Here is a 55,123-nt window from a genome sequence, read left to right as displayed (position 1 = left end):
CTGTGAATGGTGGGATTGTCGTTTGTGGCGGAAGGGCTATTTCCGCGAAAAGGCATCGACATGTGGATACGTGGAACAGTGCGTCTCACAGCAGTCGCACTCCTCGGCGTTGAGATCTCCATAATCGCGCTGGCCTCGGCCGCTTCAGCCGCTACCCACCCCGGAGGGTCGCCGGTGCCGAGCAGCCACGACAGGGCCGGACCCACCGACTGGGACTACGAGCTCGGGCCTCGTCCTGAGAGCTCATGGGCCCGCGAATGGCTCATGATGGGCCGCAACGACGTTGTGGACCTCCTGGACCAGCCGATGAGCGAATCGGCCGGCACGCAGGACTGGATCGTGGAGCCCGAGGCCGCGCAGCGGCCGCCACGTCCTCCGGCCGCCGAGCCCGCCGCAGGGCGCGTACGCGTCCGATCGGCTCGAATATCCAAGGCGCGTCCGCGCCTGCCCCGCAAGAACGCCCGCGTCGACCTGACGCGCGTCCTGCCCCGGCAAGGGGCCATGCAGATGACCCACGCCATCGCCAGCGGCTGGCTGAGGAGTGAGGGCGTGCGGACGAAGTCGACCGGCAACTGCACGAGCAAGCACATACACCGCTGCACCTCGCTCGACTCGGTGCGGACCGGGACGATCGCCGGAATCATGGAGCTGAGGCGCGAGAGCAAGTGCCCGATCATGGTGACGGGCGGCACGGAAACAGGCCATGCTCCCGGGGTCTACAGCCATGGGAACGGCTACAAGCTCGACATCTCCCACAACAGCTGCATAGATCCGTACATCACGAAAAATTATGACAAGGCCGGAGTGCGCAGCGACGGCGCGCCGCTGTACCGCTCGGACTCAGGCACGCTTTTCGCCGACGAGAGCAGCCATTGGGACATCCTCTTCCGGTGAGGGCTGCTCGTTCACAGTACCGGTTCGGGCTCCCGCCGTCGGGACGCCACGCCTGCGGGACGGGCAGCCGGTTGCCGCGGCCGTGAGACGGCGGACGCCGCGCAGGAAGCACGGCGTCACACCATCTGACGGACTGGACTACAGCTCGGCCGCGATCAGCTCGGCGATCTCCGCCGCGTTGAGCGCCGCGCCCTTGCGCAGGTTGTCCCCGCACACGAACAGGTCGAGCGTGTTGGGGAAGTCGATCGCCTGCCGGATGCGGCCCACGTAGGTCGGGTCGTTGCCCACGACGTCGAGCGGCGTCGGGAACACGCCGTTGGCCGGGGCGTCCATGAGGACCACCGTCGGCGCCGCCTCAAGGACGCGGTGCGCGTCGGCGACCGTGATCTCGCGCTCGAACCGCGCGTGCACGGCCAGGGAGTGGGTCGTGACCACCGGCACGCGCACGCAGGTCGCGGAGACCTTCAGGTCGGGGATGCCGAGGATCTTGCGGGACTCGTTGCGGAGCTTGAGCTCCTCCGAGGCCCAGCCGCCGTCCTTGTAGGAGCCCGCCCACGGCACCACGTTGAACGCGATGGGCGCGGGGAACGGCGAGTCCTCGGGCAGCTTGTTGGCCAGCACCTTGCGTACGTCGCCGGCCGCCTGCCCGACCGTGCGGTCGCCGGCCAGCGCCTCGACCTCGTCGTAGAGCCGCGCGGAGCCCGCCACACCGGCGCCCGACACCGCCTGGTAGGAGGCGACGACCAGCTCGGTGAGCGTGTACTCGGCGTGCAGCGCCCCCATGGCCGCCATCATCGACAGCGTCGTGCAGTTGGGGGTCGAGATGATGTTGCGCGGCCGGTTGCGGGCGTCGAGCGGGTTGACCTCGGGCACGACCAGCGGCACGTCCGGCTCCATGCGGAACGTGCCCGACTTGTCGATCGCGATCGCGCCGCGCTCGGCCGCGATCGGCACCCACACCGCCGACACCTCGTCGGGCACGTCGAAGATGGCCACGTCGATGCCGTCGAAGACCTCGGGCGCGAGGGCCTGGACCACGACGTCCTCACCGCGTACCTGGAGCACCTTGCCCGCCGAGCGCGGCGAGGCGACGAGACGGATCTCGCCCCAGATGTCCTCACGGGACGACACGATGTCGCGCATGACGGTGCCGACAGCACCGGTCGCGCCGATCAGAGCGAGATTGGGCCTGCTGCTCATCGTCCACTACCTCCGTACACCACGGCTTCGACCTGGTCGGCGTCGAGCGAGAACGCGCGGTGGGCGGCCGTCACGGCCGCGTCGACGCCGTCCTGCCCGACGATCACTGAGATGCGGATCTCCGAGGTGGAGATCATCTCGATGTTGACCCCCACGTCGGCGAGGGCCGCGAAGAACGTCGCCGTGACGCCGGGGTGCGAGCGCATGCCCGCCCCGATCAGCGACACCTTCCCGATCTGGTCGTCGAAGAGCAGCGACTCGTAGCCGATCTGGGCCTGGATCTTCTTCAGCGACGTCAGCGCCGTCTGGGCGTCGGCCGTGGGCAGCGTGAAGGAGATGTCCGTGCGGCCCGTGGCCGCGGCCGAGACGTTCTGCACGATCATGTCAATGTTGATCTCGGCGTCTGCCAGCGTTTTGAAGATCGAGGCAGCCTCTCCGACCTTGTCGGGGACCCCGACAACAGTGATCTTGGCCTCGCTCCGGTCGTGCGCGACGCCGGAGATGATCGGCTGCTCCATCTCGGTTCCTTCGGTGTAAGGGTCGGAGACGACCCACGTGCCTTCCTTGGTGCTGAAAGAGCTGCGTACGTGAATCGGCAGGTCGAACCGGCGCGCGTATTCGACGCAGCGCAGGTGCAGGATCTTCGAGCCGCAGGCGGCCATCTCCATCATCTCGTCGTAGGAGATCCTGGGGATCTGCCGCGCCGCCGACACGATGCGCGGGTCGGCGGTGAACACGCCGTCGACGTCGGTGTAGATCTCGCACACGTCGGCCTGCAGAGCCGCCGCCAGCGCCACCGCCGTGGTGTCGGACCCACCGCGACCCAGCGTGGTGATGTCCTTGGTGTCCTGCGAGACGCCCTGGAACCCGGCCACGATCGCGATGCGGCCCTGGTCGATCGCCTCACGGATGCGGCTGGGCGTCACGTCGATGATGCGCGCCTTGCCGTGGGTGGAGTCGGTGATCACACCTGCCTGCGAGCCGGTGAACGAACGGGCCTCGTGGCCGAGGTTGGCGATCGCCATCGCCAGCAGGGCCATCGAGATGCGCTCGCCCGAGGTCAGCAGCATGTCGAGCTCGCGGCCCGGAGGCAGCGGCGACACCTGCTCGGCCAGGTCGAGCAGCTCGTCCGTCGTGTCGCCCATGGCGGAGACGATCACGACCACGTCGTTGCCGGCTTTTTTCGTCGCGACGATCCGCTGCGCGACCCGCTTGATGCAGGACGCGTCGGCGACGGACGAACCACCGTACTTTTGCACAACGAGCGCCACGAGAGTCTCCCGGTTTGGACTGTGAGCTGCCAGTCTACTGGGGCCATCTCATGCGGCCGATGGGCCGTTCCACAATATGGATGATCAGACCGCGGTGGTCTCCTCGGCCACGTCGAGGCGCGAGTGCGCGGCCAGGGCCTGCAGCGCGCGCATCGCGGCGCCCGCGTGGTTGCCCCAGGTGTTGAAGTAGGAGTACTGCCACCACCAGAGCGCCTCGTGGGGACGCCCCGCGTGGTAGTGGCGCAGCCCGTGGATGAGATCGGCGGCGACCGCGGTCAGGTCGTCGGAGAGCCGGTACGGGGTGACGCCGGTGTCCTTGTACGGGTCGAACACCTCGGCGTAGTCGTCGACGGCCTCCAGCCGCTCGGCCAGCGCGGTGCGCACCCCGTCGATGTCGGGGTCCTCGCTCATCGGCGGCTCGTTGTTGCCCGAGAGGATCACGTCGCGGTTGGCCCCGAGCTTGGCGCCCGCCAGACTCACCTGCGCGACCTCCACCAGCAGCAGCGACCAGATGGCGTCTCCGCCCTCACCGTTCGCCACCCTGGTCAGACCGTCGACGTAGTCCTGCGCGTGCACGGAGATCTCTTCCGCAAGGGCGCTCCACTGGTCAGACATCCAGCAGCCTCCGTCCTTCGAACGCGCGGCCCAAGGTCACCTCGTCGGCGTACTCGAGGTCACCGCCCACAGGCAGACCGCTGGCCAGTCGTGTCACTTTGATGCCCATCGGCTTGACCAGACGGGCCAGATAGGTAGCAGTCGCCTCACCCTCGAGATTGGGGTCGGTGGCGAGAATGAGCTCGGTCACCCGGCCGTCGGCCAGGCGCGTCATGAGCTCGCGTATGCGCAGGTCGTCGGGGCCGATGCCGTCGATCGGGCTGATCGCGCCGCCGAGCACGTGGTAGGTGCCGCGGAACTCGCGCGTCTTCTCGATCGCCACGACGTCCTTCGACTCCTCGACCACGCAGATCACGTGCGTGTCGCGGCGCGGGTCGCGGCAGATACGGCACTCTTCCTCCGAGGCCACGTTGCCGCAGACCCGGCAGAAGCGGACCTTCTCCTTGACCTCCAGCAACGCGTGCGCCAGCCGCTTGACGTCGGCAGGATCGGCCGCCAGCAGGTGGAACGCGATCCGCTGCGCGCTCTTGGGACCGACGCCGGGCAGCAGGCCGAGCTCGTCGATCAGGTTCTGGACGACCCCTTCGTACATGCCTAGAACCCTGGCAACTGTCCGAGGCCGCCGCCGCCCAGCCCCTGGGCCAGCGGGCCGAGCTTCTCCTGCTGCAGGTCGGCGGCTGCGCGGACGGCATCGCGGACGGCCGCGATCACCAGGTCGGCGATCGTGTCGGCGGTGTCCTGCGGGTCGGCGGCGTCGATGACGCTCGGGTCGATCTTGAGCTCGAGCAGCTCGCCCGAACCGTTGACGACGGCCGTGACCATGCCGCCGCCCGACGAGCCCTCGATCTGCGCGTCGTTGAGCTCCTGCTGGGCGCTCACAAGCTGCTGCTGCATGAGCTGGGCCTGCTCCAGCAGCTGCTGCAGGTTGACATCCCCTGGGTTCACCGTGGTGCGCTCCTCGTGGCTCCGCATTCGTGACTCCACGAGCCTACGGGGTTTGGGCGGCGTCATGTACTGGGGTGCCCCCGCCTATGGGATGTTTTTGGCCGGATCTCGGCCCCCCTCCAGCGTCCGAGACCCGGCCACCACGTCGGCGGAGCGGCCGCACCACGCCGACGCGTTGATCCAGGACCCTAACGAGCCCAACGTTGCACACAGGTTGCGTACGTTCAACCACTCTCCGCAATCCCCCCGAATGGCTTGCGCGGATCGTCCGCAAGACGGATGCTTCAATTGACTACTTGGAGTGACCGATGAGTTACGCCCATCTCAACGCGTACTCCCGTCTTCTGCGCGGAGCACACGAAGCGGCGGGGACCGGCCGCGCCCTGCCGGAGCTGCCGCGCCGCCTGATCACCGCATCTTGGGAACGTTCCCTGCAAGCCGGGATCGATCCGGAGAGCACGAGCGCGCCACTGGTTTACGACCGTCCCCGCATAAAGGACGCTCGTCAGGCCCATCCCCTGCGCCCGTTGCTGCCCATGATCGCCGAGACGCTCACCGGCCTGGCCGACGAGGTGTTGATCGTCACCGATGGTGACGGCCGTGTGCTCTGGCGTGACGGCAGTCACTCGATCATGAGCCGCGCCGATCGGATCGGCCTGGCCGACGGGCACCAATGGACCGAGGACAGCGTCGGCACCAACGGCATCGGCACCGCCCTCGCGGCCGGCCGGCCCGTGCACGTCTACTCCGAGGAGCACATCATGCGGGTGCTGCACATCTGGTCGTGCAGCGCCGCGCCCATCACCGATCCCGACTCCGGCATGGTCATCGGCTGCGTCGACGTCAGCGGCACCGCGCGCAGCCTGCATCCGGCCACCGTCGCCCTGGTCGCCGCCACGGCCAAGCTCGCCGAGACCCAGCTCGCGCTGCGCATGCACGAGCGCGACGAACGCCTGCGCCGCCGCTACGAGTCCCTGCGCGGGCGGCCCGGCGTGCTGCTGTCGTCCACCGGCCGGGTCCTGCTGGGCGACCCGGCGGGCGACCTGGGCGAGCGCCTGCGCCTCACCGGCCGCCAGGTGATGTTCGGCGACGGGTCCGTCGGGCTGCTGGAGCCGTTCTCCGAGGGGTACCTCCTGCGTCCCGCGCCGTCCGACACGCCTCCTGCCCTCGCCCTCACGTTCCTCGGCGAGAGGCCGCCCAGTGCCACGTTCGGCGAGCTCGACCGGCCGCTGTCGCTGCGGCACGCGGAGATCCTGGCCCTGCTGGCGCTGCATCCGCACGGGCTGACGGCCGAGCAGCTCTCGTTCCACCTCTACGGGGACGACGGCAATCCGGTGACGATCAGGGCGGAGATCCACCGGCTGCGGACCCAGCTGGGTGAGGCCATCGCGGCCAAGCCGTACCGGCTGACGTGCCCGCTGGAGGCCGACTTCCTGGAGGTGCGACGCCACCTGTCGGTGAACGACACCCGTGCGCTGGCCTGCACGTACACGGGTCCGCTGCTGCTGCGCTCGGAGTCGCCGGAGATCCGCCGCGAACGCGACGAGCTGGAGGCGCAGGTGCGTGCGTGCCTGCTCCGGCACGGGTCGCCTGACGAGCTGTGGGCGTACGCGCAGACCTCCAACGGCCATGACGACTACGAGGTCCTGGAGCGCCTCGCCTCCCTTCCCCACACCGACCCCCGCTCCGCCGCCGCGCGCTCCCGCCTTTGCGTGTGAGCCTTTTGGAGCGCTCCCATTCGACGCTCCACGGCCGCACCCCGCCCACCATCTGGGTGGGACGTCCATCGAGCAGCCACGAGCAAGAGGGTCCACCCGTGCCGAGTGGGGCGTCGTAGAGCGGGCGGTGCGGTGTGGCGCGTCGCGTCGCGTCGCTGAGAGGCGCTTGCGGATCAGGTGTGGTCGATTTCGCCGATCACCTGGGCGCCCAGCTCACGTTCCAGCAGAGCCATGCCCGAGACCGCGTCCACGTCGGCGTCCGCGTCGTTCAAGGGGTCCACGTCGTCCGAGAGCGGGACCTTGTTGCGGCTCGGGACCGTCTCCGGCCAGGCCGCGGCGCCGCCACGGGCGGTCGGGGCGCGGGGGCCCGCCTGGGCGGCGGCCCTCGCCGCCGACTTCGCGGCGGCCATGCCAGTACCGCCCGCACCCGGTGAGACGCCCCCGGACGGAGCCGCCACCGCAACGGCGGCCTGTGCGACGGGCATCGTGCGGGTCGGGTCCGGGGTGGGCGGAGAGCCGGGGCCGAAGTCGTCGGGAGCGTCGGGCCAGGACTCGTCCGTGGTCTGGCGTCCAGGAGAGGCGGCCGGAGGTTGGTCGGAGCCGGGCTCCTGGGCGTCGTGGGCGCCGCCGTGCGACGCCGTACGGCCCTGGGGCTGGGACGCGACATGCGCGCCTGCCGCCCCTTGAGACCCGGCCGACCCGGCCGACCCTGTCGGGCCCGCCACCGCGCCGTTACCCGCGGCCGGCCCACCATGACCCGCGGCCGGGCCGGCGTGACCTCCGGCCGGGCCACCGTGCGACGGAGGCCGAGAGGAGCCTCGGGGAGGAGGCGGGGAGCCGCCGACGACCGCTTCGACGCGCCACGTGCCGCCGAGCACGTCGCCGAGCGCGCCGGCCACCACGGCGTCCTTGCCGCCGCCCGTGAAGTTCTTCATCGCGCCGACCTGGGTGAAGCCCAGCGTGACGATATTGCCTTCCACGCCCACCACCTGGGCGTTGGTGCTCACGTTCGCCCAGACCACGATGCTGCGCTGCTTGAGCGAGGCGAGCACGGCGGCCCACTGCGCCTGTACGGCGCCGACCCCGCTCCCCGTGGGAGCGCCGCCGGCCGGTCCCCCGCTTTCCGCCTGAGACGTCTGCGGCGCGCCGCCCACCGCCGCCGCCTGCGTACCGCCTGATGCCCCCGCGGACGGGGAGCCAGGACGTACCGGCTCGGGCCGGTCGTCAGCCCCCGCAACCGCTGCCGGCTCAGCACCGGCGGCATGCGGCTGCGCAGCTGGAACGGCAGGCGCCTGAGCATTCTCGCCGGCCGGACCATCCCCCGCCACCGCGGAGACCCGGGCGCCGGCGTGGCCCGACGCGGTGCCGGGCCGCGGAATGGGGACGGCGGCCGGGGTGGGCGCCCCGACCGCGGAGGCGGGCGCGGCGGGAGCGGCCCGTACGGCCATCTGGGCGACGGCGCCGCCGCGTTCGAGGCGTTCGAGGCGGGCGAGCAGAGCCTCCTCGCCCTGCGAGGCGCCGGGGAGCAGCACGCGGGCGCACATCAGCTCGAGCAGCAGCCGCGGCGACGTGGCGCCGCGCATCTCGGTGAGACCCGCGTTGAAGACCTCCGCCGCGCGGGTCAGCTCGGCCGGGCCCATCGAGGCGGCCTGCTGGACGAGACGTTCGAGTTCGTCGGCGGGGCGGTCGAGCAGGCCGCTGGAGGCAGCTTCGGGAACGTTCGCCAGGATCACCAGGTCGCGGAAGCGTTCGAGCAGGTCGGAGGCGAAGCGGCGGGGGTCGTGGCCGCCCTCGATCACCCGGTTGACCGCGTGGAACACCTGTCCGCCGTCACGTGCCGCGAACGCGTTGACGACCTCGTCGAGCAGGTCGCCGTCGGTGTAGCCGAGCAGGGAGACGGCCTTGGCGTACGTGATGCCGTCCTCCTCGGCCCCGGCGAGGAGCTGGTCGAGGATGGAGAGCGAGTCACGCGCGGAGCCCGCGCCCGCGCGTACGACGAGGGGCAGCGCGGCGGGCTCGAAGGGCACGTTCTCGGAGGTGAGGATCTCCTCCAGCAGACCGCGGAGCGTCGCGGGCGGCATCAGCCGGAACGGGTAATGGTGCGTACGCGACTTGATCGTCCCGATGACCTTTTCCGGCTCGGTCGTCGCGAAGATGAACTTCAGGTGCGGCGGGGGCTCCTCGACGAGCTTGAGCAGCGCGTTGAAACCCTCGCGGGTCACCATGTGCGCCTCGTCGATGATGTAGATCTTGTAACGCGCGGAGACGGGGGCGAAGAAGGCCCGTTCGCGCAGGTCGCGCGCGTCGTCCACGCCACCGTGCGAGGCGGCGTCGATCTCGATGACGTCGAGGTGACCCGGCCCGGTCGGGGCGAGCGCGACGCACGACTCGCAGACGCCGCACGGGTCGGGCGTCGGACCCTGCTCGCAGTTGAGAGAGCGCGCCAGGATGCGGGCGCTGGAGGTCTTGCCACATCCGCGGGGACCGCTGAACAGGTAGGCGTGATTGATCCGCCTCGTGCGCAACGCCTGCCGCAACGGATCGGTGACGTGCTCCTGACCCTTGACCTCGGCGAACGTCCCGGGCCGGTACTTGCGATAAAGCGCAAGGCTCATGCGACCATCCCGCCTGCGAGGGGCTCTCAACGAAGAGACCCCTCGCACACCCGCCAGAGCCCGCTTATCCTTGCTGCCTTCCGGCCCTGGGGAGGTTCACAGGATGACGCCGCGCGAGGGGTCCCTGAACAGTCTAGCCGGATGCCGCAGTGCTTGCTCCACCCCGGAAAAGGTGGTCTGCGCACGCCCAGAAGTCCGGTAAGCTCGTCGGCGGAGGATTCGCCTAGTGGCCGAGGGCGCACGCTTGGAAAGCGTGTATAGGGCAACCTATCAGGGGTTCAAATCCCCTATCCTCCGCGCCTGGTTGAGGCAGTAAACGCGAAGGGGCCGACCCCATCCAAGTCGGCCCCTTTCGCTATTCGGGTCTCAGTTTGGGTCTCAGTTGGCCTTTCCAGAGCCCCTGTCTGCCTCCCAGATGAGACCCCCGACTTGCTTGGCCACGGTCTGCCGGATGCCGTCTGTCACGTGCTGATACCGCGCCGCCATGCCCGAGCCGGACCACCCCATGATCGCCATGACCGTGCGCTCAGGCACGCCGAGAATGGCGGTGTGGCGGGCGTCGTGAAGACGGCCATCCCGTAGGCCAGTGGCCTTGAGCAGGGCCTTCCACTCGTGGTAGTCGGTGTACGGACTCACGGGCTGGCCGGTCGCCGTGGTGAAGACCCAGTCCCCCTCTTGCCAGAGCTGGCGAGCCTCTTCGCGGTCCCTGTCCTGCTCTGCCTTGTGCTTCCTGAGCAGGGTCACCAGCTCATCCGGCAGGCCGATCACGCGCCGTCCAGCCTTCGACTTGGTGTCTGACGTGGCCTCGTTGACCTGCTTGCGTTTCGGGCAGTAGCCGGGTTTCCGGCCACAGGGCTGGTCGCCACCGCCATGGGCGTACTTGGGACGCTGACGACTGCGCCGCACCCGCAGAATGCCCTTGTCGAGGTCCACGTGCGCCCAGCGCAGGCCCAGGGCCTCACCTTGACGCAGGCCGAGCGCGATCCCCACCGCGCGCTGGAGGGGCAGTAGGTCTCGCAGGGCGCTTCGAGACCCGTTGCGAACCTGAACGCCCCGAGCGCCCGAATCGGTCGCGCGCTCGGTCTGCGGTCTGGTTCGCATCACGACGGTGTTGAGCAGGTGGGATCGGGCGCCGATGAGAAATGGCGCCGACAGCCGTCTAAGTAGACGTCCGGTGAAAACGCGCTGCGCGCATCAAGGGAGAGCAACGAGATGAGACCACTTCGATACTCGATCAACGTCACGCTCGACGGCTGCTGCCATCACGAGGCAGGGCTCCCCCCGGACGAGGAGTCGATGCGTTACTGGACCGCTGAGATGGAGCGAGCCGATGCCCTGCTATTCGGCCGGGTGACCTACGAGATGATGGAGTCGGCGTGGCGGAAGCCGGCCACGGACACGTGGCCTGACTGGATGGATGAGTGGCAGATCCCGTTCGCCGAGACCATCGACCGGGCGAAGAAGTACGTCGTGTCGAGCACGCTGAGCGCGGTCGATTGGAATGCCGAGCTGGTGCGAGGCGACTTCGGGCAAGCGGTTCAGCGGCTCAAGCAGGAGTCAGGCGAGGGCCTGTGGGTGGGTGGCGTGACGCTCCCCCTGGCGTTGGCAGATCTGGGACTGATCGACGAGTACGAGTTCCTTGTGCAGCCGGTCCTTGCCGGACACGGGCCGACGTTGCTCGCCGGTCTGCGCGAGCGCATCCAGCTCGAGCCCGTGGACCGCCGTAAGTTCCGGTCGGGGGCGGTCGCCCTGCGATACCGGCCCACGCGAGTTACGGCTTGACGTGATTTATCCTGGCACGTTGGCCTCTCCCTCGCGACGGAACGACGGCTCGGAGTCGCGTTGGCCGCGCTGGCCGTGCCCCCGAACGCGCGGACATATCGACGAGGGACATCGCCCCGAGGTGCCGGTAGCGGACAGGGCAAACGTTGCGAATCGCCGTATACTGCTCGACCTTGGTCGCCGATATGCGCATGGGGCCTCTCTCATGCCTTCCATTCATCCCGGGGACGGTGGTGTCCGGGATCAAGAGTTCAGCAACACCCTCTCAACGAACGATCCACGTCAACTAGGGCTGGGCTTGAGGGCCTGGACTATGGCGGAGTGGAGCCCGCCACCAGCGTCGGTGGTGGGCGTGATGCGGATGCTGGCGAAGCCCACGTCTCGTAGTACGTGCTCATACTCGCGAGCGGTGAGGGTGCCGTTGGCGCAGCCGACGTGTTGTTCGGCGGCGGCCCGCTGGTCGGGGTCCAGGCCGTCGTCGGCGATGACGTCGCTGATACCCAGGCGTCCTCTGGGTGTCAGGACGCGGAAGGCTTCGGCCAGCACGGCGGGTTTATCCGTGGACAGATTGATGACGCAGTTGGAGATGACGACGTCCACAGCGGCCTCGGGCAGCGGGATGTCCTCGATGTGGCCATGCAGGAACTCGACGTTCTTCGCTCCGGCCTGTTCGGCGTTGGCGCGGGCCAGGGCGAGCATGTCGAGGCTGGCGTCCAGGCCGTAGACGCGGCCGGTGGGGCCGACGCGGCGGGCGGACAGCAGTACGTCCAGGCCGCCGCCGGAGCCAAGGTCCAGCACCGTTTCGCCGGGGTGAAGGTCGGCGACGGCGAGCGGGTTGCCACAGCCGAGGCTGGCGCGCAGGGCCGCTTCCGGCACATCGGGTGCGTCACTGTCGGCGTAGGCGGCGGCGCCGAAGCAGCCGTCGGTGAAAGCGCCGGCCTCGCAGTCCAGCGGCGTGCCGCCGGACGCCGCCAGTTGGGCCAGCCCGGAGTAGCGCTGAACGGTGGCCTCACGCCGATCGGTGGGTTCACTCATCGGTGTCTCCTGACGCGGGGGTACAGGTGGGCGGTGCGGGAGCAGGGCGGCCCATGACGAGATCGGCGGCGCTGGGGAAGCACTCCACACACGCGGTGTTGATCCAGTAGAACGCCGAGGTGCCGACGCGCTCGACCAGCACGAACCGCACCTCTGAAAGGGTCTTGAGGTGCGCTGAGACGGTGGACTGGCCCACGTCCACGGCTTCGACGATTTCGCCCACGCTCATCGGCACGCCACGGCGGGCCAGCAGCGAGACGATCTGCACGCGGGTGGCGTCGGCCAGGGCCTTGAACCACGAGGCGTACGTGGCTGCGGTCGGCCGATCAAGCGGGCCCTTCTCTCCATCCATCGTTAATCGACGATAGACGATGAAAGGCGGTCCGGAAAGCCTCCAGGATGAGAGCGGCCGGCCTCCGGCCGAGAGTTCACGTCACCGTGGGGCTGCGGCGCTCGATCAGGACGACGTCCCGCCAGATCCCGTGGTGGCGGCCGATGCGTTCACGGGTGCCGATCACCCGAAACCCGGCGCGTGCGTGCAGGGCCAGACTGGCGATGTTCTCAGGGAAGATGCCGGACTGGATCGTCCAGATGCCTGCGGCCTCGGTGGAGGCGATCAGTGCCCGCAGCAGTGCCAGGCCGACGCCACGGCGGCGGGCACCCGGGTGCACGTAGACCGAATGCTCGACCACCCCGGCGTAGGCGCTGCGGGCCGAGACGGCCGACGCGGCGATCCAGCCGAGTACCCGGCCGGGCGTGCCGTCGAGGGTGCCCAGGGCGACATGGCGGTGGTCGGACAGCCTGGACGCGTCGAACTGCGCCCAGGTCGGGGCGGTGGTCTCGAAGGTGGCCTGGCCTTCGTCGATGCCGAGCTGGTAGACGGCCAGCACCTGATCGGCATGGGCGGCACGCATGGACTCGATGAGTGGCCCGTGGGCCGTCGCGCCCGGGTTCGTGGTGACGCTCACCTGTCTGCGGGAGTGGGGATGAGGTCAGCGATCAGCGCACGTACACGAGCCTCGATCGCGTCCCGGATCGGGCGTACGGCTTGGACGCCCTGCCCGGCCGGGTCGTCCAGCACCCAGTCCTCGTAACGTTTGCCGGGGAAAATGGGGCAGGCGTCGCCGCAACCCATGGTGATCACGACGTCGCTGGCCTGTACAGCATCGATGCTGAGCATCTTGGGGATCTCGGCGGAGATGTCGATGCCACGCTCTGCCATCGCCGCCACCACGGCCGGGTTCACCTGATCGGCGGGCGCGGAACCGGCCGAGCGCACGCGTACCCGATCGCCGGCCAGGTGGGTCAGGAAGGCGGCGGCCATTTGGGAGCGGCCCGCGTTGTGCACGCACACGAACAACACCTGCGGCGCATCGATCTGATCGGACATGGCTGTCTCCTATCGAGGCTGATCAGCGGCGGCCTGGTAGGCGGAGCCACGGGCGGGCTCCGTACCGGGCTGCGGGTTGTTCGGGTAGAACACGACCAGCAGCAGGCCGCCGAGCGCGGCACCGGCCAGTTGGGCGACGATGAACCCGGGCACCGAAGCAGGGGCGATCCCGGCGAAGGTGTCGGTGAAGGCCCGCCCCAGGGTGACAGCGGGGTTGGCGAAGCTCGTACTGCTGGTGAACCAGTAGGCGGCGCCGATGTAGCCGCCGACCGTGACCGGGGCGAGCGCGGCGCGGCCTTGCCGGGCCAACGCGAAGACGACCACGATGAGTCCCGCGGTGGCCACCACCTCACCCAGCAGCAGGTGAGGCGCCGACCGGTCACGAGCCGATATCTGAACGGCAGGGAGCGCGAACATGGCGTTCGCCAGGACGGCTCCCGCGACGGCTCCGGCGACCTGGGCAGGCAGGTAGGCCGCCACCTCCCGTCCGCGCATCGCCGGGGCAGCGTCGCGTCGGGTGAGTACCCAGGCCGCCACCGAGACGACCGGATTGAAGTGCGCGCCGGACACGGGCCCGAGGATCAAGATGAGCACCGCCAGGCCCGCCGCCGTGGCCAGACTGTTGGCCAGCAGTTGTACGCCGACGTCACGCGAAAGATCGGTTGCCATGATGCCGGAGCCGACCACCACGGCCACCAGAGCGGCGGTGCCGGCGAACTCGGCAAGCGTCCGGCGCGCCAGGTTCACCGCGCGTCCGCGACAAGCGTCTCGGGCAGGGCGAGAACACTGGTCAGACGCTTCAGTGTGGCCGGGATGATCCAGTAGTAGACCCAGGTGCCGCGCCGCTGGCTGTCGATCAGACCAGCCTCACGCAGCACTTTCAGATGATGCGAGATCGTCGGCGCCGTCACCGCGAAGGCACCAGTCAACTCGCACACGCACACCCCGTCACCAACCTGGCGGCCGCTTTCGTGCGCGCCGATCAGGGACAGCAGTCGCAACCGGATCGGGTCGCCGAGCGCCTTGAACACACGCGCCATCTCGGCGGCCTCATCTTCAGCGATCGGCTCCGCGATCAGCGGTGTGCAGCACTCGGAGGCGAGCACCGGCAGCTCCTGTTTCGACATATCTCTAATTTGACAGATTCCTAAGCAGAGGCGCAAACTCAGCACTACTTAGACATTCGTCGAAACAACGATGGGAGATCGTCATGTCTCGCGTCCAACTCGCCCTCCGTGTCGCCGACCTGGAGAGCTCGATCACCTTCTACTCCAAGCTGTTCGGCACCGAACCGGCCAAGCGCCGCCCTGGCTACGCCAACTTCGCGATCGCCGAACCCCCGCTCAAGCTGGTGCTCATCGAGGGCGAGGAAGGGGAGCCGACCCGCATGGACCATCTCGGCGTCGAGGTCGAGGACACCGCCCAGGTCAACGCCGCCACCCAGCGGCTCAAGGACGGCGGACTGGCTACCTTCGAGGAGAACGACACCTCCTGCTGCTACGCCCTTCAGGACAAGGTCTGGGTTCGTGGCCCGGGTGCCGAGCCGTGGGAGGTGTACGTGGTCAAGGCCGACGCCGACACCCTTACCAAAGAAGCCGATTCCGCCTGCTGCACCCCGGCCACGGCACCGGCCGGCGAGTTGACCGTCGAACCGGTCAACGCCTCGAAGAGCTGCTGCTAACTCACGCCCTCTACCGGCCTCCCTGCGGCCAGCTCGCACACGCAAAAAGGCTGTAACACTCGGGCGGCGCCCCCGGTGTTACAGCCCGATCCGCCTCTGGCGGGGTCTCATTTAGGGTCTCAGTTCAGCCCCGTACAAGGGTGTTCACCAGGGTTCCCGTCTGGCTCCTCGTCCCAGTTAGAGACCGGCGTGACCAGCGGTGAACGAAGGTCCACAGACTTGGAAAGCGTGTTTAGGGCAACCTTTCAGGGGTTCAAATCCCCTATCCTCCGCGCCTGGTTGAGGCAGTAAACGCGAAGGGGCCGACCCCATCCAAGTCGGCCCCTTTCGCTATTCCAGTCTCAGTTGACCTCTTCGGAGGACTCGTCTCCCTCCTTACTCGTCTCCCAGAGCAGGCCGTCAACCTGCTTGGCCACCGTGTTCCGGATGCCGTCGGTGACGTGCTGGTACCGGCGTGCCATTCCGCTACTGGACCACTCCATGATGGCCATCACCGTTCTCTCGGGGACCCCGAGGACCAGCAGGACGGTTGCGGCGGTGTGCCGGGCGTCGTGGAGCCGACCGTCCCTCAATCCAGCAGATGCCAGGAGGGCGCGTCCGAGCTGGGCGATGGCGATGGTCTTGCCGGTGCCTGCCGGGCGCGAGACGATCAGCCCGCAGCGGGCGCTGATCCCGTGCCGGTTGAGCAGCACCAGGCGCCGCCCGCAGGTCACCGTGTGGCGAACGGCGGAGGTGGCCACCACCAGCCGCGCATGATGGTCGAGCCGGGCTTCGTCGTAGGCGTCGCGCTCGATGGCGGGCAGCCGGCCGTACTCGGCGGCGCTCAGCAGCGTGGGGGGGCCAGGCCGGGGCCAGTGACCGCCGCCGGCGGCAGGCCTCGTCGCGAACGTGGAAGCTCTCCGCGCGGGACCAGGTAACCGCGCTGTCCATGTACCACGTGTTGAACAGCACTAGCGCGTTCAGCATGACGAAGCCAGCCTGGGGTGCCTGCGCAGTACATGATCCCTTACGCGGGGCCGGCCTCCTGGCCGGTGAGGCGCCCGGCCAGGTATTCCCGCTCAGCCTCGTTGCCGGTCAGCTCCAGCGCCTGCCGGTACGCGGCCGCCGCCTCGTCCGTACGCCCGAGTCGCTGCAGCAGCTCCGCCTTGATCGCCGGCAAGTACTGGTACCGGGAGAGCCGGCCCTCCTGCTCCAGCGCCTCGACCTGCGCCAGCGCGACCGCCGGTCCTTGGGCCATCGACACCGACACGGTCCGGTTCAGCGCAACCACCGGCGAGGGCCAGAGCGACAGCAGCCTGTCGTAGAGTGCCACGATCTGCGGCCAGTCCGTCTCCTCATACGTCGGCGCCTCGGCATACAGCGAGGCGATCGCCGCCTGCAGCAGGTAACGCCCCGCGCGGCCACCCCGCAACCCGGCCACGATCAACTCGTGCGCCTCGGCCAGCGCGCCGCGGTCCCACAGCGAGCGGTCCTGCTCCTCAAGCCGCACCAGCCGACCGCCGGCGCCGGTTCGGGTGACGCGCCGGGCGTCGGTGACCAGGAGCAGCGCCAGCAGCCCGCAGACCTCGGGCTCGTCGGGCATGAGGCCCCGCAGCGTGCGGGCCAGGTGCAGCGCGCGGTCGGCCAGGTCGGTGCGCATGAGCGTGGGGCCGGATGGGGCCGTGTGCCCGGCAGCGAACAGCAGGTGGAGCACGCCGAGCACGGCCGTGAGCCGATCCGGCAGTTCCGCCGGGCGCGGCACCCGGTAGGGGATGCGGGCGGCGGAGATCTTTTTCTTCGCTCGGGTGATGCGGGCGGCCATCGTCTGTTCCGACACCAGCAGCGCCCGGGCAACGTCCGGTGTCGGCAGCCCGCACACCAGCCGCAGCGTCAGCGCGAGTTGCGCCTCCTGCGCGAGCGCGGGATGGCAGCAGGTGAAGATGAGCCGCAGCCACTCATCGGGGATGACATCCTCCGGGTCCATGGCCTGCCCCTCATCCGGTTTGTCCAGCTCGTCCAAGGCGAGCTCGTCGACGGCCTCTTCGGGTTCCACCAGCAGCGGCAGCCTCGCGCGGAACGTCCGCTCGCGGCGAATGGCGTCCATCGCCCGACGCTTGGCCGCGGTGGTGAGCCACGCCGCAGGGTTGCCCGGGATCCCGTCGCGTTCCCAGGCCGACAGCGCCGCGGCGTACGCCTCCTGTACGCACTCCTCGGCCAGGTCCAGGTCCTGCGCGACGCGCACCGTCGCCGCGAGCACGAAGGCCCACTCGCGCCGGTGCGCATCAGCGACCGCCCGTCCTGCGTCCGTCGCAGCCGTCATCGGGCGATGGGCGCGACACCGCCCGCGACAGGCCGCACCTCGACACCGCCGCGGCCCCACTGGACGGCCGGGTTATGACGCGCCAGTTCCAGGGCGGCGTCCAGGTCGGGGGCCTCGATGATGCAAACGCCGGCGATGACTTCCTTGGAGTCGATGAAGGGGCCGTCGGTGACCAGGTCGCCGCGCAGCGAGGTGGCAGTGTCGGCGGACTGCAGCGCATACGCCGTGATCATGGCGCCGGACTCGATGAGGTCGTCGGCGTGCCGCTTGCTCGCCGCCTGCTGCTCCAGCGTGTAGTCGCCGGCCTCGGCGTTGTCGAAGATGAGGATCGCGTACTGGGCCATGATGGACTCCTTGGCTGCGTGTCTGGTCGGTACACCTCTACGTCGGACGGGCGACGCGAATTCGACAGACCGTACGCGAACTTTTCTTAAGATGCCCCGGTCCAGCTCCGACACCCGCGCGCCGGGAGGCACGGCGAGCACCAGCGGCCTGTGGCTCGGGTTGGCGGCCACGGCCGCCGGCCTCTGGCTCTCGTGGACCGCCCCTTGGGACGACGGCAACGACCGCTGGAAACTGGTGGCCGCCCAGTCGTCGGTCACCTACGGACAGGTCATCGCCACCGGCGGGCACGACGCGTGGGCCTTCGGCTGGGACATCGTCGGAATCGGCGCCTGGCTGCCGATGGCCGACGGCCCGCACCGCCCCACGGTCTTCCACTGGGATGGCGACCACTGGACGAGAAGCGACTTCCCGATAGAACGCGGCAACATCGGCTCGGACGTGCCCCCTCCGGCCACTGGACCAGGGTTCCGGCGGGCGGCGAACTGACCTCGCTGTCGGCCGTCCCCGGCGGCCCGCTCCTGGCCACCGGAGTGATCGGCAGAGCTTCAGGCGTCTTCCGCAAGCTTCCCTGAAGAGGACCGCGGCTCCCTTACCCGGCTGGCCCGGGACTCCAGGTAGCGCTGCTCGGCGATGCTGGCGGTTGACTTCGCGGCGCGCCGGTAGTGCTCGTACGCCCCCGCCGTGTCGCCGGTCTTCTCCAGCAGATGCGCCCGTACCGACAGCAGCCGGTGATGTCCGGCCATCCGCTCGTCACCGTCCAATGTGGACAGCAGAGCCAGCCCGGCCAGGGGCCCCTCCGTCTCGGCGAGTGCGATCGCCCGGTTGAGGGTGACCATCGGGTTGGGTGCGATCCGTTCCAGGATCAGGTAAAGGGCGTGCACCTGTGCCCAGTTGGTCTCCTCGGCCGTGGCCGCGTCGGCGTGCGTGGCGGCGATGGCGGCCTGCAGTTGGTAAGGGCCCAGCTCCGGGCCGGCCAGCGACGTCTTGACCAGCTCGATGCCCTCGTCGATCAGTACGCGGTCCCACTCCGTACGGTCCTGCTCGTCCAGCGGCACCAGGTCGCCGGCCTCCGTCGTGCGGGTCTCCCGGCGGGCGTGGGTCAGCAGCATCAGCGCGAGCAGCCCGGTCACCTCGCCGTCCTCGGGCAGCTGCGCGTGGACCATCCTGGTCAGCCGGATCGCCTCCCGTGCGAGGTCGGCGCGGTGCAACTCGCTGCCCGACGAGGCGGTATAGCCCTCGTTGAAGATCAGGTAGAGGACGTGCAGGACGACCCGTAGCCGCTCCTCGCGCTCCGCGCCGTCCGGCAGGCTGAACGAGCTGCCTGCGGCCTTGATGCGCTGCTTGGCCCGGCTGATCCTGGCCGCCATGGTGGCCTCCGGCACCAGGAACGCGCGGGCGATCTCGGCAGTGGTCAGGCCGCCGACCGCCCGCAGCGTCAGGGCGGTCTGGGAGGCCGCGGTCAGCGTCGGATGGCAGCACAGGAAGAGCAGGACGAGCGAGTCGTCGGTGTCCGGTACGTCCTCGGGCACCACGTCGGTGGCCGTCACCGACTCCCGCTCACGGCGCGCGTGGTCACTGCGCATCTGGTCGATGAGCCGCCGGGACGCCACAGTCATGAGCCAACCGCGCGGATTGTCCGGCACCCCCTCGGCCGGCCACTGGACGGTGGCGGCGAGGACGGCCTCCTGTACGGCGTCCTCACACCCTTCGAACTGGCCGTGCCGGCGTACCAACGCGCCGAGGACCTGCGGCGTGAGCTCACGCAGCAGGTCCTCGATAGCTGGGGGCGCTGTCATGCCTCCAATTGTCCGTCAGCGAACATCACCTGCCGCACCTCCACCCCCAGCCCCTCGATCGCGGTGTCCGGGATCTGCGCTGCCAGCTCGATCGCCCGCTCCTTGTTCTCGCAGTCGATCAGGTAGAAGCCGCCCAGGTACTCCTTCGCCTCCAGGAAAGGGCCGTCGGTCACCACCGGCTGGCCGTTGCGTACGGACACCACGGCGGCCTGCGACGGGTCGACCAGCGCCTGAGTGGTGATCATCTCGCCGGATCTCTTCAGCGCCTCGATGAACGCGGCGTGGCCGTCGCCGATCGCCGCCTTCTCCTCGTCGGTCAGCGCGTCCAGCACGGCCGGGTTGATGTGCAGGCTGATCAGGAACTTCATCTCGTGCTCCTCGTGGTTCGCGAGCCCCGGCGGGCCCTTCGACCGGTTGGTCGGAGCCGCCGACGTCGTCTTGACATGCCCCGCCAGAACTTTCGCGGCAATTTCTTCGCCCGGCGCGCGAGGTCGGCATCTCCCCCGCGGCGGCCGGCTCCGCGAAATTTCCGCCCGTACCGGTGTCAAGAAGCTCTCGGCCGCTCCGACCAGCAGGCGGAACGTCGAGAGAACAGGGAGTTCAGGATATGCGAACCAATCGGGCATGGCTGGGACTGGTCGTCCTCATGCTGCCGACCTTGCTGGTCGCGATGGACATGACGGCGCTGCTCCTCGCGCTCCCGCGGCTGAGCGCCGACCTGGGTGCCACCAACGTCCAGCAGCTGTGGATCAGCGACAGCTACGGGCTCATGGTGGCCGGCCTGGTCATCACGATGGGTACGCTCGGCGACCGGATCGGCCGCCGACGGCTGCTGATGATCGGCGGAGGGGCGTTCGCGGTGCTGTCGGTCGTGGCCGCCTTCGCGGTCAGCCCGCTGATGCTGATCATCGCGCGTGCGCTGCTGGGCATCGCCGGCGCGACCCTGGCCCCGTCCACACTTGCCTTGATCACCAACATGTTCCGCGACGAACGACAGCGCGGGCAGGCCATCGCGATCTGGGCGACCTGCCAGTTCACCGGCGGCGCGCTCGGGCCCGTACTCGCCGGATTCCTGCTCCAGCACTTCTGGTGGGGGTCGGTGTTCCTGGCCGCCGTGCCGGCGATGGCGTTGCTGCTGCTCGCCGGGCCGCTCCTGCTGCCGGAGTTCCGTAGCGACCAGGCCGGCCGGCTGGACCTGACCAGCGTCGGGCTGTCGCTCGTGGCGGTGCTTCTGATGGTCTACGGCATCAAGCAGCTGGTCGTGGAGAGCATGCCGGTCGTGCCGGCGGCCGCCCTCGTCGTCGGCGCGGCCATCGGATTCCTGTTCGTACGCCGGCAGCTGCGCCTGGAGGCTCCCCTGCTGGACCTGCGGCTGTTCCGCAACCGCCCGTTCACGGCCGTACTCGTCGGGCTGGTCTTCGCCGGCGTCGCCATGGCCGGTACGGGCCTGCTGGTGACCCAGTACCTGCAGAGCGTGCTGGGCTTCTCGCCGGTCGCGTCGGCGGTGCTGTTCGCTCCGATGGGGCTGGGCGTGGCGGTCGGCACCATGGCCGCACCGGCGCTGGCCCGGCGGATGAAGCAGACGACCGCGATCGCCGGCGGGCTGGCGGGGTCGGCGCTGGGCAGCCTGCTGCTGGTCGTCGTCCACGGTGCGCTCGCCCTGCCGCTGGTGATGATCGGCATCGCCGTACTGGCGCTGGGCACCGGCCCGCTGTTCGCGCTGGGCACCGGGCTGGTCGTCGGGTCCGTACCGCCGGAGCGCGCCGGCTCGGCGGCGTCGATGTCGGAGACCGGCAACTACTTCGGCGGTTCGCTCGGCTTCGCGCTGCTCGGTGTGGTGGCCGCGGTGGTCTACCGCAGCCGTACGGACGGCACGTCCGACTCGCTGGCCGGCGCGGTCGCCGCCAGCCGGCACCTTCCCGCAGACCAGAGCGCGGAACTGCTGCACACGGCGCGGGAGGCGTTCACCTTCAGCCTGCACGTCACCGGGCTCGTGGCCGCGGTCATCTTCGCCGGGCTGGCCGTGCTGATCCTGACCATGCGGCCGGCGGCCCGGACCGCCCCGACCGTACGCCTCGACTATGAGGCGACTCGCTCATAGGGGGCGTGATCGAGTCCGTGGGGTGGTCGAGGGAGCGGCGAAAACGACCACCCCCGTCATAATCGGGCCATGGGGAAGAGCTACGAGCGGATAGACGGCAGGCTGCGTGCCTTCATCGAGGCGCAGCACATTTTCTTCACCGCGACCGCGCCGCTCGGCGGCGACGGCACCATCAATCTCTCGCCCAAGGGCCTGAACGGCTCGTTCGCCGTGCTCGACGAACTGACCGTGGCCTACCTCGATTTCGCCGGCAGCAACGCCGAGACGATCGCCCATCTGCGCGAGAACGGCCGCATCACCCTGATGTGGTGCGCCTTCGAGGGTCCGCCCAACATTGTGCGCGTGCACGGCCGCGGAGAGCCGGTCTTCCGCGACGATCCGCGTTGGGACGAGCTGATGGGTTATTTCCCGGACATCGACCCGAGCCTGCACGGCCTGCGCGCGATCATCGTTGTGACCGCGGAGAAGATCCGCGACACCTGCGGGTATGCCGTCCCGTTCATGACCTATGAGGAGGACCGGCCGCTGCACGCCTCGCGTTTCGCGCGCGAGACCGACGAGTCGCTCGACGCGTACTTCCAGGAGAAGGAGCACGTCGCGACCAGCATCGACGGCCTGCCCGGGCTCCCCCTGCCGCTGCCGCCACTCCCGCGCACTACCTGAACATTCATTGATCATCGCAAACGTCAGACCGACGGTCGGCTGTCTGTCTGGCGGCGTAGGCCCGGCGCCACGTACGGTTCCTGGAGCTACTCCATGGGGACGCGTGACGGCAAGCACTGCGTCACGAGCCAGCTCAACGGAGACTGGGCTCCGCTGAGCGTCTTCAACGACGTGCTCTCCGCGGAGTTCTGCCCGGCCACGTCCCGATAGCTCGGGGCGGTTGCCGCTAGGTGGCGACGAGGGCCTTCGAGCGGTCCGTGGCCATGTGTACGGCGAAGACGCCGAGCACCGTGCCCGTGACGTAGCGCTGGACGCGGAGCCAGAGCGGGCGGCGGGCCAGGAAGGCGGCCAGGGCGCCGGCCGAGATGGCGATCAGGGCGTTGACCGTGGTCGCGACCACGATCTGGACCGAGCCGAGCGCCAGGCTCTGCAGCAGCACGTGTCCCATGGCCGGGTCGATGAACTGCGGGAGCAGCGACAGGTACAGGATGGCGATCTTGGGGTTGAGCAGGCAGGTGAGCAGGCCCATGCCGAACAGCTTGCGCGGGCGCTCGGGCTCGAGGTCGCGCGGCTGGAAGGCCGAGGTGCCACCCGGCTTGAGGGCGTTCCAGGCAAGCCAGAGCAGGTACCCGGCGCCGGCCAGCTTGAGCACCGTGTACGCGACCGGCACGTACGCGAAGATGGCCGTCAGCCCCAGGCACGTCGCGGTCAGGTAGAGGGTGAAGCCGAGGACGACGCCGGTGAGGGAGATCAGGCCCGCCCGGCGGCCCTGGGTGATCGATCGTGAGATCAGATAGACCATGTTCGGTCCTGGCGTGAGAACCATGCCCAGCGAAACCAGCGCGATCCCGATCAATCCACCCGTCATATCGGAAGATTAGCGTACATAGAGCCGATTCTGCATTACATCGGGCTATAGCCCTGCGTAATCAAGTCATTACTGGGGATGAGGGGAGGCATGCAGTTCGACGACGACGCGCAGCTTGATCCGTCGCAGGTCGAGGACGTGCGGGCCTCCCGTCCGCGGCCGGGCGGGGGCGGCTGCATGGTGCCCATCGGCGGCCGGGGCGGCGGCTGCCTCCTCTTGATCCTGACGGTGGCCGGGATGTTCCTGTTCGGGGTCTTCCCGTCGCCGTTCAGCGGCAACGAGAGCGCCAGGCAGGGCGGGGGGCAGGGTGGCGGGCAGCAGCCGAGTGCCCCGGGCGCCCCCGGCCCGGCCGGCAATCTGGCCGCTCGCTGCCGTACCGGGGCCGACGCCCAGCAGTCCGAGGACTGCCGCGTCGTCGGGACGGTCAACAGCATCCAGTCGTACTGGCGGCAGGCGTTCGACGAGCGCGGGCGCAGGACGTACACGCCCGCGAAGACCGTGCTGTTCACGCAGGCGGTCAACACCGGCTGCGGCACGGCCGACTACGCCGTGGGCCCCTTCTACTGTCCCGCCGATCGCAAGGTCTACCTCGATCTGACGTTCTTCGACACGCTCCAGCGGGACTTCGGCGCGGAGGGCGGTCCGTTCGCACAGGCGTACGTGATCGCCCACGAGTACGGCCACCACGTGCAGGGCCTGCTCGGCACCATGAGCAGAGTCGGCACCGGCAGCAGGCCGGGCGCCGGCGGCGCATCGGTGCGACTGGAGCTACAGGCCGACTGCTACGCGGGCGTCTGGGCGCAGAACGCGGTCAAGACCGGCTTCTTCCGCGAGCCGTTCTCCAAGAAGGACATCGACCAGGCGCTCAGCGCGGCCGCGGCGGTGGGGGACGACAGCATCCAGCGGCGCACACAGGGCCGCGTGACCCCCGACGCCTTCACCCACGGCACGTCGCTGCAGCGGGAGAAGTGGTTCACTGTCGGGTACGAGAGCGGGGACCCGAAGCGGTGTGACACGTTCTCCGGAGGTATTTAGACGGACCGTCGGGGAAGCTGTCAGTCGGGTGGCACCCCCAGAAGGGACGTCAGAATGGACTTCAGAGACGACGTCGAACTCGACCCCTCGCAGGTGGAGGACGCCGGCGGATATTCGGGCGGAGGCGGCGGAGGCGGCGGTTTCCCCGGCGGCATGATCATCGGCGGTGGTGGCATCGTCAGCCTGATCGTGCTCGTGCTGGTCTTCGTGCTCAACAACGTGGGCGGCGGCGGCGGCGGGAGCAGCGAGCCGGCCCGGCAACGGCCTGCATCCAACCTGGCCGAGCAGTGCCATACGGGCAAGGATGCCGACCAATCGGAGAAGTGCCGCGTGGTGGGCGTGGTCAACAGCATCCAGGACTACTGGAAGAAGGAAATTTCCGGATATCGGCCGGCCAAGACCGTCCTGTACTCAGGGCAGTTGAAGACGAGCTGCGGCACCGCCAGCTCGGCCGTCGGCCCGTTCTACTGCCCCGGCGACCAGCGCGTCTACCTCGACCTGAGCTTCTTCGAGCAGCTCCACAGCCAGTTCGGCGCCAGGGGCGGCCCGTTCGCGCAGGCGTACGTGATCGCCCACGAGTACGGCCACCACGCACAGGACCTGCTCGGCGCGCTCGGCTCCAGCGGCTCGTCGGTCGCCATCGAGCTCCAGGCCGACTGCTACGCCGGCGTCTGGGCGCACAACGCGGTCCAGACCGGCTTCTACGACAAGCCGTTCACCACGGCGGAGATCTCCGAAGCCCTGGACGCGGCCGCGGCGGTCGGCGACGACAGAATCCAGCAGCGCACCACCGGCAGAGTCGATCCCGAATCGTTCACGCACGGCAGTTCCGAGCAACGAGTCGCCGCCTTCCAACGCGGCTACGAAAACGGTAAACCCGGTGACTGCGGACTGGATGAGCTGCGCTGACGCTTCATGACAGCGCAAGGATTCGAATTCTCTCCTAAAATCGGGGGGGTGATCTTCAAGCTTGTCGGCGACGGACGCCCTTATCCCGAACACGGTCTGACGCACCGCGAGTGGGCGCAGATCCCTCCACGGCAGGTCCGGCTCGACTCGTTGATCACCACGAAGGCCATGCTGGACCTGCACTCGTTGCTCGCCGCCGACTCCACGTTCTACGGGGATCTTTTCCCGCACGTGGTGCAGTGGCAGGGCGAGCTTTATCTGGAGGACGGCCTGCATCGCGCGTTGCGCGCGGCCCTGCACCAACGATCGATCCTGCACGCCAGGGTCCTGGAGCTGCCCAACTGAGAATGAGAGAAAGGGACGGGCTCACGCTCGTCCCGGCACCGAGAAAGGGCCCCTGACCCGTAGGTCAGAGGCCCTTTTCCATGGCGGGGACGTCTCCAGATTCTTCCGGACGGGCGTGGACACCGCCGGACAGTCCATGCCCCCGAACGGCCGGTGCCGTGCGCCGTCGGCGCTCAGCCGGGGAGGGATTCGGTGGTGCGCAGGTATTCCCTCAATCCCCGTTCGGTGCTACTGACGTGCAGCAGTGCAGCGGCCTGGCTGAGAGCGGCGTCACGGGTGGACAGGGCCGTGAAGATCGCCTCGTGCTCGGCGAGGGTGCGGCCCGCAGCGTCGGCGTCAACGAGGCCACGCCAGATGCGGGCGCGCAACGTACGGCCGGAGATGGCCTCCAGGAGGGTGAGCAGCGTGTCGTTGCCCGTGGCTGAGACGACGGCACGGTGGAAGGCCGCGTCGTGGGCGTTGAGCCGTTCGACGTCGTCGCGGGCCTCACGCATGGCGTCCAAGTGCTGTTGCACCTCGGCGAGTTGTTCGTCGGAGATCCGGATTGCGGCCAGTGCTGTGGCGACCGGTTCGAGGAGCCGACGTACCTCCATCAGATCCTGCAGGGCGGCCGAGTCGCCCTGCAGCAGCTCCACAGCCCCGCCGAGACCCTCGAAGAGCAGACTCGGCTGCAGGCTGGTCACGTACGTGCCGTCCCCACGCCGGATCTCCAGGACTCGCGCGACAGCCAGTGCCTTGACCGCTTCCCGCGCGAGGTTGCGGGACAGGCCCAGTTGAGCGGCCAGGTCCGGTTCCGGTGGAAGCTTCGAACCCGGTGGCAGGGCTCCGGTGCGGATCAGCTCACGGATCTGCTCAATGGCCTTGTCGGTCAAAGACAATGCGAACTCCTCTGGTGCCCCTTCCCGGCGGGCACGTCCGATCTGATCAATCCTTGGGTACGGAGGTCCTCCCAAAGTCCTTCGGGGATGTGCCGACGGTGGAGTTCCGCGTTCCGCGCGACCTGCTCAGCATTCCGCATGCCCAGGGTGACGTTGATGATATGGGGATGGGTGTACGGAAAGGCAATCGCCGCTGCCGGGAGAGTCGTGCCGTGCGCCACGCAGACCTCGGCGATCGCCAGGGCACGGGCGACCAGGGCAGGCGGCGCGTCCCGGTAGTCGTACTTCATGCCCTCGGCGGGCCGGTCGAGGGAGAGCAGTCCCGAATTGAACACACCGACCGCCACCACACTTTTGTCCAGTTCCTGAGCGGCGGGCAGGACGTCGTCCAATGCCGACTGGTCGAGGAGCGTGTAGCGGCCGGCGAGCATCACCACGTCGGCGGCGGTGTCACGCAGGAAGCGGGCGAGCATGGCCGACTGGTTCATGCCGGCGCCGATGGCGCCGATCACCCCTTGGCCGCGTAGTTCCGCCAGGACGGGCATGGCCTCCTCGGCGGCCTGCCTCCAGTGGTCGTCGGGGTCGTGCAGGTAGACGACGTCCAGACGGTCGAGGCCCGTGCGCTCCAGTGTCGCCTCGATGGAACGCAGTACCCCGTCCCGGCTGAAGTCCCACTGCCTGCGCAGGTCGTCCCGGACGACGAAACCCTCGTCGTCGACCCCGCGCGGCCGCTCGTTGGGCACCAGCAGACGGCCCACTTTGGAAGATATGACGTACTCGTTCCGCGGACGGTCCCGCAGCGCGGCGCCCAGGCGGTGCTCGGACAGGCCCAGGCCGTAGTGGGGTGCTGTGTCGAAGTACCGGATGCCTGCGTCCCAGGCCGCTTCGACCGCGGCTGCCGCGTCGAGGGCCGGTGTGACGCGGTGGAGATTGCCTATGACGGAGGCCCCGAAGCCGAGTTCGCTGAGCTCGACAGAGGTGTTCGTGATCTTCCGGTGTCGCAAGGTGTGCTCCTGGGGAGTGCGAGTCGGGCGGCCGCCGGCCGGCGGGCGAGACCACGAAGCGGGCGCCGGCTGCCATGGCCCGCCCACCTGCTCGGGGGAGAGCACGGTGCCGGCGCCCATAGTCATCGGCCCAGCCATCCGCCGTCGACGGGGAGGACGGCGCCGTGCACGTAGGCGGCGCCGTCGGAGGCCAGGAACACGGTGGCGCCCGCGAGATCGTCGGCGGTGCCCCACCGCCCGGCCGGGATGCGGTCCAGGATCGCCCGGCTGCGCGCCGGATCGTCCTGGAGAGCCTGAGTGTTGTCGGTAGCGATGTAGCCGGGCGCGATGGCGTTGACGTTGACGCCGTGCGGGGCCCACTCGTTGGCCAGCGCCTTGGTCAGGCCGGCGACACCGTGCTTGGCGGCGGTGTAGCCGGGCACATTGATGCCGCCCTGGAAGCTGAGCAGCGACGCCGTGAAAATGATCTTCCCGTAGCCTCGGGACACCATCGCCGCGCCCACCGCCCTGGTCAGCTTGAACTGAGCGCTGAGGTTGACCTGGAGGACCAGCTCCCAGTCGGCGTCGGCGTGTTCGGACGTCGGGGCGCGGCGGATGGTGCCCGCATTGTTGACCAGGATGTCCACCGGTCGCTCACGTCCAGCGAGGTCCGTGGCCAGGGCCCGGACGGCCTCGGTGTCGGCGAAGTCGGTGCGGATCGCCTCGAAGGTACGGCCTGCGGCAATGACGTCCTTCTCGACGGCGCTGCCGGACTCCTCCAGGTTGGCGCTGACGCCGATGACGTCGGCGCCGGCCTCGGCCAGCGCCCGGGCCATGGCCCGGCCGATGCCGCGCCGGGCGCCGGTGACAACGGCAAGTCTTCCCGTGAGGTCGAAGGCAGTCATACGGCTGCTCCCTGTGCGTCGTCGGTGCAGTCCACGAGGATCTTCATGACGTCGCCACCCGCCTCGAGCGCTTCGAACGCGGCGGGCGCCTGGGTGAGTGGTACCACCTTGCTGATCAGCTGCTCGGCGGGGATGGTGGCGTCGGCAACCAGCGTGACCGCCTTCTCGAAGTCTGAACGGTCGTACAGCCTTGCGCCGATGAGGGTCAGTTCGCGCCAGAAGAACCGATGCAGGTCGACCTCTCGAGGCCGGGGGTGGATGGCCACGAGGCACAGCCGGCCGCGTACGCCCAGCACTTGGACCGCGGTGTCCACACCGCCTGCCGCGCCGGAGACCTCGAATGCGACATCCGCGCCTGCGTCGCCGGTCCACTGCCGGACCAGTTCGGGCACGTCCTCGGCAGCCGGGTTCCAGGCGGTCAGCCCCAACTTCTGCGCCAGGATCCGCCGGTGGCCGCTCAGCTCCACCACGCGGACTTCGGCACCGGTGGCGCGCGCGACCAGCGCGATCAGGATGCCGATGGGTCCGCCGCCCACGACGACCACCCGCTCACCGTCCCGCACTCGGGCCCGGCCCACGTCGTGTACCGCCACCGCAGTGGGTTCGACGAGCGCGGCGCGGTCCAGGGGGAGCGAATCGGGCAGCCGTACGAGGGTGGCGGCGGGCACGATCCAGCGCTGCTGCATCGCGCCCGGGGAGTCGATACCGATGAAATCCAGGTGCTGGCAGATGTGCTGGTTGCCTGCGCGGCAGGCGGGGCAGCTGTCGTCCCAGCGCAGCGGCATCACGGTGACCGCGTCGCCGGGCCGCCAGCCTTCGACGTCCGGCCCGACACGGAGGACACGGCCGGACATCTCGTGCCCCAGGACCGCGGGTGTGCTGACCCGGGCGTCCATGTCACCGTGGAAGATGTGGAGATCGGTGCCGCAGATGCCGACGTAGGCGGGGGCCAGCTCGACCTCACCCGGTCCCGGGGAGGTGGGTTCGACGGGCGCCGTGTCCAGGGTTCGGGCAGCCGTGTAACGGACGGCGAGGGTCATCGTGTTCTCACGGTCCTTTCAGTGCGAACGCCGATGGTCAACAGCAGGTTCGCGTAGGTACGGATGTCGGCGGTGACGATCGCCAGCGCCAGGTCGGGTGAGCGGGCGGCGTCGTAGAACTCGAAGCGGCTGAGTTTCTCGACCGGGACGGGCGCCAGCTTCGAGCGGTACTCGGTGACGGCCGGCGGCTCCGGTGCGCCCTCGGGGGGCACCATCACCTGGGCCGACTCGACGGGCAGGGCCCGCAGCAGGACGTCGAGCACGACGGTGACGTCCAGCAGGCCGGGGGCCAGGTTGAGGTGGACCGTCCTGGCACGCTCGCCGGCGGCGGTGCTGGCGGGGTAGTGGCCGTCGGCGAGCAGGACGCGGGCGCCGTGGCCGGCTCCGGCCAGGGCTTCGAGGATTCCAGGGTGCAGCAGTTCGGTCAGGAGCATGGGGCGGTCCTCCCGTCGGCGGATGTCAGGCCGTAGAAGGTGGTCGCAGTGTCGGCGAGCACGGCGTCGGTCTCGATGGCGGAGCAGCCGCTCAGGAGTACCTCGACGGTGGCGGCCCAGCGGTTCCAGCCCCCCGCCAGGACGCATACCGGCCAGTCGGAGCCGAACATCAGCCGCTCGGGGCCGAAGGAGGAGAGCAGGACGTCCCACACCGGGCGGATGTCCGCGATCGTCCACTTCTCGGGGTCGGCTTCCGTGACCAGCCCGGACACCTTGCACCGCACTTGCGGGTGCCCGGCAAGCAGTCTCACGTTCTGTTCCCAGCCGGCCAGATCCTGCCGGACGATAGGGGGCTTGCCCGCGTGATCCAGGACCAGCGGCAGATCCGGGAGGCGTTCGGCCAAGCGGATCGCCTGGGAGAGCTGGTGGCTGCGGATGAGCACGTCGTAGCCGAGCCCGCGCTCCCGCACCGCCCGCAACCCCCGCTCCACGGCGGGGCGTTGCAGCCATTCCGGGTCGGACTCGCTTTGGACGATGTGCCGCACGGCTCTCAGATACGCCCCTCCGGGCCCGGCCCGCAGTTCGTCGAGCACGTCACCGATCGCCGGGGAGGTCAGGTCTGCCCAGCCGACGACCGCGCCGATCAGCGGGTTCTCGTCCGCCAGAGCCAGCAGCTCGCGTGTCTCGTCCACGGACGTGACGCACTGGACGACCACCGTGCTCGTCAGCTGTCGGCCGGCGATGAGCCGGGTCGCGGTCGATCGCAGGTCGTCGAGGCCGAAGGTGCGGCGGATCGGCTCGTGGCCCGCCTCGTCCAGCCAGGGCTGGGGGCGGTGATCGAGGTTCCATACGTGATGATGGGCGTCGACCAGACGCAGGGCGTCAGACACGGGCGGTCCAGACTGGGCCGTCGGGGTAGGCGTACTCCTTGAGAGACTCCGGGTGCATCTGCGCGCTGAGTCCGGGCAGGGCCGGGGCGAGGTAGTGGCCGTCCACAACGCGGACCGGGTCGACGAAGTGCTCGTGCAGATGGTCGACGTACTCGATGACCCGGTCCTCGACCGTGCCGGAGACGGCGACGTAGTCGAACATCGACAGGTGTTGCACCATCTCACACAGGCCCACACCGCCCGCGTGTGGGCAGACCGGCACCCCGAACTTGGCAGCGAGCAGCAGGATCGCGATGTTCTCGTTGACGCCGCCGACCCGTGCCGAGTCGATTTGCACGATGTCCACCGCGCCCGCCTGGAGGAGTTGCTTGAAGACAACCCGGTTGGCGATGTGCTCGCCGGTGGCGACCTTGATGGGGCTGACCGCCTTGCGAACGGCGGCATGCCCGAGGATGTCGTCCGGGGAGGTGGGCTCCTCGATCCAGTACGGCTGATAGGGAGCCAGGGCGCGCATCCAGTCGATGGCGGGCTGCACGTCCCATCTCTGGTTGGCGTCGACCGCGATGCGAACGCCCTCGCCCACGGTCTGACGAGCAGTGCGCATACGCCGTAGATCGTCCTCGAGGTCCGCGCCGACCTTCAGCTTGATCTGGGTGAAGCCGTCGGCGACGGCCTCGCGGGCGAGGCGGGCCAGCTTCTCGTCGGAGTAGCCGAGCCAGCCAGGGGTGGTGGTGTAGGCGGGGTAGCCGCGCTCCAGCAAGTGGGCGATGCGCTGCTGGCGGCCCGGTTCGGCGCGGCGCAGGATCTGAAGCGCCTCCTCTGGAGTGAGGGCATCGCTCAGCCAGCGGAAGTCGATCTGGGCGACCAGATCCTCCGGCGACATCTCGCCGAGAAACCGCCAGACAGGCTTGCCGGCCCGCTTGGCCGCGAGGTCCCAGGCGGCGTTGACGACGGCGCCGGTGGCCATGTGGATGGCGCCCTTCTCCGGGCCCAGCCAGCGCAGTTGGGGGTCGTGGACGAGGGAGCGGGAGAACGTGCCGAGGTCGGCGCAGACCTCGTCGACGGACAATCCGACCACATGCGGGGCCAGGGCCGCGATGGCGGCGGCCTGGACATCGTTGCCACGGCCCGTGGTGAAGGCCAGGGCGTGGCCCTCCAGTCCGTCACCGGCGTCGGTGCGCAAGATGACGTAGGCGGCCGAGTAGTCGGGTTCGGGGTTCATCGCGTCCGATCCGTCCAGATGCTCGGACGTCGGGAACCGGACGTCCATGACATCGAGCGCGGTGATGCGGGCGGATACGGACACAGCGGAGGACATGGCAGCAACTCCTGTGGCGGCAGGCGGCGACACGACCTCCTGCGACGGAACAAAGACGGGGCGGCGTACGGCGGCGTGGGGCCGCCCGGTTCACTCCTGGACCTTGCCGCCCGTGATGCGGGAGATGGTCAGCGCGACCAGGATGATCAGGCCGTTGAGGGCGCCGATCCACTGGGCGGGGACACCCGCGAGGGTGAGCACATTCTGGATCATGAAGAGCAGCAGGATGCCGCTGAAGGCGCCGAACATGGTGCCCTTGCCGCCGTTGAGGCTGATCCCGCCGATGACGGCGGCGGCGAACACGGTGAAGATGTAACCGTTGCCCTGCGCGGAGGCGACGGAGGCGAGACGCCCGGAAAGCATCAGCCCGGCGAGTGCGGCCAGCAGGCTGCCGGTGACGATGACGATCCACAGCACCCGGTCAGTGCGGATACCGGCCGCCTTCGCCGCGTCGACGTTGCCGCCGATGGCGTACAGCGAGCGGCCGAAGCTGGTCCAGCCCAGGACGACGATCGCGACGGCGAACAGCACCAGGCAGATCCAGATAGAGGCGGGTATCCCGAACCACTGGGCGGTGCCCAGGTAGAGCATCGACTCTGGCAGTTGGAAGAAGGTCTGGCCGCCCGAGATGCCGGTGAGGACGCCACGCAGGACGATCAGCATGCCGAGGGTGACGATGAAGCCGTTGAGACCGAAGCGGATGATCAGCAGGGCGTTGGCCACGCCGATGAGCGCACCCACGGCCAGCGTGATGGGAACCGACCAGGCGCCGGGGAGGAGCCCGAGGCCGGGTCCGACGCCGGCCGGCACCACCAGCAGGGCGGCGACGCCGGGCGCGAGGCCCATGGTGGACTCCAGAGACAGGTCCATCTTCTTGACGATCAGGATCATCGTCTGGGCAAGGACCAGCAGGGCGATCTCGGACATGGTCTGCAGGACGTTGATCAGGTTGTCGCCCTGGAGGAAGACCGGGTTGACGATCTGGCCGACGATCGCGATCGCGACGATCGCGGGAACCAGGGCGAGATCGCGCAGCCGGGCCACGGGTATCCGGCCGCCGAACAGCCCCTTCCGCCCGGCCTCGGGCTTCGTGGGCTTGGGGGCGGGCGTGTCCGCGAGGGCGGTTTCAGGCATTGAGGTCCACTCCTTCCATCGCGGCCACTAGGTCGTGGTCGTGCCAGCCGCGGGCGATCTCTGAGGTCACTCGGCCCTGGAACATCACCAGGACCCGGTCGCACATGCGCAGGTCGTCGAGTTCGTCGGAGGCGATGAGCACTCCAGTGCCGCCTTGCGCGGTCTCCTCGACCTTGTCGAGGAGGAACTCCTTGGAGCGCACGTCCACGCCTGCGGTCGGGTTGATCAGCACCAGCAGCAGGGGGTCGTCGGCGAGGGCGCGGGCCATGACGACCTTCTGCTGGTTGCCCCCGGACAGCGCGGAGACCGACAGATCGGGGCCTGAGGTCTTGATCGCCAGTTTCTCGATCATGCCCTCGGCGAGCTGGTCCCGGCGGTCGCGGCTCAGGAACCCTCCCCGGCTGAGCCGTTTGGGCACGGACAGCGTGGCGTTGTCCGCGATCGACATGTCGGGTACGAAACCCTGGTGGTGCCGGTCCTGCGGGACGAACCCGGCGCCGGCGGCGAGCGCGGCGGGCACGCTGCCCGGCTTTGGCTGCCGCCCTGCGATCTCGACCTCGCCGCCGTCGGCGGCCAGCAGCCCCACGACAGTCTCGGCGACCTCGATGCGACCGCTGCCGGCGGCCCCGGCCAGGCCGACGATCTCTCCGGCGCCCACCTTGAAGGTGACGTCCTCGTAAGCCTGGCCGGTAAGGCCCCGGACGCTCAGTGCCGACGTCGCGCCGACGTCGAAGGCGCTCGCCCGTTCCTCGCGCCTGTCGGCCGCCGCCTCGCCGGTCATGGCGGCAATGAGCTCGGTGCGGGGAAGTTCGGCGACCGGCGCGGTCAGGATGTGCTGGGCGTCCCGGAACACCGTCACCATGTCGCAGATCTCGTAGATCTCCTGGAGGTGGTGGCTGATGAACAGGAAGGTCACGCCCTGGCGCTGCAGATCGCGTATTCTCTCGAAGAGTCGGTTGATCGCCGCGCCGTCGAGTTGCGCGGTCGGTTCGTCGAGGATGATGAACCGGGCTCCGAAGGACAGCGCACGGGCGATCTCGACGAACTGCCGCTGTTCCACGCTGAGATCGCCGGCCGACGCTTGCGGATCCACGTCCACCGACCAGGTCGACAGCAGTTCCCGCGCCCGGCTGCGCACACCCTGCCAGCTGATCAGCCCGCTCCGGCCGTGCTCATGCCGGTTCAGGAAGAGGTTCTCGGCGACGGTCAGCGTGGGGATGATCGTCGACTTCTGGTAAACACAGGCCACCCGCTGCCGCCAGGCGTCGCGGTCCGCGAGCCGGGGCGCCGGGCTGCCGCCGAAGGTGACCGTTCCCTCGTCCGGGGCCTGAAGTCCGGTGAGGACGGACACCAGGGTCGACTTGCCGGCCCCGTTGCGGCCGACCAGCGCGTGGGTCTCGTTGGGCATGATGGTGATCCGGGCGCCGTTCAGAGCCACCGTCGGACCGAATCGTTTGACAATGCCCGTCGCCTCGACGACGGGAGGGCCGGCCGGGGCTCTCCCGTCGTGCGCCGGGGCGGGCGCGGGGGTGACTGCTCGCTCCCCGTCGCTCATCTCAACCGCCTTGTGTTGGTAAGCCGTTCTGTTTCCTGACGAGCTCTGAGGCTCAGCCGAGGTTGTTGCCCCACAGGGACGTGTCGGTGCTCTTGAGGCTGGGGACACCGCCGTAGGTGCCGCCGTCGGCGGTGACGAGCGGGGCTGCGAGCTGGTCCTCCAGCAGGCCGTCACGGACCTGGACGATGGTGCTGTCGTGGTCGGTCTTGCCCGGGTTGAACGTCTTCCCGTCCATCGCGGCCTTCAGGTAGTACAGGGCGTACTTGGCGTAGAGGTCGGCCGGCTGGGAGACGGTGGCGTCGATCTTGCCTTCGGCGATGGACTTGAGTTCTTCGGGGATGCCGTCGTTCGAGACGACGAACACGTGCTTCGCGTCCTGTGGACCGACCAACAGGCCCTTCTGCTTGAGCACCTGGAGCGTCCCGGACAGGGCGAAGCTGGACTGCATGTAGACGCCCTTGATGTCCGGGTGGGCGGTCAGGTCTGTCTGGAGCTTCTGCGCGGCGACGGCGCCGTCCCAGTTGGTGGCCTCTCCGAACACCGTGATGCCCGGGTAGTTCTTCTTCATGCAGTCGTTGAACGCCTCGGTGCGGTCACGGCCGTTGATGGAGGCAAGGTCGCCCTGAAGCATGACGACCTTGCCCTTGCCGGCCAGCTTGGTGCCCAGGTACTGGCACGCCTTCTCGCCGTAGGCACGATTGTCGGCGCGGACGACCATGTAGACCTTGCCGCTGTCGGGGCGGGTGTCGACGGTGACGACCGAGATCTTCTTCGCTTCCAGCTGCGCGAGGGTCGGGGCGATGGCGGCGGTGTCCTGCGGAGCCATCGCCAGGCCCTTCACACCCTGGCTGATGAACGTCTGCGCGTTGGCGGTCAGCTTGGCGACGTCGTTCTGCGAGTTGGTGGTCTTGAGCGAGAGGCCAAGCTCCTTGGCGTACTCGGGCGTGTACTTGATGTACGAGTTCCAGAAGTCGGTGTCGGAGCGCGGGTAGTCCACGCCGACCAGTGGCGTGTCGCTCGACGTGGCCGTGGTGCCGGAGCTGCTGCAGGCGCTGAGCAAGATCAGCGCGGACACGGCGGAGGCGGTGGAGCACAGGACAGTTGTGAGTCTCATCGGCACTTCCTCGCACTGATCCCGAAGCGGGGGATGTTTCATGTCGGCGGCATCCGTGTGTCACCGACATGAAGAGATGGGATGTATTTAAGGCCGAATCTGGGGCGCTGTCTACCCCAATGGGCATTTTGCTGCAGAGTCCTCGGTAGATCTCTTATCTGGACATCACCGGCAACGGGTGGTGAGATAGATCCATCCCATCAATTCACATCAACGTGTGCGTGACGGGATCCGGCCATGCCGGCTGGTAGAGGCATGCCACTCGTGGTCGAGATCAACGATGGTGGATCCGGGCTCAGATGCCGGGGCGGCGAGGTAGCGACCGCAGACGCAGTCAAGGGCTCCTTCGAGGTGCCGGCGAAGCTGCGCTTGACGATCTCGTGCGAGTCGCACGTTTCAGTGTCGCGTCCGTTCTCACGCTTGCCGTCGATTTACCAGGCGACGCGGTAGCTCACGCGCCCCTTCAGGCCGTTCTCTGGCGTTCCCTCCGGATCGGAAGGTGAGCGACCACCGCCACCGGGAGTCCGTCTGCGTGATCTTGGCTGGGGGCTGATGTCCCCAAATGCCCCCATGATCTTGACAGACGAAGGGCCCCCGACCCGTAGGTCGGAGGCCCTTCTCGTGGCGGTGGTGGTGGGATTTGAACCCGTACGCCCACCCCATTGGGCCTGTGATGATTCGCACAGTACCTGGGAGGGCGGACGTATCCAGACTCCTCCGGACGGAGGCGGACTGCGCCGGACGGTTCATGCCCCCAAATGGGGAGCAACCGGCTCCCAGTCCCGACCCCCGTCTTGGCTAGGGGGTGGAAAAGTAACGATGACGCATAGGCCGCCTTGCGGGTTCGGCCGGGCGTCGAGCTGAGCGCCGTGGGCGGCGGCGATGGCCTTGACGATGGACAGTCCGAGGCCGAGTCCGCTGTCGTGGCCGGCCCGGGCGGTGCCGGCGCGCTGAAACGGCTGGAACAGTCGCCCGATCTCCGTCTCGGGAACGACGGGGCCGGTGTTGACCACTGTGAGCGCGGCACGTCCGTCCGTCATGCCGGTGGTGACGTGGACGGTTCCGGAAGAGGCGTTGTAGCGCAGGGCGTTGTCCACCAGGTTGGTCACCAGGCGCTCGACGAGGCGGGGGGCTCCGGAGGCCGCTGCGGGGCCGAGGGCGGCGTCCACGCGGATTCCCTGGCGGTCGGCTTCGGGGCGGTGCGTGCGCAGGACGTGATCGGTGATCTCGGCCAGGTCGAAGGGTTCGTGGTGGTCGATGCCGGCCTCGCCGCGGGCCAAGGTGAGCAGCGCCTCGATCAGGCGCTCCTGCTGAGCGTTGGCCGACAACACCCGTTCGCAGACAGCGCGCAGTTGGTCGGCGTGGGCGCCGGGATCGGCGAGGGCCACCTGCACCACAGTGCGTTGCCGGGCGAGCGGGCTGCGCAGCTCGTGGGAGGCGTTGGCGATGAACTGGCGCTGGGCCGTGAAGGAGGCGTCCAGCCTGCCGAGCAGGTCGTCGAAGGTGTCTCCGAGTTCTTTGAGCTCGTCGTCGGGTCCGGTCAGCGCCAGCCGCGCGTGCAGGCTGGTCGCGGAGATCTGCCGGGCGCTCCTGGTGATGGTGCGCAGCGGGCGCAGGACGCGGCCGGCCACGGTCCAGCCCAGGACGATCGAGACGACCGACATGATGGCCAGGGCGATGGCCGACTGGGTGAGGAGTGAGCGCAGCTCGGCTGCGTGCTGGCGCACGGCCTGGGTGCGCATGCGGTCGGCTTGAGCCTGGACCTGTTCGGCGGTCAATCCTTCCGGGATGCCCAGCAGGTGGCGGCCGGCGTCCGGGGCGCCGTCGGCAGCGCCGATCAGGTGGCCGTCCTGCCCGTCGAAGACGACTGCGCTGGTGGAGTGGACGACCAGAGCATAGGTGACGGCGAGCAGGCCGGCACCGGACAGCAGGAAGAGCGCGCCGTAGATCAGGGTCAGACGCATCCGGATGGTACGGCGAGGCCGGCGGGACATGGGCCCTCTCAGACGTGATAGAGGCTGGCGGGACATGGGCACCCTCAGATGCGATAGCCGGACTTGGACACCGTCTCGATGATCGGCGGATCCCCGAGCTTGGCCCGCAGCCGACTGATCGTGATCTTCACGGTGTGGCTGAACGGGTTGGCGAACTCGTCCCACACCCGCTCCAGCAGCTCTTCAGCTGAGACCGTCCGCCCTCGGGAGGCCAGCAGCAGTTCCAGAACGCCGAATTCCTTGGGAGTCAGCTCCAACCGCCGCCCGGCGCGGGTGGCCAGGCGCTGTGCGGTGTCCACGACAAGATCTCCGTGGCGGAGGGTCGGGGGGACGGCGGGGTGGGCGCGCCGCGCCAGCGCGCCGATGCGGGCCACCAGCACCGGGAAGTCGAACGGCTTGGGCAGGTAGTCGTCGGCCCCCAGACTGAGCCCGTCGACGAGATCCTCGTTCGTCGCTGCCGCGGTGAGCATGAGCACCCTGCTGCGGCAGCCGGTGCTGACGAGGCGGGCACAGATCTCGTCGCCGTGCATGCCGGGCAGATCGCGATCGAGCAGGATGACGTCATAGTCGTTCTCCAGGGCGTGCTCCAGCCCGGCAGGCCCGTCCAGTGCCACGTCCACGGCCATCCGTGAGCGGCGCAGGCCGGCGGCGATCGCCTCCGCCATCTCCTCGTCGTCCTCGATCACGAGTATGCGCACTGTCGCCAGTCCTCCCGTCGTCTCCTGCAACCTGCCGAACCGGGAGTTTCAGGAAGGTATCAGCCGCTCGACAACGATACTTTTCTGAAACCGCGGCCTGGATACACCTGTTCGCCATGACAGATGACATGCACAGCACTGCGTTCGGCCGGCGCAGACTCCTGACCGGGGCGGCGGGTCTCACCCTCGGCCTGGCCGTGGCGCCGACCATACTGCCGGCGGCCGCGCAGGCCGCGGCCCGACGGTTGACGCTACCCGCGCCCACCGGCACGTACGACGTCGGCATGGTCTCGCTGCACCTGGTGGACCGCGGACGGCAGGACCCCTGGTGGGACAGCAACCACGACCGCGAGCTGATGGTCACCATGTGGTACCCGGCCAAGCGCGGTGGCACGCCCACTGTCTGGATGCAACCGAAGGAACTGGCCCGCTATCGCACCACGCTCACCAAGGGTCTGCAGCAGGCCGCCAAGCAGCTCGAACTTGGCGACGTGGACATCGACCTGGACAAAGTGCGATTCCCGCTCACCCACGCCCGCACCGAAGCCCCGGTCCGCCCCTCCTCCCGTCCATATCCGGTGGTGCTCTACTCACATGGGGCGGGAGAGTCCCGCTGGCTGGGCACCACGCTCGTGGAGGATCTGGCCAGCCGCGGCTACGTCGTCGTGGCGATCGACCATACCTATGACGCCGACGCGGTGCAGTTCCCCGGAGGGCGGGTGGAGACCGTCCGGCCCGGCCTCGACAAGGACGGCGCCTACAGCGTGATGAAGGTGCGCATCGCCGACACGCGGTTCGTGCTCGACCGGCTCGCCGCCGGCCGCTCGCTGCCCCGAGGACTGGCCGACAGCATGGACCTGGACCGGATCGGCGTGTTCGGGCACTCCCTGGGCGGCTCGACGGCCGCCCAGGCCATGGCCAACGACTCGCGGATCAAGGCCGGGATCGACCTCGACGGTAGCGTCGTCCCGACCGTGCCCGTCAATCCGTCGACAACGACGCCGGAGCAGGCGGCCGAGCTGGTGGGCCAGGTCGCCACCAAGATCGGCAAGCGGCCCTTCATGGTCATGAGCAGCAACGGTGCGGGGCCCCAGCAGCTCGGCGTCCTGATGTCCGGCTTCTGGGACAAGCTGCGCGGCGAGCGGCATTTCCTGTCCATCGTCGGCACGACGCACGCCAGCTACACCGACGCCAAGTCGATCATCTACCAGCTGGCGGCGATGAAGGCCATCCCCGAGGCCCTGACGCGGGCGGTCGGCACGATCGACCCGGTGCGGGCGGCCGCCGCCGAGCGTGCCTACGTCGCCGCCTTCTTCGACCGCCATCTGCGCGGGGGCGACGGCAGCCTGCTCGACGGGCCGTCCGAGAAGTATCCCGACGTTCGCTTCTGCGAGTGAGGAAACCCCCTTGCCCACGATCAAACAGCTGCTCGCCGTGTCCCTCGGAGCCCTGCTCCTGACGTCGAGCACGGCGGCGCGAGCCGCGCAGAACGTCCCGGCGCAGGCTGAGCCATGTGCCGCCGTAACCGGCCCCTCCCAGCCCGCGCAGGTGAAGGCCACCACGATCACCACCATCGAGCAGGCGTACCAGTGCGTCTTTGACCACTACTACGACAGGAAGGTCCTGGACAGCCGCAAGCTGCTGGTCGCGGCGTTCGCCGCGTTCGCCCAGGAGCTGAACCGGAACGGGCGGGATGTGGCCGATGCGGTGATGCCCGCGCTGACGGGCGACCGCGAGGGCGACTGGGACGCCTTCAGCGCCGTCTACCAGCGCGTGAGCAGTCTGCTGCCGGACGATGCCGCGCTGCGGCAGTCGCTGGCCACGGCGACCCTCAGCGGCCTGATCCGTGCCCTGGGCGACAACCACGCCAGGTGGCAGCGCGCCGAACTGCCGCCCGGCTACCAGCCGGGCCAGGAGTACGGGCTGGGCATCACCACCTTCCCCTCCAGCGGCTTGATGACCGGCGCGCCGCAACAGGCACTGCCTCCGCTGTACGTCCGCGGCGTGCTCGGCGGAGCGGCCGCCGAGCACGGGCTGCGCCCCGGTGACGTCATCGAGGCGGTCAACGGTGACACGCCGTTCGCCGGCGGCGTTCTGTCGCCGGGCGTGGTGAGCATGCTCTACCCGCAGTACCCGCAGACCTCCGCGGTCAGGCTCAAGCTGCGCCGCCCGGCCACGGGCCGGACCTGGACGGTGACGCTGAAGCCCACCCTGTACGAGTCCGCCTCCAAGACCGTCGCCGCCAAGCTCCTGGACCACGGCATCGCCTACGTCAAGCTGACCGGCTTCGCACCGAAAGCCGCCGACGCCGTGCTCCAGGCGATCGCCGGCCTGAGGAAGGCGAAGGCAGTGGTCCTCGACGTGCGCGGCAACCGCGGCGGCTCCCCGGAAGAGGCCAACCGGCTGCTGGGCGCGTTCGCGCACGACAAGATCACCGCCTACCTGTGCGACGCCGGCGACACGTGTACCGCCAGCCGTACCGACGACGCCGTCCCTCTGCTGAACCTGCCCCTGGCCGTGCTCACCGACCGCGACTGCGCCTCGGCCTGCGACCACTTCACCTCCGCGGTCAAGGCACACGACCTGGGCACGCTCGTCGGCACCCGAACCGCGGGCATCGTGTCGGGACCGGCCAGGGCGTACGCGCTGGACGACAACAGCGTCCTGCTCCTGCCCGCGCTCTACCACCTCGGGCCGAACCACGAGGTCATCAACCGCAGCGGCACGCCGCCCCACCACTACGTGCGGACGACCGCGAAGGACGTGTCCACGGGGCGCGATCCCGTACTGGCCAGGGCGCTCGCCGTGCTCTCCGACTAGAGAGAAGGACGTCTCATGCGTATCACGACAGTCATTGCGCTCGGCCTGCTGATCACGGGCCTGACCGCGTGCGGGCAGGCGTCGACCGGCGCCCAGGTCGCTTCCGCCGGCAGCCCAGCTGCCACGGCGAATGCCGCCGGCACCACCTCAGGGGAGGACGGCGGGCTGAAGTTCGCGCAGTGCATGCGCGAGCACGGCGTCGACATGCCCGACCCGCAGGGCGATGACGGCAGGATCCAGGTCAGGCTCCCGGAGGGGGCCGACCCGCAGAAGGCGAAGGCGGCCATGGAACAGTGCAAGCAGTATCTGCCCAACGGTGGCGAGCCTGAGCAGGCCGACCCGCAGAAGGTGGAGCAGCAACGCAAGTTCGCCCAGTGCATGCGGGACAACGGCGTGCCCAAGTTCCCCGACCCGGACGCCAGTGGCGGCTTCAAAATAGGCCCCGAGATCGGCATGGATCCCAACGACCCCAAGGTCCAGGCGGCCCGGCAGACCTGCGCCAAGTACCGGCCGGCCGCGCCGTCCGGCGCGCCGACCCAGACCTGGAGCGGTGGGTGACCCGCACCAGATGGGCGTCCGGGATCCTGGCCGCGGCGGTGCTCGCCGCCGCGGCCTGGCTCTGGATCCACGGCGGCATGGCAGCCGCACCCCAGCGGTCGGCGGCGGGCGGCCTGCCCCCGGCCACCGCGCAGGTCTCCCGGGAGACCCTTGTGGACACCCAGACCAAGACGGGAACGCTCGGCCACGGCTCCGCCACGGTGCTGTCCAGCAAGCTGACCGGGACCCTGACCCGCATGCCGGCCGTCGGCGCCACGGTCAAACGCGGCAAGGCCGTCTACCGCGTGGACGACACGCCGGTCACACTCCTGTACGGCTCGCTGCCCGCCTACCGCGCGCTGTCACCCGGGCTCGAGGGCGCCGACGTCGAGCAGTTCGAGCGCAACCTGCGCGCGCTCGGCTACGACGGATTCACCGTGGACGACTCCTACTCCTCCCAGACCGCCACAGCGGTGCGGGACTGGCAGGAGGACCTCGGCCTGCCGGAGACGGGCACGGTGGAGCTCGGCCGGGTCGTGTACGCGGCTGGACCGGTCCGGGTGGACGCCCACGAGGCCGCCACCGGCGACGCCCTCCAGCCGGGAACGAAGGTGCTGTCCGTCACGGGCACCACGCGGGTGGTCACCGTGGAGCTGGAGGTGTCCGAGCAGCAGTTGGCCTCAAAGGGCGCCGCGGTAGGCGTCGAACTGCCCGACGGCAAGACCATCAAGGGCAAGATCACCAAGACCCAAGTCGTCATCGACACCGGCGACGGCAGCGGCGGCGAGACCGCGGACCCGGAGACGAAAATCGAGGTCACGATCGCGATCAGCGGCAACAAAACCGCGTTCGACCAGGCGTCTGTGGACGTCGCCTTCACCGCCTCCAGCCGCAAGAACGTCCTGACCGTCCCGGTGACGGCGCTCCTCGCCCTCGCCGAGGGCGGCTACGGCGTCCAAACGGTGTACGGCACGGCCAGCCGTATCGTCCCGGTGCGTACCGGCCTGTTCGCCGGCGGCCGGGTCGAAGTGACGGGTGACGGCCTGCGCGAGGGCATGACCGTGGGGATGCCGTCATGAACGCCATGGTCGACCTCCACGAGGTGACCAAGACCTACCCCGGGGGCGTGACGGCCCTGGGCGGCGTCACCCTGTCGATCGGGCACGGCGAGATGGTCGCCATCGTGGGCCCGTCCGGCTCCGGCAAGTCGACCATGCTGAACCTGATCGGCACGCTGGACCGGCCCACCACCGGTACAGTCCGTATCGACGGCCACGACGTGGCCACGCTGCCGGACCGCCGGCTGTCGGCGCTGCGCGCCCGCCGGATCGGCTTCGTCTTCCAGCAGTTCCACCTCGCGCCCGGCCTGCCTGCCCTGGACAACGTCGCCGACGGCCTGCTCTACACCGGCATGCCGAAGCGGGAACGCATGCGCCGGGCGAAGGACGTCCTGGTCCGCGTCGGGCTCGGCGACCGACTCGGCCACCGGCCGCACGAACTGTCGGGAGGGCAGCGGCAGCGGGTCGCCATTGCCAGGGCGGTGGCCGGCGAGCCGGGGCTGCTGTTGGCCGACGAGCCCACCGGCAACCTGGACTCGGCCAGCGGGGCGGGCGTGATGGCGCTGCTGCGCGAGTTGCATGCCGCCGGCACGACGGTCGTGGTCATCACCCATGACCGGGAGATCGCCGCGAGCCTGCCGCGCCAGGTGGCCATGCGCGACGGGGCGGTGGTCTGAATGCCCGCGGACCAGCTGTCCCCCGCCCGGCTGCATCCGCGCGACGTGCTGCGTGTGGGCGCGGCCGGGTTGCGCACCCGCCCGCTGCGGGCCGTGTTGTCGGCTCTGGGCATCGCCATCGGCATCGCGGCGATGATCGCCGTCGTCGGCATCTCCTCCTCAAGCCGGGCCGAGCTGGACCGCACCCTGGACGCGCTCGGCACCAACCTGCTCACCGTCTCTCCCGGCAACACGCTGTTCGGTGAGGACGCCACGCTGCCACGCGAGGCCGTCGAGATGATCTCCCGGATAGGCCCCGTCGAGCAGGTCGCCGCGGTGGGCACGGTCGCCGGGGCCCACGTCTACCGCAACGACCGCATCCCGCAGGCGCAGAGCGGCGGCATCTCGGTCCAGGCCGCGTACCTGAACCTGCCTCAGACCTTGGGCGCAGCCCTCGCGCGGGGAGCCTGGCTCAACGCCGCGACCGCGCGTTATCCGGCCGTGGTCCTGGGCGACACAGCGGCCCGGCGGCTCGGCATGGGCGACGCCGGTCAGAACTTCCAGGTGTACCTCGGAGGCAGGTGGTTCACTGTCGTCGGGATCCTCCGGCCGGTGCCCCTGGCACCCGAGCTGAACGCCGCGGCGCTGATCGGCTGGCCGGCCGCGGCTTCCTACTTGGGGTTCGACGAACGTCCCACGACCGTCTACACCCGCACCGCCGACACCGCCGTCGAAGCGGTACGAGCAGTGCTGGCCGCCACCGCCAACCCCCAGGCACCCAACGAGGTCAAGGTCTCCCGGCCCTCCGACGCGCTGGCCGCCCGCCAGGCTACCGACCGCGCCTTCACCGGGCTACTGCTCGGCTTGGGCGGCGTCGCCCTGCTGGTGGGCGGGGTGGGCGTGGCGAACACCATGGTCATCTCGGTCCTGGAACGCCGCGCCGAGATCGGGCTCCGCCGTTCCCTCGGCGCGACCCGCGGCCAAATCCGACTGCAGTTCCTGACCGAGTCCCTGGTGCTGTCCGCCCTCGGCGGCCTCGGCGGCGTCCTGACCGGCGCCGCCGTGACCGCCCTGTACGCGAGCACCCAGAGCTGGCCCGCCGTCGTACCCGTGTGGGCGATGGTCGGCGGGGTGGCGGCCACGCTGCTGGTCGGCGCGATCGCCGGCCTGTACCCGGCCATCCGCGCCGCCCGCCTCTCTCCCACCGGAGCCCTCGCCGCGACCTGACCCCATTCACCAGAATCCGATATCCCACGTCGCGGGGAGCCATGGACTGCGCCGCAGCTCTCCTGCGCGTGCGTTCAATCATCGAAAGGACCCACAAGATGAATCGTGCGAAAGCCGGCGTGGCTGGGCTCGCGTGCGCGACGCTGATCCTGGGAGTGGCCGCCCCCGCAGGCTTCACCTCAGTCAACCGCCGGATCCCGCTTGCTCGACGGCAAGGGCGGGAAGATCGCTGACGGCTCCCGCTACCGGGCCTACTCCAACACCGACTACATCCTGCTCGGCCTGATCATCGAGAGCCTGACGGAAAGCACTCGCCCAAGAGCTCGACCGGCGGCTGTTCACAAATGGCCCATGATCTTGACAGACGAAGGGCCTCTGACCCGCAGGTCAGAGGCCCTTCACAGTGGCGGTGGTGGTGGGATTTGAACCCGTCCGCCCACCCCATTGGGCCTGTGGTGATCGCACATTACCTGGTAGAGGCGGACGTATCCAGACTCCCCCGGACGGACGCGGACCCTTCCGGACAGCCCATGCCCCCAAATGGGGAGCAAGATGATCTTGTCGTGCTGGCGCACCGAGGCAGTTATCGACAGTGATCGGGGTAACACACAACGTCCACAACGCGAAGCCTTCATGTGTCCGCTCTTGAGTTCGCCGCCACCCTGGTCAACGCGCTTGCTTGGCCGACGGTTGCCATCGCGGCCATCATCATCCTTCGAAACCCGCTCTCCGGCGCCTTCACAAGGGTCAGCCGCGTCGAAGCTCTCGGCGTCATCACAGAGTTCGCCCAAGTCGAGAAAGCCCGCGAGGCCGTCCAGGAAGTACTCGCTGACGAGCACAGCCCCAACGTGGATGAGCTCGTCCAGCGCGCCACGGTGCTGGGGTGGCAGCTTGGCCGCATCGCCCCCAGCATCTCGCCGCAACTCGTCGTAGATAGGTCGCACGGCACGCCGCGAGTGCGCTCGTCTGCCTCCGGGATGGGTGAGATCGGGGGCGAGTGCAGTCGTGGCCTCAGAGCGCTGGTGTTCATGCTGAGGGTTGGGTCAGTGTGGTGGTGTGCCGGTGACGGACGGGCGGTGTTGCCCGACCTGTGGGACGCGGCCGTTCTGGATGTCAGCCCCGACACCGCCGCCCGCCGCTACCGCACCTGACGGCGAGCTGGCACCTCATTGAGCGGCGCTCACGCACTGATCGACAAAGCCTTGGCGTGTGCAGCCGTCGGGATGGTGAGATGGCACGATGATCAACCACGACGAGGCGGCTGTCCGACCGTTGACATTGGCTTGGGTGAGCCGGCATCTGGAGGTCGGCGAACGGATAGTCGAAACCGAGGCGCTGCACGGAGGCATCAATGCCGAGATGCGGAGGCTGACCATCGGCACGCGGCACGGAGGCACCCGTGACCTGGTGCTGCGGACCTTAGTCAACATGGAGTACGCCGAGGACTGGCTGAACAGGGAGGCCGGCGCCCTGACCCTGCTCACGGGGACCGACGTGCCGGCTCCTGGACTGGTCGCGGTTGATCCGACCGCCGCGCATTGCGAGTATCCCTCGCTCCTCATGACACATCTGGCGGGCCGAACGGTCCTCGACGATGAGGGATTGGAGACACGCGTCCCTCTGCTGGCCCGTCAACTCGCAGCGATCCATGCGCTGCGGCCCGCCGAGCGGCCCCGGAAGTATGTGACGCTGACGACCGCCGACACCGTCGTGGTTCCGAAGGGCGCCGACGCGGCGGCATGGGCCGCGGCGATCGACGTGATCCGCAAGCCCGCGCCGCCCTATGAAGGACGATTCCTGCACCGGGACTTCCAACCCGGCAACGTGCTGTTCGACATGTCGCCCCCAAGCCCGGCAGGTGCCCGGATCACCGGCGTCGTCGACTGGGCCGCGACCTCCTGGGGCCCGGCAGACCTCGATGTCGCGCACTGCTCCACCAATCTCGCCCTGCTGCACGGCCCGGCGTGGGGTCTGCGGTTCGCTGAGGCGTATGAGGAAGCCGGCGGGGTGCTGGCCGCGGCCACGAGCGAGCGGCTGTACTGGCAGGTGCGGGACGCGCTGGCGGCTTCAGAAGAGGTGCAGGTGGTGTCGCAGCCATGGAGGGAGGCAGGAAGGGCAGAGTTGACGACGCGTGCCGTGGAGGAGCGGCTGGACGCCTATGTCACCGCCCTGATGGACGCGCTGGGCTGAGCCCTGGCGGTCCGGCTGCAGCCCGACCCCATCGGAGGTTCGAAAGCACCCTCTTAGACATGACAAAGTCGCCTCCACCCGCACGTGGCGGGTGGAGGCGACCGGCGTACGCAGGAGTAGGTGAACGCGCCGCGCCTACTGACGCGGCCGTTCAGTCAGCTGCACGAGCGGCAGCCCGTCACGGCCGCGGGGCGCGGCGACGGGGGTGACGGTGCGGCGGCCGGCGAACCACGCCCACGCCACAACAGCGCCGTCGAGCAGCTGCTCGACGCGGGCCTCGTCCAGCGCCCACTCCGGCGGGATGACGCCGAGCGCGATACACAGACGTACGGCGCCCATCAGCAGCAGGGCGACGGCTCCACGCAGCAGGAGCGGCTCGCGAATCTTCCAGTTCAGACGCATGATTTTCTCCTCGAGGCGAGATCGGCCCGACCAACCACGGGGACACGGCTGGCCGGGGGCATGGGAGGCGCGCAGCAGATACAGCCGCGCCAGGTCATCGAGCATGGAAGGTGGCGGCCCAGGTGAGCCGCCCGACAATGCCGTCATCGTCGAGGCCCGCGTCGCGCTGGATCTTCCGGCACACCGCGCGCGAGGCCGAGCCGTAGGCGCCGTCGATGTCGAGCTCATAGCCGAGCCGTGCGGCAGCCTGCTGCCAGTCTCGTACGTCTTCGCCACGGGTGACCGGCGGGTAACGGAGGAGCCTGCCCGGCCAGCCGTCACCGTCCTGGTCGGCCTTGATCAGTCGAGCGACGGCGCTGCGGAAGTCGTCCATGGCGATGTGGTGTGGGTCAGGTTTCTGCCGGTTGACCTCTTTGTGGCCCTTGACCCTGCTCGCAGGCAGGCCGAACTCCTTGCACAGTTCGGCGCACAGCCGGTGGTAGGCGTCCAATTGCTCTGCGAGCCAGGGCTGGCTGCCGTCGTTTTCGGCCTCGATCCCGATCGAGCTGGAGTTGTCGTGCAGCGGAGACGTGGACGGGGCGTTGTGCCAGCAGCGGCCGGCGGCGATGACGTAGATGCGGCCACTCCTGCCGAGCCCGATGTGCGAGAGCGGTCCCTTGAGCCCGGGGCGACCGGAGCGAACGACCCGCAGCGACGGGTAGTCGCCGCCACCGGCCGGGCCCGCGGTGTGGTGGCAGACCACGCCTTGTACCTCCGGCTGTGGGCCGTGGCCGCGGGTTTTCCACCCGCGTACCTCTGTGACCGGGCAGCCGGTACGGCGGGCGACATCAGCGAGTTGGGTAAGCCACGGCATTGGTCAGCCTCCTAGTGCCGAGATGAGTCCGAAAACGAGGGACACGAGGACCGCGGCCACGGCGATGATGATGGTGACGTTGCCCTGGATCCGCCGGGAGCGCTGATCGAGCTCCGTTCGCGTGACCGCGTTGCGCTCGACCACTCGCAGCCGCGTTTCGTGGTCGGTGACGGTCGCGCCCTGGGCGTCGTGCTTGGCAATCAGCACGTCCAGCTTGGCGTCGATCTTGGACAGCCTGTCATCGTCGCTCATGGCACTCCTTGGTCGCCAAGACGGTGAAAAGGGGTGCCGCCCGTCCAGCCCCATGACAACGGGCGGCACGTCGGGAGATCGGTATGTCCGGATGCGGACACGCGCTGGCGGTCAACCGGGAACGTTCTTGACGCGTCTCACCCGCGTCAAGATCACTCGTTTCCCTGGAGATGTTTCATGGCCCGTAAGCCCCCGCCGCCGTACGGTCAACCTCCGCAGCCGCCGCGCAAGGTCACCGCGGTGCACAAGGAGCGGGGCCTGTCCGGCATGAGCCACATGAGACACCTGATGTTGACGATCTTCACGTGCGGGATGTGGGGGCTGCTGGTGTGGCTCCCCTGGTGGATGTTCCGGATGATCTTCAGGCGGAAGAAGAAGACGACGTACTACTACCGCTGACCAGGGCGCTGTCACGCAGCTGCGCCAGCTCGGCCTTGACCTGGTCGAGCTCGGCGGTGAGCTGCTCGACGTGCGCCCACAGCATGGCGTTCTCGTCGAGGGCGTCGTTGCGCTGCCGCCGGGTGACCGCCAGCGTGGCCGCGATCGGAATGGAGGCCTTCTGCTCGGTCTGCTCAGTCATCCGGCTCCTTAATGATCGTGTAGTAGCGGTACGGGGCCTCGCCGTGGACATCTACCTGCGTGCGCAGCGGTTCGACCAGCAGCGGCGGCACGTCCTTCCTGACGGCTTTCACCAGCCAGAACACCTTTCGGCCGGGAGTGCCGGAGATCGTGAAGCGGCCGTTGGCCGGGTATGTGGCCGACACGCCGTCCGGCACATCCCGGCACGACAGGAACACCGCACGGCCCTCTGGCGACGTGAGGTCCTCGAAGTAGGCGGGCAGCTCCACGACGACCAGGCCGTCCTCGTCCAGTTCGACCATGCCCCAGTCCTCCACCCCGTTGTGTGGGCTCTCGGTCGTCGCGTGGACCAGATACCGCGCGCTGTCCGACGGGTGATCGATGATGAACGTCTTCACCACGGAATTGGTGTCCTGCCTCACGAACTGGATGTTCGAGCCGTTCCAGAACGTTCTGAACATGCCGTCGCCCGGCCCTGACTGCACATGCCATTTGAACGAGCCGCCTTCCCCGGTCATGCCGCTGCCTCTGACTTGGACGCGCCCATCCGACAAGGACGTGATTCCGGAGATGCGGGTGGTCGTAGCGGAGTCGACCAAGCCGACGAAGTTTCCATCACCAGAGGCGAGATGGACGATGAACTTCCGGCCGTCGCTGGCCACGGAGCCCATCTGCAGGTTGATATCGCCTTCCACGAAGGAGGTGATGTAGTGGTACTGCGTCGCGTCCTCGTAGAAGCGGATCTCGGTGTCCACGCCGAAGTTCGGATTGATCACCAGTCGCTTCGATGACCCGCTGACGTTACTCGTCAGCCGGCCAACCATATCCAGGTTGCCCGTGGAGGCTGACAGGCCGAAGGTTTGAGCGCCCGTCGAGTTGTAGCCGCGCATCCCGAAGGTGTCGAGCTCAATCCGCGAGCCGGTGTTGCCCGAGCGGAGGCTGAAGCTGCCGGAGCTGTCAAGCCCGATGGTCTGCAGACCGCCGTTGTTGTACCCGCGCAGGCCAGTGCCGTCGAGCTGGATACGTGGACTGCCTGACCCCGCAGTGCGCAGGGTGAAGCTGCCGCTGTTGGAGATCGTCACCAGCTCGACACCGGCAGCGTTGTAGCCGTGCAGGCCGCTGGCGTTGAGCTCGACCCTCTCGCCGGCGCTCGCCGTGCGGATGCTGGCGCCGATCAGCCAGTTTGACTTGATCTCGCCCGCACTCACCTTGTCGACGGTCAGGTTCGTGATGTGCGCGTCATCGATCAGCAGCGCTGTCACCGGCGCGGCAGCAGACGGATCGCTCCGATTACCGGAGGCGTCGACCGCGATCACCTTGACCTGCCGCAGGCTGGTGTTGGCCTCCGGCACCGTACCGACCGCGGGGATCTGCGCCTGCATCATCCCGGCGTTCGCCGCGACCACCCCGCGCAGGGTCGTCTCGTCCGGGGTGAAGCCAGCGGTCGCACCGACGTGCACTTCGAGACGATCGAGGTCGAGCTCAAGATTCCATTCGCCTCCCGAGGCTCGCCCGAGCGTGTGCGTGATCTGGATGGCGATCAAGCTGGCCGCGACCGTCGGTGCCGCCGGCGTGCTCGGTGGGATGGTGTCCGGTTGGGCGACCGCCGTTTCGACGGTGCTCCACTGGCCCCTGTTGTTGTTGGCGTCGACAGCCCGGATGCGCCAGTCGTATGCCAGGCCGGGTGTCAGGTCGAGCACCATCGTCTGCAGCGTGCCCCAGGCGGCGTACGTGGTCTGCCAGCCTTCGGTGGCGGCCGGGGAGACACCGAACTCGATCTCGAAGTGGGCACCGTCCAAGATCGTGGACCCGTCGCTATTCAGCGGCTGCTCCCACCGGAGTAGCATCCTGGCGCGCGTCGTGCCGTCCGGGCCGATGTAGACGCTCGACTCGAATGGCAGCACCCAAGTCACCGGGCCGGGCACCGTCGAGTCCGGGATCGGGCGCGGGCCGACCGGCTCGCTGCCGCGGCCCGACAAGGACTGGAGTAGATCTCCCACGTCCACGGTCGTTTGGCCGCCCTCGTGGGCGACGTACGGCGTCAGGTCCAGCCAGTCGCCGCCTGGCCCCCGATACGCGACCGTCATCTCTGGCCCGACCGGCCAGGACGCGCCCACCATCCTGAGGCGAACCGGATGGATGAGTTCGCCTCGGAACATGATCTCGTTCTTCGGGTCGATTAAATCCGTGTCCGGGTCGTACACCCACGCCCAGTCGCCTGGCTTGAACGCTCCGGACACGTCGTAGTCATCCGTGGTCATCCTCATCTGCGACCTCGGGGTGACGTACTGGTCGAGCTGGTACTGCGCTCGCGCCTGCGCGTTGCCGCCCGACGTGGTGCTCTCGCTGATGATGCGGGTCCGCTTGACCGGTTGGCCGCGCAGATCGCGGTACGGGACGTCCGTGTTGTTCGCGGCGGCCGTCACGACCGAGCTGCCGTTGCCCTCGGCGAGAAGCACGACCCGGCTGGTCCAGTCCGCCACGGTCTGCGCGACGCCCATGTCGCCGCGCAGACCGCGCAAGGACATGTCGTCCCCGTCCGTATTGCGATTCGGGCGCTTGCGAACGATCACTGTGGACGGGGTGTCCTCGTACAGGTCGGACGCCAGGCCCGCATCCAGCTTGCAGCTGCCCGTCACGCGCCACTCTGCGCCCATCGTGGCGCACACGTACGCCACCGCCTTGCGCTTGGACTGCCAGACGTGCGTGCTCCGGTAGATGCCTGGCACCGAGTGCAGGGTGCCCTCCACCACTGCGGTGCCCGTGCCCAAGATGGCTCGGATCGCCTGGGCGAAGCTGCCGTTGATGGAGACAGGCGTCTCCAGCACGTCGCCCTTACCGTCCGCGTCGCCGAGCCACAGCGCGGTGGACTGGCCGCTGATCTGCTTGCGCAGATGGTCCACGTCGCGTGCGGTCACCACACCGACGTACCGCGCCATGTCGAGCAGCCGATCGTTGTACTGGCCCGGCTCCACATGCGCTGGCACGAACGCGATATGCCCGAAATACTCGATCTTGTCCAGAACGGTCTTCGGGGTTTCGTCGACCAGCGTGATCTGCCACGACCCCAGCTCCATCAGCTTCTCGTTGACCGGCACAAGTCACCCCCGAGTCTTTGTCGAATTTCTAGACAAGGTCTCTCGGCACCCTTAGTCTTTGTCTCGCATTCCGACAAAGACAGGAGGGTGGCGGTGGAAGCCAAGCGCTACCTGAGCAAGGACAACATCGGCGCCATGTTCGGCGTCTCCGGAGCGACTGTTGGAAAATGGCTCACCCGCTACGCCGACACCGACCACCCCACCCCGGAGCCGGCCGCGTGGATCGGTGACACCCCGGGATGGACCGACGCCAACGCCTGGAAGGCATGGAAGCTGGCACTCCCCGGCCGCGGTGCAGGCGGGGGCCCGCTACCTCTGGGGCGGGCGCGCGAGGAGTACCGCACGGCCCTGGCGGCAGCGCGCGCGGAACACCCCAACGACAAGAGCGAGTGGCATCACGAAGTTCGAGCGCTCAAGCGGATTGCCAGCGCCTACAACGTTGACGCAGACGGCCTGAACGCGCTCTCGGTGAACATCATGGAGGCGAATCCGGGCAAGCCGAACGAGGAGTGCAACGTCATCGCGGTCGCCACCGTGATCCGCAGCGCCCGGGGCAAGAAGCCCGCGAGCTAGCGCCGCACTGCCGCCACGATCTCCGGCAGGGCGCCGATGTACTGGGCTTGCAGGTCCGTCGCCCGGTCACCGTTGACCGCAGAGCCGCCGCCAGCGACGACGCCCAGCCAGCAGTCCATCGAGGTCGCATTGGTTCGCGTCAGGCCGCCCGACGTGTGCAGGTCGAAGTTGCGGGCGCTGCCGACAGCCACGCGGTTACCGTCGGCGTCGTCGCTCGATCGCGTCGCGTACGACGTCGAGTCGGTGAGCGTTTCCGGGTCAGCGAGGAACACCGACATCGGGCCGGAGTCGCCACGCTGTAGCCAGCATTCGACGATGCGCGACCCGCGCCGTACCGTCAGGTCCAGGTAGGCGCGGCCGACGGGGCTGCGCACCGCGGTCAGCCTGATCACGCACTGCTCCAAGTCGTTGCGCAGCACACCGGCCGACTCCCAGCGGGTGATCTGCTCGGCGCCGACCTGCACCCACCACCTCTTGCCGCGCCAACGGCCGTTTGTGAACGACGCCACCTCGAGGCTGCCGCTGCTATTCAGCGGCCTGACCCTGACCAGGCCGTTGGTGAGCTCCCACTGGCTGGCCTGGAGCGGGTGGCCCGTCCCCACCCGCTCAGTTCCACCGGTGAGGATCTTCACGCGGCCTCGCAGATAGTGCTCCACTGCGCAGCCCCAGCGCGGGTTCACCCCGGCCGGGACGCCACGGAACACCGTGATCGGCCCATCCGCGCCCACTCGGGTCAGCACGCCGGGCAGCGTCGCCCCGGTGTAGTAGCCGTAGGCGCCGATGCTCGGCGCGCTCCACCGCTCGCCCACCTGGCCGAAGTCGTTCTGCCGGGTCGCCCCGATCAGGCGTGACTCCAGGTCCACGTCCGTGTCCGGGCCATGGCGCTGAAGCGAGATTTTCCAGCTGATCTCGGTGATGTTCTGGCGTTTCCGGTCGAGCACCTCCCCGCTCGACGACAGCACGGTGTAGTACCCGTTCCGTTCCGTTTTCTCCTCGAACACGACCGGCACCAACGCGCCCTGCACGCCGAGCGCACCGTCGAAGCGGGCCCACACCTCGTCACGCGTCACCATCGGACACACCTCGACGCCGGAGATGTGCATCGACCAGCCCTGGTACGCCGACTCGCTGAACGCCTGCGTCTCCCGGAGCGTGAGGCGGCCGAGCTGGAGGTCAGACATCCGCGAACACCTCCTGCTCCAGCTGGCGGATCGCCTCCCGCAACTGCTCCACGATGACTCTGTAGGAGACCGGGTTGCTCGGGTCCAGCACACCTTGGATGGTGATGTTCTCGATGACGATGCCGGGCCGCGCCTGGGCGGCAGCCGTACGGGGCGCGGCCGGCGCGCCGAACGTCCCCGTGAACTCCATCGCAGGCGAGGACAGGCCGTCGAACGCGGCCGCCGTCGCGTCCGCCATGCGCTGAGACGCGGCCTCGATCAGCGGCATGTTGCGGTCGATACCGATCACCAGGCCGGGCGGCAGCTGCCTGCCGATCGCCTCCATCAGCCGCGACGGGCTCGCGATGCCGAGCGCGTCCTTCACCCACTGCGGCATGATCGACGAGAAGAAGCGGTAGATGGCGTCGCGGAACCAGTTCCACATCGACTGGAGTCCGTTCCACAGCCCGCTGATCAGGTCGCGGCCGGCGTTCCACAAGGTCGAGCCCAGGTTGCCGAGCGTGCTGACGATGCGCCCGGGAAGATCGCGGAACCAGGTGAGCAGGCCGTCGATGCCTTGCGACACGGCGCCCTTGATCTGTTCCCACTTCTCCGAGACGAAGTTCCGGACCGTGTCCCAGACCTGGTTCCAGCGGTCGGAGATCTGGCCCAGGACTCGGGAGATCGTCTCTCGGACCTCGTCGATCTTGGACTGGATGGCGTTCTTGATCTCGGACCACTTGGTCTGCACCCAGCTCACGACCTGGCCCAACCAGGCGGAGAACTTGCCGGGCAATTCCCCGAACCAGGAGACGATCGATGCGACCCAGTCGACGCCCTTCTGGAACCAGTCCCTCAGCCCGGTGATCAGGTCCGGGATGATGCTGTTCCCGATCAGCAAGTTGTAGAGCCACTGGAAGACCTCGGCGATCTTGTTGATGGCTCCCGAGATGAGTCCGGCGACCCACTCGAACGCCGGCGCGAGCTTGTCGACCAGCCACGAGATGACCGACGCGATGATCTCGATCAGTGGGGTGAGGACGCTGACGATCAGCTTCAGCAGGACCTCGATGAGCGGCGTGATCGCGACCAGCAGCTGGGCGAACACGCCGACCAGGGTGCCGAGCAGCGGTGCCAGCGCCGTGATGATCGGCAAGATGGGCGTGAGCACCGCCATCACCAGCTGGATCAGCGCATCCAGCAGCGGGGCGAGCGCCGTCATGATCTGCCCGAAGACCTGCGCCACCAGTGCGAGGATCGGGGTGATC

At 68.9% G+C, this 55,123-nt stretch carries 58 protein-coding genes, 1 tRNA gene and 1 other RNA gene (1 of these 60 running past the window's edge); 21 read left to right on the top strand and 39 right to left on the bottom strand.

The features are described from left to right. The first annotated feature begins 174 nt into the window (after positions 1-174). Positions 175-894, top strand: a complete 720-nt coding sequence (locus tag ABD830_RS42475; protein ID WP_345000132.1) for a hypothetical protein — start codon at positions 175-177, stop codon at positions 892-894. Between the two features lie 138 nt (positions 895-1,032). On the opposite strand, the gene ABD830_RS42470 is transcribed toward ABD830_RS42475, so the two are convergent. The 5 genes from ABD830_RS42470 to ABD830_RS42450 form a co-directional block, all read right to left on the bottom strand. Continuing rightward, positions 1,033-2,094 (bottom strand): aspartate-semialdehyde dehydrogenase, encoded by a 1,062-nt coding sequence (locus ABD830_RS42470; RefSeq protein ID WP_345000130.1) that lies wholly within the window; start codon positions 2,092-2,094, stop codon positions 1,033-1,035. Continuing rightward, positions 2,091-3,365 carry an aspartate kinase gene (locus ABD830_RS42465; RefSeq protein ID WP_345000128.1) on the bottom strand — a complete coding sequence of 425 codons (1,275 nt, stop codon included), beginning with the start codon at positions 3,363-3,365 and terminating at the stop codon, positions 2,091-2,093. The genes ABD830_RS42470 and ABD830_RS42465 overlap by 4 nt, the downstream gene beginning before the upstream one ends. A gap of 84 nt (positions 3,366-3,449) precedes the next feature. Beyond that, positions 3,450-3,980: a DUF5063 domain-containing protein gene (locus ABD830_RS42460; RefSeq protein ID WP_345000126.1), complete on the bottom strand. Its 531-nt coding sequence runs from the start codon at positions 3,978-3,980 to the stop codon at positions 3,450-3,452. Further along, positions 3,973-4,572 (bottom strand): recombination mediator RecR, encoded by a 600-nt coding sequence (recR, locus tag ABD830_RS42455; protein WP_185069491.1) that lies wholly within the window; start codon positions 4,570-4,572, stop codon positions 3,973-3,975. The genes ABD830_RS42460 and recR overlap by 8 nt, the downstream gene beginning before the upstream one ends. Positions 4,573-4,574: 2 nt before the next feature. Next, complete coding sequence (locus ABD830_RS42450) at positions 4,575-4,952, bottom strand: YbaB/EbfC family nucleoid-associated protein (RefSeq protein ID WP_378521121.1); 378 nt, start codon at positions 4,950-4,952, stop codon at positions 4,575-4,577. Positions 4,953-5,233: 281 nt separating this feature from the next. Here ABD830_RS42450 and ABD830_RS42445 point away from each other — a divergent pair, with 281 nt between their 5' ends. Beyond that, a complete protein-coding gene (locus tag ABD830_RS42445) occupies positions 5,234-6,643 on the top strand; it encodes a helix-turn-helix domain-containing protein (protein ID WP_345000122.1) in 1,410 nt (469 codons plus the stop codon). Positions 6,644-6,816: 173 nt separating this feature from the next. Here the strand turns inward: ABD830_RS42445 and ABD830_RS42440 are convergent, their stop codons facing one another. After that, a complete protein-coding gene (locus ABD830_RS42440) occupies positions 6,817-9,258 on the bottom strand; it encodes a DNA polymerase III subunit gamma and tau (protein WP_345000120.1) in 2,442 nt (813 codons plus the stop codon). A 30-nt stretch (positions 9,259-9,288) separates the two neighbouring features. Then, an RNA gene (ffs, locus tag ABD830_RS42435) (signal recognition particle sRNA small type) lies at positions 9,289-9,384 on the bottom strand. 86 nt (positions 9,385-9,470) lie between these two features. Here ffs and ABD830_RS42430 point away from each other — a divergent pair. Then, positions 9,471-9,555 (top strand) — tRNA-Ser (locus ABD830_RS42430). An 81-nt stretch (positions 9,556-9,636) separates the two neighbouring features. On the opposite strand, the gene ABD830_RS42425 is transcribed toward ABD830_RS42430, so the two are convergent. Next, positions 9,637-10,248, bottom strand: a complete 612-nt coding sequence (locus tag ABD830_RS42425) for a tyrosine-type recombinase/integrase (protein ID WP_345000118.1) — start codon at positions 10,246-10,248, stop codon at positions 9,637-9,639. Between the two features lie 222 nt (positions 10,249-10,470). Here ABD830_RS42425 and ABD830_RS42420 point away from each other — a divergent pair, with 222 nt between their 5' ends. Beyond that, a complete protein-coding gene (locus tag ABD830_RS42420; protein ID WP_345000116.1) occupies positions 10,471-11,040 on the top strand; it encodes a dihydrofolate reductase family protein in 570 nt (189 codons plus the stop codon). Between the two features lie 282 nt (positions 11,041-11,322). On the opposite strand, the gene ABD830_RS42415 is transcribed toward ABD830_RS42420, so the two are convergent. From ABD830_RS42415 to ABD830_RS42390, 6 genes are all read right to left on the bottom strand, one after another. After that, positions 11,323-12,075: a methyltransferase domain-containing protein gene (locus tag ABD830_RS42415; protein ID WP_345000114.1), complete on the bottom strand. Its 753-nt coding sequence runs from the start codon at positions 12,073-12,075 to the stop codon at positions 11,323-11,325. Beyond that, entirely contained in the window at positions 12,068-12,427 is a 360-nt protein-coding gene (locus ABD830_RS42410; RefSeq protein ID WP_345000111.1) for an ArsR/SmtB family transcription factor, read from the bottom strand. The genes ABD830_RS42415 and ABD830_RS42410 overlap by 8 nt, the downstream gene beginning before the upstream one ends. 76 nt (positions 12,428-12,503) lie before the next feature. Further along, positions 12,504-13,043 (bottom strand): GNAT family N-acetyltransferase, encoded by a 540-nt coding sequence (locus ABD830_RS42405; protein WP_345000109.1) that lies wholly within the window; start codon positions 13,041-13,043, stop codon positions 12,504-12,506. Then, positions 13,040-13,465 (bottom strand): arsenate reductase ArsC, encoded by a 426-nt coding sequence (locus ABD830_RS42400; RefSeq protein ID WP_345000106.1) that lies wholly within the window; start codon positions 13,463-13,465, stop codon positions 13,040-13,042. Before ABD830_RS42400 ends, ABD830_RS42405 begins: the two co-directional genes overlap by 4 nt. 9 nt (positions 13,466-13,474) lie before the next feature. Beyond that, a complete protein-coding gene (locus ABD830_RS42395) occupies positions 13,475-14,212 on the bottom strand; it encodes an aquaporin (protein WP_345000104.1) in 738 nt (245 codons plus the stop codon). After that, on the bottom strand, positions 14,209-14,592 hold the full coding sequence (locus tag ABD830_RS42390) for an ArsR/SmtB family transcription factor (RefSeq protein ID WP_345000102.1): 384 nt from the start codon (positions 14,590-14,592) through the stop codon (positions 14,209-14,211). Before ABD830_RS42390 ends, ABD830_RS42395 begins: the two co-directional genes overlap by 4 nt. Positions 14,593-14,675: 83 nt before the next feature. On the opposite strand from ABD830_RS42390, the gene ABD830_RS42385 reads away from it, so the two are divergent. Continuing rightward, positions 14,676-15,146, top strand: a complete 471-nt coding sequence (locus tag ABD830_RS42385) for an ArsI/CadI family heavy metal resistance metalloenzyme (protein ID WP_345000100.1) — start codon at positions 14,676-14,678, stop codon at positions 15,144-15,146. A gap of 341 nt (positions 15,147-15,487) precedes the next feature. Here the strand turns inward: ABD830_RS42385 and ABD830_RS42380 are convergent, their stop codons facing one another. The 3 genes from ABD830_RS42380 to ABD830_RS42370 all read right to left on the bottom strand — a co-directional run bounded on the left by ABD830_RS42380 (position 15,488) and on the right by ABD830_RS42370 (position 17,789). After that, complete coding sequence (locus ABD830_RS42380; protein WP_345000098.1) at positions 15,488-15,889, bottom strand: tyrosine-type recombinase/integrase; 402 nt, start codon at positions 15,887-15,889, stop codon at positions 15,488-15,490. A 263-nt stretch (positions 15,890-16,152) separates the two neighbouring features. Further along, positions 16,153-17,445 (bottom strand): RNA polymerase sigma factor, encoded by a 1,293-nt coding sequence (locus ABD830_RS42375; protein ID WP_345000095.1) that lies wholly within the window; start codon positions 17,443-17,445, stop codon positions 16,153-16,155. Further along, complete coding sequence (locus ABD830_RS42370) at positions 17,442-17,789, bottom strand: YciI family protein (protein ID WP_345000093.1); 348 nt, start codon at positions 17,787-17,789, stop codon at positions 17,442-17,444. The genes ABD830_RS42375 and ABD830_RS42370 overlap by 4 nt, the downstream gene beginning before the upstream one ends. A gap of 91 nt (positions 17,790-17,880) precedes the next feature. Here ABD830_RS42370 and ABD830_RS42365 point away from each other — a divergent pair, with 91 nt between their 5' ends. Then, complete coding sequence (locus ABD830_RS42365) at positions 17,881-18,276, top strand: hypothetical protein (RefSeq protein ID WP_345000091.1); 396 nt, start codon at positions 17,881-17,883, stop codon at positions 18,274-18,276. Positions 18,277-18,335: 59 nt separating this feature from the next. Here the strand turns inward: ABD830_RS42365 and ABD830_RS42360 are convergent, their stop codons facing one another. Continuing rightward, the gene (locus ABD830_RS42360) at positions 18,336-19,586 is read right to left on the bottom strand and encodes an RNA polymerase sigma factor (RefSeq protein WP_345000088.1); all 1,251 of its coding nucleotides are present in this window, start codon (positions 19,584-19,586) and stop codon (positions 18,336-18,338) included. Beyond that, entirely contained in the window at positions 19,583-19,954 is a 372-nt protein-coding gene (locus ABD830_RS42355; protein ID WP_345000086.1) for a YciI family protein, read from the bottom strand. The genes ABD830_RS42360 and ABD830_RS42355 overlap by 4 nt, the downstream gene beginning before the upstream one ends. A gap of 239 nt (positions 19,955-20,193) precedes the next feature. On the opposite strand from ABD830_RS42355, the gene ABD830_RS42350 reads away from it, so the two are divergent. Next, the gene (locus ABD830_RS42350) at positions 20,194-21,687 is read left to right on the top strand and encodes an MFS transporter (protein ID WP_345000084.1); all 1,494 of its coding nucleotides are present in this window, start codon (positions 20,194-20,196) and stop codon (positions 21,685-21,687) included. Between the two features lie 69 nt (positions 21,688-21,756). Then, complete coding sequence (locus ABD830_RS42345) at positions 21,757-22,350, top strand: pyridoxamine 5'-phosphate oxidase family protein (RefSeq protein ID WP_345000082.1); 594 nt, start codon at positions 21,757-21,759, stop codon at positions 22,348-22,350. Positions 22,351-22,576: 226 nt separating this feature from the next. Here the strand turns inward: ABD830_RS42345 and ABD830_RS42340 are convergent, their stop codons facing one another. Continuing rightward, positions 22,577-23,218, bottom strand: a complete 642-nt coding sequence (locus ABD830_RS42340; RefSeq protein WP_345000080.1) for a LysE family translocator — start codon at positions 23,216-23,218, stop codon at positions 22,577-22,579. Between the two features lie 90 nt (positions 23,219-23,308). Between ABD830_RS42340 and ypfJ (ABD830_RS42335) the strand changes: the two genes are divergently transcribed. From ypfJ (ABD830_RS42335) to ABD830_RS42325, 3 genes are read left to right on the top strand one after another with little or no spacing between them, the layout of a single operon-like run. After that, positions 23,309-24,253 (top strand): KPN_02809 family neutral zinc metallopeptidase, encoded by a 945-nt coding sequence (ypfJ, locus tag ABD830_RS42335; RefSeq protein WP_345000078.1) that lies wholly within the window; start codon positions 23,309-23,311, stop codon positions 24,251-24,253. Positions 24,254-24,307: 54 nt separating this feature from the next. After that, a complete protein-coding gene (gene ypfJ / locus ABD830_RS42330) occupies positions 24,308-25,162 on the top strand; it encodes a KPN_02809 family neutral zinc metallopeptidase (RefSeq protein ID WP_345000076.1) in 855 nt (284 codons plus the stop codon). A 48-nt stretch (positions 25,163-25,210) separates the two neighbouring features. After that, on the top strand, positions 25,211-25,507 hold the full coding sequence (locus ABD830_RS42325; RefSeq protein ID WP_195897211.1) for a type II toxin-antitoxin system VapB family antitoxin: 297 nt from the start codon (positions 25,211-25,213) through the stop codon (positions 25,505-25,507). A 173-nt stretch (positions 25,508-25,680) separates the two neighbouring features. Here the strand turns inward: ABD830_RS42325 and ABD830_RS42320 are convergent, their stop codons facing one another. The 12 genes from ABD830_RS42320 to ABD830_RS42265 all read right to left on the bottom strand — a co-directional run bounded on the left by ABD830_RS42320 (position 25,681) and on the right by ABD830_RS42265 (position 38,450). Continuing rightward, on the bottom strand, positions 25,681-26,385 hold the full coding sequence (locus ABD830_RS42320; protein WP_345000071.1) for a FadR/GntR family transcriptional regulator: 705 nt from the start codon (positions 26,383-26,385) through the stop codon (positions 25,681-25,683). Further along, on the bottom strand, positions 26,376-27,389 hold the full coding sequence (locus tag ABD830_RS42315; RefSeq protein ID WP_345000069.1) for an aldo/keto reductase: 1,014 nt from the start codon (positions 27,387-27,389) through the stop codon (positions 26,376-26,378). The genes ABD830_RS42320 and ABD830_RS42315 overlap by 10 nt, the downstream gene beginning before the upstream one ends. A gap of 122 nt (positions 27,390-27,511) precedes the next feature. After that, complete coding sequence (locus tag ABD830_RS42310; RefSeq protein WP_345000066.1) at positions 27,512-28,273, bottom strand: SDR family oxidoreductase; 762 nt, start codon at positions 28,271-28,273, stop codon at positions 27,512-27,514. After that, positions 28,270-29,313: a zinc-dependent alcohol dehydrogenase gene (locus tag ABD830_RS42305; RefSeq protein WP_345000064.1), complete on the bottom strand. Its 1,044-nt coding sequence runs from the start codon at positions 29,311-29,313 to the stop codon at positions 28,270-28,272. The genes ABD830_RS42310 and ABD830_RS42305 overlap by 4 nt, the downstream gene beginning before the upstream one ends. After that, positions 29,310-29,747: an RbsD/FucU domain-containing protein gene (locus tag ABD830_RS42300; RefSeq protein ID WP_345000062.1), complete on the bottom strand. Its 438-nt coding sequence runs from the start codon at positions 29,745-29,747 to the stop codon at positions 29,310-29,312. Before ABD830_RS42300 ends, ABD830_RS42305 begins: the two co-directional genes overlap by 4 nt. Next, complete coding sequence (locus tag ABD830_RS42295; RefSeq protein ID WP_345000060.1) at positions 29,738-30,637, bottom strand: amidohydrolase family protein; 900 nt, start codon at positions 30,635-30,637, stop codon at positions 29,738-29,740. Before ABD830_RS42295 ends, ABD830_RS42300 begins: the two co-directional genes overlap by 10 nt. Beyond that, positions 30,630-31,955, bottom strand: a complete 1,326-nt coding sequence (locus ABD830_RS42290) for an L-fuconate dehydratase (protein ID WP_345000058.1) — start codon at positions 31,953-31,955, stop codon at positions 30,630-30,632. Before ABD830_RS42290 ends, ABD830_RS42295 begins: the two co-directional genes overlap by 8 nt. Before the next feature lie 90 nt (positions 31,956-32,045). Next, on the bottom strand, positions 32,046-33,089 hold the full coding sequence (locus ABD830_RS42285) for an ABC transporter permease (RefSeq protein WP_345000056.1): 1,044 nt from the start codon (positions 33,087-33,089) through the stop codon (positions 32,046-32,048). After that, positions 33,082-34,644 carry a sugar ABC transporter ATP-binding protein gene (locus tag ABD830_RS42280; RefSeq protein WP_345000053.1) on the bottom strand — a complete coding sequence of 521 codons (1,563 nt, stop codon included), beginning with the start codon at positions 34,642-34,644 and terminating at the stop codon, positions 33,082-33,084. Before ABD830_RS42280 ends, ABD830_RS42285 begins: the two co-directional genes overlap by 8 nt. A gap of 52 nt (positions 34,645-34,696) precedes the next feature. Continuing rightward, positions 34,697-35,758 carry a sugar ABC transporter substrate-binding protein gene (locus tag ABD830_RS42275; RefSeq protein WP_345000051.1) on the bottom strand — a complete coding sequence of 354 codons (1,062 nt, stop codon included), beginning with the start codon at positions 35,756-35,758 and terminating at the stop codon, positions 34,697-34,699. A 746-nt stretch (positions 35,759-36,504) separates the two neighbouring features. Beyond that, entirely contained in the window at positions 36,505-37,722 is a 1,218-nt protein-coding gene (locus ABD830_RS42270) for a sensor histidine kinase (protein WP_345000049.1), read from the bottom strand. A gap of 74 nt (positions 37,723-37,796) precedes the next feature. Next, entirely contained in the window at positions 37,797-38,450 is a 654-nt protein-coding gene (locus tag ABD830_RS42265) for a response regulator transcription factor (protein WP_345000047.1), read from the bottom strand. Positions 38,451-38,578: 128 nt separating this feature from the next. Here ABD830_RS42265 and ABD830_RS42260 point away from each other — a divergent pair, with 128 nt between their 5' ends. The 8 genes from ABD830_RS42260 to ABD830_RS42225 all read left to right on the top strand — a co-directional run bounded on the left by ABD830_RS42260 (position 38,579) and on the right by ABD830_RS42225 (position 46,938). After that, positions 38,579-39,847, top strand: coding sequence for an alpha/beta hydrolase family protein (locus tag ABD830_RS42260; protein ID WP_345000045.1), 1,269 nt, complete (start codon positions 38,579-38,581; stop codon positions 39,845-39,847). Between the two features lie 10 nt (positions 39,848-39,857). After that, complete coding sequence (locus ABD830_RS42255; protein WP_345000043.1) at positions 39,858-41,270, top strand: S41 family peptidase; 1,413 nt, start codon at positions 39,858-39,860, stop codon at positions 41,268-41,270. A 15-nt stretch (positions 41,271-41,285) separates the two neighbouring features. Next, positions 41,286-41,828, top strand: coding sequence for a hypothetical protein (locus ABD830_RS42250; RefSeq protein ID WP_345000041.1), 543 nt, complete (start codon positions 41,286-41,288; stop codon positions 41,826-41,828). Further along, entirely contained in the window at positions 41,825-42,886 is a 1,062-nt protein-coding gene (locus ABD830_RS42245; protein WP_345000039.1) for a peptidoglycan-binding protein, read from the top strand. Before ABD830_RS42250 ends, ABD830_RS42245 begins: the two co-directional genes overlap by 4 nt. 5 nt (positions 42,887-42,891) lie before the next feature. Further along, on the top strand, positions 42,892-43,542 hold the full coding sequence (locus tag ABD830_RS42240) for an ABC transporter ATP-binding protein (RefSeq protein WP_345002238.1): 651 nt from the start codon (positions 42,892-42,894) through the stop codon (positions 43,540-43,542). Then, positions 43,543-44,748, top strand: coding sequence for an ABC transporter permease (locus ABD830_RS42235; protein ID WP_345000037.1), 1,206 nt, complete (start codon positions 43,543-43,545; stop codon positions 44,746-44,748). Positions 44,749-45,383: 635 nt separating this feature from the next. Further along, positions 45,384-45,899, top strand: a complete 516-nt coding sequence (locus ABD830_RS42230) for a hypothetical protein (protein ID WP_345000035.1) — start codon at positions 45,384-45,386, stop codon at positions 45,897-45,899. A gap of 88 nt (positions 45,900-45,987) precedes the next feature. Continuing rightward, on the top strand, positions 45,988-46,938 hold the full coding sequence (locus ABD830_RS42225) for a phosphotransferase family protein (protein ID WP_345000033.1): 951 nt from the start codon (positions 45,988-45,990) through the stop codon (positions 46,936-46,938). Between the two features lie 135 nt (positions 46,939-47,073). On the opposite strand, the gene ABD830_RS42220 is transcribed toward ABD830_RS42225, so the two are convergent. The 3 genes from ABD830_RS42220 to ABD830_RS42210 all read right to left on the bottom strand — a co-directional run bounded on the left by ABD830_RS42220 (position 47,074) and on the right by ABD830_RS42210 (position 48,445). Then, positions 47,074-47,340, bottom strand: a complete 267-nt coding sequence (locus ABD830_RS42220; protein WP_345000031.1) for a hypothetical protein — start codon at positions 47,338-47,340, stop codon at positions 47,074-47,076. A gap of 94 nt (positions 47,341-47,434) precedes the next feature. Continuing rightward, complete coding sequence (locus ABD830_RS42215; protein ID WP_345000029.1) at positions 47,435-48,193, bottom strand: peptidoglycan recognition protein family protein; 759 nt, start codon at positions 48,191-48,193, stop codon at positions 47,435-47,437. Between the two features lie 3 nt (positions 48,194-48,196). Further along, complete coding sequence (locus tag ABD830_RS42210) at positions 48,197-48,445, bottom strand: hypothetical protein (protein WP_345000027.1); 249 nt, start codon at positions 48,443-48,445, stop codon at positions 48,197-48,199. A 177-nt stretch (positions 48,446-48,622) separates the two neighbouring features. On the opposite strand from ABD830_RS42210, the gene ABD830_RS42205 reads away from it, so the two are divergent. After that, entirely contained in the window at positions 48,623-48,844 is a 222-nt protein-coding gene (locus ABD830_RS42205) for a hypothetical protein (RefSeq protein WP_345000024.1), read from the top strand. Here the strand turns inward: ABD830_RS42205 and ABD830_RS42200 are convergent. Further along, positions 48,807-49,025: a hypothetical protein gene (locus ABD830_RS42200; RefSeq protein WP_345000022.1), complete on the bottom strand. Its 219-nt coding sequence runs from the start codon at positions 49,023-49,025 to the stop codon at positions 48,807-48,809. The two genes, ABD830_RS42205 and ABD830_RS42200, sit on opposite strands and share 38 nt — an antisense overlap. Continuing rightward, entirely contained in the window at positions 49,018-52,122 is a 3,105-nt protein-coding gene (locus ABD830_RS42195; protein WP_345000020.1) for a phage tail protein, read from the bottom strand. Before ABD830_RS42195 ends, ABD830_RS42200 begins: the two co-directional genes overlap by 8 nt. A 93-nt stretch (positions 52,123-52,215) precedes the next feature. Here ABD830_RS42195 and ABD830_RS42190 point away from each other — a divergent pair, with 93 nt between their 5' ends. Continuing rightward, the gene (locus ABD830_RS42190; protein ID WP_345000018.1) at positions 52,216-52,695 is read left to right on the top strand and encodes a hypothetical protein; all 480 of its coding nucleotides are present in this window, start codon (positions 52,216-52,218) and stop codon (positions 52,693-52,695) included. Here the strand turns inward: ABD830_RS42190 and ABD830_RS42185 are convergent. Together ABD830_RS42185 and ABD830_RS42180 are read right to left on the bottom strand one after the other, a co-directional pair. After that, positions 52,692-53,876 (bottom strand): hypothetical protein, encoded by a 1,185-nt coding sequence (locus tag ABD830_RS42185; protein WP_345000016.1) that lies wholly within the window; start codon positions 53,874-53,876, stop codon positions 52,692-52,694. The two genes, ABD830_RS42190 and ABD830_RS42185, sit on opposite strands and share 4 nt — an antisense overlap. Beyond that, a protein-coding gene (locus ABD830_RS42180; protein WP_345000014.1) for a phage tail protein crosses the window boundary here: on the bottom strand, positions 53,869-55,123 show its 3' portion. Its footprint extends 2,663 nt past the window's final position; 1,255 of the gene's 3,918 nt are visible here — the last part of the coding sequence; the start codon falls outside the window, past its right edge; the stop codon is at positions 53,869-53,871. The genes ABD830_RS42185 and ABD830_RS42180 overlap by 8 nt, the downstream gene beginning before the upstream one ends.

The sequence above is a fragment of the Nonomuraea helvata genome (genome assembly GCF_039535785.1).
GTDB lineage: Bacteria > Actinomycetota > Actinomycetes > Streptosporangiales > Streptosporangiaceae > Nonomuraea > Nonomuraea helvata.
Note: the sequence above shows the minus strand (reverse complement) of the source record. Positions and strands in the feature narration are given on the sequence as shown.

Bases quoted from the DNA above. Each gene is read 5' to 3' on its own strand.
- ABD830_RS42350 (WP_345000084.1), top strand. From the start codon at position 20,194: ATGCGAACCAATCGGGCATGGCTGGGACTGGTCGTCCTCATGCTGCCG.
- ypfJ (WP_345000078.1), top strand. From the start codon at position 23,309: ATGCAGTTCGACGACGACGCGCAGCTTGATCCGTCGCAGGTCGAGGAC.
- ABD830_RS42215 (WP_345000029.1), bottom strand. From the start codon at position 48,193: ATGCCGTGGCTTACCCAACTCGCTGATGTCGCCCGCCGTACCGGCTGC.
- ABD830_RS42445 (WP_345000122.1), top strand. From the start codon at position 5,234: ATGAGTTACGCCCATCTCAACGCGTACTCCCGTCTTCTGCGCGGAGCA.
- ABD830_RS42385 (WP_345000100.1), top strand. From the start codon at position 14,676: ATGTCTCGCGTCCAACTCGCCCTCCGTGTCGCCGACCTGGAGAGCTCG.
- ABD830_RS42415 (WP_345000114.1), bottom strand. From the start codon at position 12,075: ATGAGTGAACCCACCGATCGGCGTGAGGCCACCGTTCAGCGCTACTCC.
- ABD830_RS42235 (WP_345000037.1), top strand. From the start codon at position 43,543: ATGCCCGCGGACCAGCTGTCCCCCGCCCGGCTGCATCCGCGCGACGTG.
- ABD830_RS42225 (WP_345000033.1), top strand. From the start codon at position 45,988: ATGATCAACCACGACGAGGCGGCTGTCCGACCGTTGACATTGGCTTGG.
- ABD830_RS42260 (WP_345000045.1), top strand. From the start codon at position 38,579: ATGCACAGCACTGCGTTCGGCCGGCGCAGACTCCTGACCGGGGCGGCG.
- ABD830_RS42300 (WP_345000062.1), bottom strand. From the start codon at position 29,747: ATGCTCCTGACCGAACTGCTGCACCCTGGAATCCTCGAAGCCCTGGCC.
- ABD830_RS42240 (WP_345002238.1), top strand. From the start codon at position 42,892: ATGGTCGACCTCCACGAGGTGACCAAGACCTACCCCGGGGGCGTGACG.
- ABD830_RS42270 (WP_345000049.1), bottom strand. From the start codon at position 37,722: ATGCGTCTGACCCTGATCTACGGCGCGCTCTTCCTGCTGTCCGGTGCC.
- ABD830_RS42200 (WP_345000022.1), bottom strand. From the start codon at position 49,025: ATGACTGAGCAGACCGAGCAGAAGGCCTCCATTCCGATCGCGGCCACG.
- ABD830_RS42290 (WP_345000058.1), bottom strand. From the start codon at position 31,955: ATGTCCTCCGCTGTGTCCGTATCCGCCCGCATCACCGCGCTCGATGTC.
- ABD830_RS42285 (WP_345000056.1), bottom strand. From the start codon at position 33,089: ATGCCTGAAACCGCCCTCGCGGACACGCCCGCCCCCAAGCCCACGAAG.
- ABD830_RS42250 (WP_345000041.1), top strand. From the start codon at position 41,286: ATGCGTATCACGACAGTCATTGCGCTCGGCCTGCTGATCACGGGCCTG.
- ABD830_RS42360 (WP_345000088.1), bottom strand. From the start codon at position 19,586: ATGACAGCGCCCCCAGCTATCGAGGACCTGCTGCGTGAGCTCACGCCG.
- ABD830_RS42305 (WP_345000064.1), bottom strand. From the start codon at position 29,313: ATGACCCTCGCCGTCCGTTACACGGCTGCCCGAACCCTGGACACGGCG.
- ABD830_RS42310 (WP_345000066.1), bottom strand. From the start codon at position 28,273: ATGACTGCCTTCGACCTCACGGGAAGACTTGCCGTTGTCACCGGCGCC.
- ABD830_RS42410 (WP_345000111.1), bottom strand. From the start codon at position 12,427: ATGGATGGAGAGAAGGGCCCGCTTGATCGGCCGACCGCAGCCACGTAC.
- ABD830_RS42370 (WP_345000093.1), bottom strand. From the start codon at position 17,789: ATGGCCCAGTACGCGATCCTCATCTTCGACAACGCCGAGGCCGGCGAC.
- ABD830_RS42440 (WP_345000120.1), bottom strand. From the start codon at position 9,258: ATGAGCCTTGCGCTTTATCGCAAGTACCGGCCCGGGACGTTCGCCGAG.
- ABD830_RS42450 (WP_378521121.1), bottom strand. From the start codon at position 4,952: ATGCGGAGCCACGAGGAGCGCACCACGGTGAACCCAGGGGATGTCAAC.
- ABD830_RS42275 (WP_345000051.1), bottom strand. From the start codon at position 35,758: ATGAGACTCACAACTGTCCTGTGCTCCACCGCCTCCGCCGTGTCCGCG.
- ypfJ (WP_345000076.1), top strand. From the start codon at position 24,308: ATGGACTTCAGAGACGACGTCGAACTCGACCCCTCGCAGGTGGAGGAC.
- ABD830_RS42470 (WP_345000130.1), bottom strand. From the start codon at position 2,094: ATGAGCAGCAGGCCCAATCTCGCTCTGATCGGCGCGACCGGTGCTGTC.
- recR (WP_185069491.1), bottom strand. From the start codon at position 4,572: ATGTACGAAGGGGTCGTCCAGAACCTGATCGACGAGCTCGGCCTGCTG.
- ABD830_RS42345 (WP_345000082.1), top strand. From the start codon at position 21,757: ATGGGGAAGAGCTACGAGCGGATAGACGGCAGGCTGCGTGCCTTCATC.
- ABD830_RS42220 (WP_345000031.1), bottom strand. From the start codon at position 47,340: ATGCGTCTGAACTGGAAGATTCGCGAGCCGCTCCTGCTGCGTGGAGCC.
- ABD830_RS42365 (WP_345000091.1), top strand. From the start codon at position 17,881: ATGCCCCGGTCCAGCTCCGACACCCGCGCGCCGGGAGGCACGGCGAGC.
- ABD830_RS42390 (WP_345000102.1), bottom strand. From the start codon at position 14,592: ATGTCGAAACAGGAGCTGCCGGTGCTCGCCTCCGAGTGCTGCACACCG.
- ABD830_RS42210 (WP_345000027.1), bottom strand. From the start codon at position 48,445: ATGAGCGACGATGACAGGCTGTCCAAGATCGACGCCAAGCTGGACGTG.
- ABD830_RS42280 (WP_345000053.1), bottom strand. From the start codon at position 34,644: ATGAGCGACGGGGAGCGAGCAGTCACCCCCGCGCCCGCCCCGGCGCAC.
- ABD830_RS42420 (WP_345000116.1), top strand. From the start codon at position 10,471: ATGAGACCACTTCGATACTCGATCAACGTCACGCTCGACGGCTGCTGC.
- ABD830_RS42340 (WP_345000080.1), bottom strand. From the start codon at position 23,218: ATGACGGGTGGATTGATCGGGATCGCGCTGGTTTCGCTGGGCATGGTT.
- ABD830_RS42375 (WP_345000095.1), bottom strand. From the start codon at position 17,445: ATGACGGCTGCGACGGACGCAGGACGGGCGGTCGCTGATGCGCACCGG.
- ABD830_RS42460 (WP_345000126.1), bottom strand. From the start codon at position 3,980: ATGTCTGACCAGTGGAGCGCCCTTGCGGAAGAGATCTCCGTGCACGCG.
- ABD830_RS42400 (WP_345000106.1), bottom strand. From the start codon at position 13,465: ATGTCCGATCAGATCGATGCGCCGCAGGTGTTGTTCGTGTGCGTGCAC.
- ABD830_RS42355 (WP_345000086.1), bottom strand. From the start codon at position 19,954: ATGAAGTTCCTGATCAGCCTGCACATCAACCCGGCCGTGCTGGACGCG.
- ABD830_RS42185 (WP_345000016.1), bottom strand. From the start codon at position 53,876: ATGTCTGACCTCCAGCTCGGCCGCCTCACGCTCCGGGAGACGCAGGCG.
- ABD830_RS42205 (WP_345000024.1), top strand. From the start codon at position 48,623: ATGGCCCGTAAGCCCCCGCCGCCGTACGGTCAACCTCCGCAGCCGCCG.